The 42,224-nt window shown below is 62.1% G+C and carries 38 protein-coding genes, 2 tRNA genes, 1 other RNA gene and 2 pseudogenes (1 of these 43 only partly in view); 15 read left to right on the forward strand and 28 right to left on the reverse strand.

The features are described 5' to 3' along the window. The 3 genes in view from B597_RS28815 to B597_RS28825 are tightly spaced (at most 18 nt apart) and all read left to right on the forward strand, a layout consistent with a single transcriptional unit that may run on beyond the window. A protein-coding gene (locus B597_RS28815; RefSeq protein ID WP_003293205.1) for a DUF748 domain-containing protein crosses the window boundary here: on the forward strand, positions 1–594 show its 3' end. The gene continues 2,295 nt to the left of window position 1, outside the view; 594 of the gene's 2,889 nt are visible here — the last part of the coding sequence; its start codon lies off the left edge, out of view; it ends in the stop codon at positions 592–594. Continuing rightward, positions 594–890, forward strand: a complete 297-nt coding sequence (locus B597_RS28820; protein ID WP_003293206.1) for a DUF2845 domain-containing protein — start codon at positions 594–596, stop codon at positions 888–890. The genes B597_RS28815 and B597_RS28820 overlap by 1 nt, the downstream gene beginning before the upstream one ends. Before the next feature lie 18 nt (positions 891–908). Further along, the gene (locus B597_RS28825; protein ID WP_003293207.1) at positions 909–1,220 is read left to right on the forward strand and encodes a DUF2845 domain-containing protein; all 312 of its coding nucleotides are present in this window, start codon (positions 909–911) and stop codon (positions 1,218–1,220) included. 71 nt (positions 1,221–1,291) lie between these two features. On the opposite strand, the gene B597_RS28830 is transcribed toward B597_RS28825, so the two are convergent. From B597_RS28830 to B597_RS28905, 16 genes and pseudogenes are all read right to left on the reverse strand, one after another. Further along, the gene (locus B597_RS28830; protein WP_003293209.1) at positions 1,292–1,663 is read right to left on the reverse strand and encodes a BON domain-containing protein; all 372 of its coding nucleotides are present in this window, start codon (positions 1,661–1,663) and stop codon (positions 1,292–1,294) included. Positions 1,664–1,924: 261 nt separating this feature from the next. Further along, positions 1,925–4,030 carry a polyribonucleotide nucleotidyltransferase gene (gene pnp / locus B597_RS28835; RefSeq protein ID WP_003293211.1) on the reverse strand — a complete coding sequence of 702 codons (2,106 nt, stop codon included), beginning with the start codon at positions 4,028–4,030 and terminating at the stop codon, positions 1,925–1,927. A 167-nt stretch (positions 4,031–4,197) separates the two neighbouring features. After that, positions 4,198–4,467 carry a 30S ribosomal protein S15 gene (rpsO, locus tag B597_RS28840; RefSeq protein WP_003293213.1) on the reverse strand — a complete coding sequence of 90 codons (270 nt, stop codon included), beginning with the start codon at positions 4,465–4,467 and terminating at the stop codon, positions 4,198–4,200. Positions 4,468–4,581: 114 nt separating this feature from the next. Further along, a complete protein-coding gene (truB, locus tag B597_RS28845) occupies positions 4,582–5,499 on the reverse strand; it encodes a tRNA pseudouridine(55) synthase TruB (protein WP_003293215.1) in 918 nt (305 codons plus the stop codon). A 1-nt stretch (position 5,500) separates the two neighbouring features. Beyond that, positions 5,501–5,890 (reverse strand): 30S ribosome-binding factor RbfA, encoded by a 390-nt coding sequence (rbfA, locus tag B597_RS28850; protein WP_003293216.1) that lies wholly within the window; start codon positions 5,888–5,890, stop codon positions 5,501–5,503. Between the two features lie 101 nt (positions 5,891–5,991). After that, a complete protein-coding gene (gene infB, locus B597_RS28855) occupies positions 5,992–8,490 on the reverse strand; it encodes a translation initiation factor IF-2 (protein WP_003293217.1) in 2,499 nt (832 codons plus the stop codon). A gap of 28 nt (positions 8,491–8,518) precedes the next feature. Next, the gene (gene nusA, locus B597_RS28860; RefSeq protein ID WP_003293218.1) at positions 8,519–10,000 is read right to left on the reverse strand and encodes a transcription termination factor NusA; all 1,482 of its coding nucleotides are present in this window, start codon (positions 9,998–10,000) and stop codon (positions 8,519–8,521) included. Between the two features lie 46 nt (positions 10,001–10,046). Then, entirely contained in the window at positions 10,047–10,505 is a 459-nt protein-coding gene (gene rimP / locus B597_RS28865) for a ribosome maturation factor RimP (RefSeq protein WP_003293219.1), read from the reverse strand. A 128-nt stretch (positions 10,506–10,633) separates the two neighbouring features. Beyond that, a tRNA-Met gene (locus tag B597_RS28870) sits at positions 10,634–10,710 on the reverse strand. 94 nt (positions 10,711–10,804) lie between these two features. Continuing rightward, positions 10,805–10,890: transfer RNA gene (locus tag B597_RS28875), tRNA-Leu, on the reverse strand. An 8-nt stretch (positions 10,891–10,898) separates the two neighbouring features. Next, the gene (gene secG, locus B597_RS28880) at positions 10,899–11,282 is read right to left on the reverse strand and encodes a preprotein translocase subunit SecG (protein ID WP_003293221.1); all 384 of its coding nucleotides are present in this window, start codon (positions 11,280–11,282) and stop codon (positions 10,899–10,901) included. Positions 11,283–11,286: 4 nt separating this feature from the next. Further along, complete coding sequence (tpiA, locus tag B597_RS28885) at positions 11,287–12,042, reverse strand: triose-phosphate isomerase (RefSeq protein ID WP_003293222.1); 756 nt, start codon at positions 12,040–12,042, stop codon at positions 11,287–11,289. Positions 12,043–12,107: 65 nt separating this feature from the next. Beyond that, entirely contained in the window at positions 12,108–13,445 is a 1,338-nt protein-coding gene (gene glmM, locus B597_RS28890) for a phosphoglucosamine mutase (protein WP_003293224.1), read from the reverse strand. Between the two features lie 10 nt (positions 13,446–13,455). Continuing rightward, positions 13,456–14,307, reverse strand: coding sequence for a dihydropteroate synthase (folP, locus tag B597_RS28895; protein ID WP_024161743.1), 852 nt, complete (start codon positions 14,305–14,307; stop codon positions 13,456–13,458). Between the two features lie 169 nt (positions 14,308–14,476). After that, positions 14,477–16,387, reverse strand: coding sequence for an ATP-dependent zinc metalloprotease FtsH (gene ftsH / locus B597_RS28900; protein WP_024161744.1), 1,911 nt, complete (start codon positions 16,385–16,387; stop codon positions 14,477–14,479). A gap of 225 nt (positions 16,388–16,612) precedes the next feature. Continuing rightward, positions 16,613–16,909: pseudogene (locus B597_RS28905) on the reverse strand (SAM-dependent methyltransferase); the annotation flags it as partial. Between the two features lie 83 nt (positions 16,910–16,992). Between B597_RS28905 and yhbY the strand changes: the two are divergent. Further along, entirely contained in the window at positions 16,993–17,304 is a 312-nt protein-coding gene (gene yhbY, locus B597_RS28910; protein WP_003293229.1) for a ribosome assembly RNA-binding protein YhbY, read from the forward strand. A 35-nt stretch (positions 17,305–17,339) separates the two neighbouring features. Here the strand turns inward: yhbY and B597_RS28915 are convergent, their stop codons facing one another. The 8 genes from B597_RS28915 to grpE all read right to left on the reverse strand — a co-directional run bounded on the left by B597_RS28915 (position 17,340) and on the right by grpE (position 27,701). Next, positions 17,340–17,771 carry a hypothetical protein gene (locus tag B597_RS28915; RefSeq protein WP_003293231.1) on the reverse strand — a complete coding sequence of 144 codons (432 nt, stop codon included), beginning with the start codon at positions 17,769–17,771 and terminating at the stop codon, positions 17,340–17,342. Next, positions 17,749–18,225, reverse strand: coding sequence for a transcription elongation factor GreA (greA, locus tag B597_RS28920; RefSeq protein WP_003293232.1), 477 nt, complete (start codon positions 18,223–18,225; stop codon positions 17,749–17,751). The genes B597_RS28915 and greA overlap by 23 nt, the downstream gene beginning before the upstream one ends. Further along, complete coding sequence (carB, locus tag B597_RS28925; RefSeq protein WP_003293234.1) at positions 18,222–21,443, reverse strand: carbamoyl-phosphate synthase large subunit; 3,222 nt, start codon at positions 21,441–21,443, stop codon at positions 18,222–18,224. The genes greA and carB overlap by 4 nt, the downstream gene beginning before the upstream one ends. Before the next feature lie 173 nt (positions 21,444–21,616). Next, positions 21,617–22,765: a glutamine-hydrolyzing carbamoyl-phosphate synthase small subunit gene (carA, locus tag B597_RS28930; protein WP_003293236.1), complete on the reverse strand. Its 1,149-nt coding sequence runs from the start codon at positions 22,763–22,765 to the stop codon at positions 21,617–21,619. Positions 22,766–22,982: 217 nt separating this feature from the next. Beyond that, complete coding sequence (dapB, locus tag B597_RS28935) at positions 22,983–23,789, reverse strand: 4-hydroxy-tetrahydrodipicolinate reductase (protein WP_003293239.1); 807 nt, start codon at positions 23,787–23,789, stop codon at positions 22,983–22,985. A 77-nt stretch (positions 23,790–23,866) separates the two neighbouring features. After that, positions 23,867–24,997 carry a molecular chaperone DnaJ gene (gene dnaJ / locus B597_RS28940; protein WP_024161745.1) on the reverse strand — a complete coding sequence of 377 codons (1,131 nt, stop codon included), beginning with the start codon at positions 24,995–24,997 and terminating at the stop codon, positions 23,867–23,869. Between the two features lie 123 nt (positions 24,998–25,120). After that, entirely contained in the window at positions 25,121–27,034 is a 1,914-nt protein-coding gene (gene dnaK, locus B597_RS28945; protein WP_003293240.1) for a molecular chaperone DnaK, read from the reverse strand. Between the two features lie 97 nt (positions 27,035–27,131). Continuing rightward, positions 27,132–27,701 carry a nucleotide exchange factor GrpE gene (gene grpE, locus B597_RS28950; protein ID WP_003293242.1) on the reverse strand — a complete coding sequence of 190 codons (570 nt, stop codon included), beginning with the start codon at positions 27,699–27,701 and terminating at the stop codon, positions 27,132–27,134. A 202-nt stretch (positions 27,702–27,903) separates the two neighbouring features. Here grpE and recN point away from each other — a divergent pair, with 202 nt between their 5' ends. Next, on the forward strand, positions 27,904–29,577 hold the full coding sequence (recN, locus tag B597_RS28955; protein WP_003293244.1) for a DNA repair protein RecN: 1,674 nt from the start codon (positions 27,904–27,906) through the stop codon (positions 29,575–29,577). Positions 29,578–29,638: 61 nt separating this feature from the next. Here the strand turns inward: recN and fur are convergent, their stop codons facing one another. After that, the gene (gene fur, locus B597_RS28960) at positions 29,639–30,043 is read right to left on the reverse strand and encodes a ferric iron uptake transcriptional regulator (RefSeq protein WP_003293245.1); all 405 of its coding nucleotides are present in this window, start codon (positions 30,041–30,043) and stop codon (positions 29,639–29,641) included. A 95-nt stretch (positions 30,044–30,138) separates the two neighbouring features. Between fur and B597_RS28965 the strand changes: the two genes are divergently transcribed. Continuing rightward, entirely contained in the window at positions 30,139–30,654 is a 516-nt protein-coding gene (locus B597_RS28965; protein WP_003293247.1) for an outer membrane protein assembly factor BamE, read from the forward strand. 46 nt (positions 30,655–30,700) lie between these two features. Here the strand turns inward: B597_RS28965 and B597_RS28970 are convergent, their stop codons facing one another. Beyond that, positions 30,701–31,015: an RnfH family protein gene (locus B597_RS28970; RefSeq protein WP_003293248.1), complete on the reverse strand. Its 315-nt coding sequence runs from the start codon at positions 31,013–31,015 to the stop codon at positions 30,701–30,703. Next, positions 31,008–31,442 carry a type II toxin-antitoxin system RatA family toxin gene (locus B597_RS28975; RefSeq protein ID WP_003293249.1) on the reverse strand — a complete coding sequence of 145 codons (435 nt, stop codon included), beginning with the start codon at positions 31,440–31,442 and terminating at the stop codon, positions 31,008–31,010. Before B597_RS28975 ends, B597_RS28970 begins: the two co-directional genes overlap by 8 nt. Before the next feature lie 211 nt (positions 31,443–31,653). Between B597_RS28975 and smpB the strand changes: the two genes are divergently transcribed. After that, entirely contained in the window at positions 31,654–32,136 is a 483-nt protein-coding gene (gene smpB, locus B597_RS28980) for an SsrA-binding protein SmpB (protein WP_003293251.1), read from the forward strand. A gap of 82 nt (positions 32,137–32,218) precedes the next feature. Here the strand turns inward: smpB and B597_RS28985 are convergent, their stop codons facing one another. After that, positions 32,219–33,004 (reverse strand): GntR family transcriptional regulator, encoded by a 786-nt coding sequence (locus tag B597_RS28985; RefSeq protein WP_024161746.1) that lies wholly within the window; start codon positions 33,002–33,004, stop codon positions 32,219–32,221. Positions 33,005–33,271: 267 nt separating this feature from the next. On the opposite strand from B597_RS28985, the gene B597_RS28990 reads away from it, so the two are divergent. The 8 genes and pseudogenes from B597_RS28990 to B597_RS0223100 form a co-directional block, all read left to right on the forward strand. After that, a complete protein-coding gene (locus tag B597_RS28990; protein WP_003293255.1) occupies positions 33,272–34,966 on the forward strand; it encodes an L-lactate permease in 1,695 nt (564 codons plus the stop codon). A 96-nt stretch (positions 34,967–35,062) separates the two neighbouring features. Next, on the forward strand, positions 35,063–35,884 hold the full coding sequence (locus B597_RS28995) for a (Fe-S)-binding protein (RefSeq protein ID WP_003293258.1): 822 nt from the start codon (positions 35,063–35,065) through the stop codon (positions 35,882–35,884). Next, the gene (locus B597_RS29000; RefSeq protein WP_003293259.1) at positions 35,881–37,341 is read left to right on the forward strand and encodes a LutB/LldF family L-lactate oxidation iron-sulfur protein; all 1,461 of its coding nucleotides are present in this window, start codon (positions 35,881–35,883) and stop codon (positions 37,339–37,341) included. The genes B597_RS28995 and B597_RS29000 overlap by 4 nt, the downstream gene beginning before the upstream one ends. Next, on the forward strand, positions 37,338–38,009 hold the full coding sequence (locus B597_RS29005) for a LutC/YkgG family protein (protein WP_003293261.1): 672 nt from the start codon (positions 37,338–37,340) through the stop codon (positions 38,007–38,009). The genes B597_RS29000 and B597_RS29005 overlap by 4 nt, the downstream gene beginning before the upstream one ends. Continuing rightward, positions 38,006–40,858, forward strand: coding sequence for an FAD-binding and (Fe-S)-binding domain-containing protein (locus B597_RS29010; RefSeq protein WP_003293262.1), 2,853 nt, complete (start codon positions 38,006–38,008; stop codon positions 40,856–40,858). The genes B597_RS29005 and B597_RS29010 overlap by 4 nt, the downstream gene beginning before the upstream one ends. Before the next feature lie 181 nt (positions 40,859–41,039). Further along, positions 41,040–41,345 (forward strand): hypothetical protein, encoded by a 306-nt coding sequence (locus B597_RS29015; protein ID WP_003293264.1) that lies wholly within the window; start codon positions 41,040–41,042, stop codon positions 41,343–41,345. A 136-nt stretch (positions 41,346–41,481) separates the two neighbouring features. Next, positions 41,482–41,860, forward strand: a transfer-messenger RNA (tmRNA) gene (gene ssrA / locus B597_RS46240). 98 nt (positions 41,861–41,958) lie between these two features. Continuing rightward, positions 41,959–42,224 (forward strand): annotated as a pseudogene (locus B597_RS0223100) (recombinase XerD); the annotation flags it as partial.

Raw genomic sequence — 42,224 nt, forward strand, 5'->3', positions numbered from 1 at the left:
ATAGCCGGACTGGCCGGCGGAAGCGACGCCGACCTCAGCCATGTCGGCTTCGATCCAGCCAGTAGCGAGCTGGATAGCGAAGCGCGCAAACGCCTGGAGACGCTGGCTTCGGCGTTGAAGCAACGTCCGGCTCTACAGCTGGAGGTGGAAGGCATGAGCGCCGCTGCCGTCGATGGCCCGCTGCTGGCCGAGCAACGCCTGCAGCAGGAGTTCCGCGAAACCCAGTATCGAATCCTGCAGCGTCGTGGCGACAAGGTGCCCGCAGACGCCAGTCAGATCCAGGTCGAAGCGGAAGATGAGGCCGCGTTGCTGGAAGCTATCTACCGCAGTCGCCTCAAGCAGCAGCCGCCAGCCGAGTGGCGCGAGCTCGACGAGGAAGAACGCGCCGCACAGTTGCGCATGGCAGTGCTCGACTCCTGGAAGGGCAGCGCAGCGTTGCTGCGCCGCCTCAGCCGCGAACGTGCCGCCGCGATAAAGGGCTATCTGGTGGACGCCGGCCTGGACTCCGAACGCGTATACCTGCTGGACACCGGCACAACCGAACAAGGAAGCGACGGCAAGGTCGCGACGTCAATGCACCTGGGGAGTGAATGATGATGTCGCGTAATTACGCTGTTGCTTGTGTACTGCTGGTCGCGTTGTCCGGGGCTCACGCCGATACCCTGCGCTGCGGGAGCCAGCTCGTCACCACGGGTGATCGCACCTTCGAAGTGGAAAGCAAGTGCGGCATGCCGCAGCACCGCGATCTTGTCGGCTATACGCTCAGCCGTAACGACCGCCAGGAGTTCGCGCTGGAGGAATGGGTTTATGGTCCGCGTAATGGCATGCTCAGCATCCTGACGTTCGAGGGCAACCGCCTGGTTCGCATCGAAACCCGCCGAGCCAACTGATCCCCTGGAGCCATACCGATGGACCGTCGCGTTCCCGTCACCCTTCTGCTTTGCCTGCTGTTCGGCACCCTGCAAGCGCAGGCCTCTTCTACCTATCGCTGCAACAGCCGCCTGGTGAGCCTGGAAGCCACCACGGCCGAGGTTCGCAGCAAATGCGGCGAGCCATCCAGCGCGGCCCTGGTCGGTTACAAGGAGATCGTTGATGATCATGGCCTCCAGCAGGAGGTGCCCGTCGAGGAATGGGTCTACGGGCCGAATAACGGCATGCTCCATTTCCTGCGATTCGAAGGCAATCGTCTCCGGCAGATCACCAGTGAACGAGGAAACTAGGACGCAAAAAACCCCACTGTAGAGTGGGGTCTTCTGATTGACGCCCCGCCAGCAACTGGCGGGAAGCTCTGTTATTCGGCGGTTTTCAGGCCGTCGGCAGAGACTTCACGAACACCCTTGATGCCCTTGGCCTTGGCCACGGCAGCTTCTTTCTCGGCTTCGGTAGCTACGGTCCCGGACAGCGAGACGACGCCATCCTTGGTTTCCACTTCGATGTCCATTCCGGGCGTAGCGTCTTCAGCCAGCAACGTGGACTTCACCTTGGTGGTGATCCAGGTGTCGGAAGCCGCATCGCTGGCATCGTCCATCGTGTCGTTGGTGGCAAGCATGACTGCTTCGGTGTTATCGATGGCAGACGTGTTATCTGCCAGGGCTGCACCAGCGAGTGGCATGCTGAGGGCAGCAACAATGGCGGTGGCAGTAAGGGTCTGAATGGTCTTCATAGATGTCACTCCTGTTCTCTTGGTTTCTGCGGCATGACTCCGAGCCCCAGGTTCACGATGAACATTGCAAGTGGCGCGCCAACTTTAATGGAGCGTTTATAGCAATAAAATCAATAGGTTAAGAACAAGCCAAACGGGAGCAAAGTTGCACAATGCAAGTTTTCCCATTCTGGTACGTGCATCTTGCAATCTTCCGCCAGCGGCAGCCGGAAAACGAAAAGGGCCCCGAAGGGCCCTTTTCGTTCAACTCAGGCTGTCGTTTCAGACGCCGGAAGCTTCCGCTGCAGCTACGTCCTTGATGGACAGCTTGATGCGGCCACGGTTGTCCACGTCCAGTACCAGCACCTTCACTTCCTGACCTTCCTTCAACACATCGGTCACCTTCTCGATGCGCTGATCGCTGATCTGCGAGATGTGCACCAGACCATCCTTGCCCGGCAGGATGTTGACGAAGGCACCGAAGTCGACGATGCGCTCGACCTTGCCGACGTAGATCTTGCCGATCTCCGCTTCGGCAGTGATACCGAGCACGCGCTGCTTGGCTGCCTCGGCCGCTTCCTTGGTCTCGCCGAAGATCTTGATCGAGCCATCGTCCTCGATGTCGATCGAGGCCTTGGTTTCTTCGCAGATGGCACGGATGGTCGCGCCGCCCTTGCCGATCACATCGCGAATCTTGTCCTGATCGATCTTCATCGCCAGCATGGTCGGTGCGTTGGCCGACAGTTCGCTGCGCGACTGAGCGATGACCTGGTTCATCTGGCCGAGGATGTCAAGGCGCGCTTCCAGGGCCTGGCCCAGAGCGATTTCCATGATCTCTTCGGTGATGCCCTGGATCTTGATGTCCATCTGCAACGCGGTAACGCCCTTGGCAGTACCGGCCACCTTGAAGTCCATGTCACCCAGGTGGTCTTCGTCACCGAGGATGTCGGTCAGAACGGCAAACTTGTCGCCTTCCTTGACCAGGCCCATGGCGATACCGGCCACCGGTGCCTTCATCGGCACGCCGGCGTCCATCAGTGCCAGCGAGGCACCACAGACCGACGCCATGGAGCTGGAGCCGTTGGACTCGGTGATCTCGGAAACCACGCGGATGGTGTACGGGAATTCGTCGGCGCTCGGCAGCATGGCGGCGACACCACGACGGGCCAGACGACCGTGGCCGATTTCGCGGCGGCCGGTAGCGCCCATGCGACCACACTCACCGACCGAGTACGGCGGGAAGTTGTAGTGCAGCATGAAGGGGTCTTTCTTCTCGCCCTCCAGGGTGTCGAGCAGTTGTGCATCACGGGCGGTGCCGAGGGTCGCAACGACCAGGGCCTGGGTTTCACCGCGGGTGAACAGGGCCGAACCGTGGGTCTTGTCGAGCACGCCGACTTCGATGTTCAGGCCGCGAACGGTACGAGTGTCGCGACCGTCGATACGCGGCTTGCCGTTGACGATGTTCTCACGAACGGTGCGGTATTCGATTTCGCCGAAAGCATCCTTCACTTCGCCAGCGGACGGCTGGCCTTCCTCGCCGGAGAACTTGGCAACGACCTGGTCTTTCAGCTCGCCCAGGCGCGCATAGCGGTCCTGCTTGATGGTGATGGTGTAGGCCTGCGAGATGGCTTCGCCGAACTCGCTACGGATCGCGTCCAGCAGAGCCGTATTGGCCTGCGGAGCGGTCCAGTCCCAGCGCGGCTTGCCGGCCTCGGCAGCGAGCTCTTCGACGGCCTTGATCACGGCCTGGAACTCGTCATGGGCGAACAGCACGGCACCCAGCATCTGGTCTTCGGTCAGCTCCTTGGCTTCCGACTCGACCATCAGCACGGCGTCCTTGGTGCCGGCCACGACCATGTCCAGGCCGGAGGCCTTGAGCTGCTCGTAGTTCGGGTTCAGCAGGTAGCCGGTTTCCGGGTGGAAGGCCACGCGAGCGGCACCGATCGGGCCGTCGAACGGAATGCCGGATACCGCCAGGGCAGCCGAAGTACCGATCATCGCGGCGATGTCCGGATCGGTTTTCTTGCTGGTGGAGACGACAGTACAGATGACCTGCACTTCGTTCTGGAAGCCTTCCGGGAACAGCGGACGGATCGGCCGATCGATCAGGCGCGAGGTCAGGGTTTCCTTCTCGGAAGGACGCGCCTCACGCTTGAAGAAACCGCCGGGAATCTTGCCCGCTGCGTAGGTCTTCTCCTGGTAATGCACGGAGAGCGGGAAGAACCCTTTGCTCGGATCGGCGGTCTTGGCACCGACCACGGTGACCAGCACGGTGACGTCGTCATCGACGGTCACCAGTACTGCGCCGGAGGCCTGGCGGGCGATACGACCCGTCTCCAGGGTTACGGTCGACTGACCGAATTGAAACTTCTTGATTACCGGATTCACGGTTTTTCCTTCTCTTTGTTGCCTTTGGGGAAATCGGCAGAACGCTCGGGAGTCGGCCCTAAACGACCTGCAAGAAAGCCGAAAGCTGGAAGACCGAAGCTGATTGCGGGGATATCCCGGCTTTCAACTTCAGGCTTCCAGCTTCCGGCTTCCAGCTCGGGCGCGTCTTAGCGACGCAGACCCAGACGACCGATCAAGGTGCTGTAACGAGTGGTGTCCTTACCCTTCAGGTAGTCCAGCAGCTTGCGGCGCTGGTTAACCATACGGATCAGACCACGACGGGAGTGGTGATCTTTGCCGTTGGCCTTGAAGTGGTCCTGCAGCTTGTTGATGTTGGCGGTCAGCAGGGCTACCTGCACTTCCGGAGAACCGGTATCGCCTTCAGCTTGCTTGTACTCGTTAACGATCTGGGCTTTTTCTTCAACGCTCAGTGCCATGATAGGGCTCCTTGAGTGAACAGGCCGGGAATCATCCCGTGTTTAATAAAGAGAAATGACCGTGCCTGCTGACAGCCACCCTCTGACGCAACGCGCGAACGCGCTGCGCACCGGTCATTCCGACCGAATCAATCGACGCGGCGCAATGCGCCCGTCCTCGCTCACTTCACCGATACCGATGAAACGACCATTGTTATCCTGCACGCGCACCATGCCGTACTTGGGCGCCTCGGGTGCGCGTACCGGTTGTCCATGCAGCCAGTAATAGGCACTGTGCTCGGACAACTGCAGCAACGGCCAATGCTCCAGCCCACTGTCTACCGGCAGCAGAAGCTCATCCAGCGCCTCCGATCCGCCCTCGCCGTGCAATTGCTCCAGCTTCTCGAGCGTCACCGTCTGCGAAAGATCGAACGGACCGGCCTGGGTTCGCCGCAAATCGGCGACATGCGCACCGCAACCAAGCAGCCGACCGATATCCTCGACCAGCGTGCGGATATAGGTGCCCTTGCTGCACGCCACGACCAGGCGCGCCTTGTCGCCGTCGAGCGCGAGCAACTCCAGGCGCGCAATATTAACAGAACGCGGCTCGCGCTCCACCACCTCTCCGGCACGCGCCAGCTTGTACAGCGGCTGGCCGTCACGCTTGAGGGCCGAGTACATCGGCGGCACCTGCAGGATGTCCCCGCGAAACTGCGGCAACAGCGCTTCCAACTGTTCACGGGTAACCGTTACCGGATTGCGCTCCAGGACCTCGCCTTCGGCATCAGCGGTGGTCGTGGTCACGCCCAGTTGCATGACCGTCTCATAGGCCTTGTCCGCGTCGAGCAGATACTGCGAGAACTTGGTGGCCTCCCCGAAACACAATGGCAAGACCCCGGTAGCCAGCGGGTCGAGACTCCCGGTATGCCCGGCCTTCTCCGCATTGAGCAGCCAGCGGACCTTCTGCAGCGCAGCGTTGGAGGTGAACCCGCGCGGCTTGTCGAACAGGATGATGCCACTGACATTGCGGCGTACACGCTTGACCTGTGCCACGTTATTCTCCGCGCTCGTCGCTGTGCTTGCGATCTTCGGCAACCGCGCGCTCGATCAGCGAGCTCAACTCGACACCCCGACGGATGCTGGCGTCGTAATTGAAGTGCAGTTGCGGAACGCTGCGCAGCTTCATGCTCTTGCCCAGTTGCATGCGCAGGAAGCCGGCAGCTTCGTTGAGGATGCGCAGGTTGCCCTTGACCGCCTCTTCGTCGTCATCCTGCCCCATGATGGTGATGAAGATCTTTGCATGGGACAGATCGCGACTGACGTCGACACCAGTGATGGTGACCAGCCCCAGACGCGGATCCTTGATCTCGCGCTGAATGAGCAGCGCCAACTCGCGCTGCATCTGGTCGCCGATACGCTGGGTACGACTGAATTCTTTGGCCATATTTTCTCACCCGTTTAAAAGCCGAAAGCTGGAAGCTCGAAGCGGTAGCCGCATTTCGCGGTTACCAGCTCCTGACTCCCAGCTCCCGAGCTGACGCCTGCTTACAGCGAACGCGCCACTTCGACCTTCTCGAATACTTCGATCTTGTCGCCGACCTTGACGTCGTTGTAGCTCTTCACGCCGATACCGCACTCCATGCCGGCGCGAACTTCCGCAACGTCATCCTTGAAGCGGCGCAACGATTCCAGCTCGCCCTCGAAGATCACGACGTCGTCACGCAACACACGGATCGGACGATTGCGGTGCACCATGCCCTCGGTGACCATGCAACCGGCGATGGCGCCGAATTTCGGCGAGCGGAATACATCGCGAACTTCGGCAATACCGAGGATGTTCTCGCGCACATCGCTGCCGAGCATGCCGGTGAGCGCCTTCTTGACGTCCTCGATGATGTCGTAGATGACGTTGTAGTAACGCATGTCCAGGCCTTCGGCCTCGACGATCTTGCGCGCACCCGCATCAGCCCGAACGTTGAAGCCGAACAGCACGGCGTTGGAGGCCAGTGCGAGGTTGGCATCGGATTCGGTGATACCACCGACACCGCCGCCGACCACACGAACCTGCACTTCTTCGTTGCCCAGGCCATTGAGCGAACCCTGCAGCGCTTCGAGCGAGCCGCGAACATCTGCCTTGAGCACAATGTTGAGCGTCTTCTTCTCGTCCTGCCCCATGGTCTCGAAGATGTTCTCCAGCTTGCCGGCATGGGCACGCGCCAGTTTCACTTCGCGGAACTTGCCTTGGCGGAACAACGCAACTTCACGGGCCTTCTTCTCGTCGGCCACTACGGTCAGGTCGTCACCGGCTTCCGGCGTACCATCCAGGCCGAGGATCTCGACCGGAATCGACGGGCCGGCTTCCTTCACGGGCTTGCCGTTCTCGTCGAGCATGGCACGAACGCGACCGAAGTTGACGCCACACAGGACCATGTCGCCCTGGCGCAGCGTACCGTCCTGAACCAGCACGGTGGCCACAGGTCCGCGGCCCTTGTCCAGACGCGACTCGACCACCACGCCACGGCCCGGTGCCGAAGGTGTGGCCTTGAGCTCGAGAATCTCGGCCTGCAGCAGTACGGCTTCGAGCAGCTCGTCGACACCCGTACCCATCTTGGCGGACACCGGGATGAACGGCGTATCACCGCCCCACTCTTCCGGGATCACATCGAGCGCGGCCAGGCCGTTCTTGATGTTGTCCGGATTGGCATCCGGCTTGTCGATCTTGTTCACCGCGACCACGATCGGGACGCCGGCTGCCTTGGCGTGCTGGACCGCTTCCTGAGTCTGTGGCATCACGCCGTCGTCGGCGGCTACCACCAGAATCACGATGTCGGTGGCCTTGGCACCGCGAGCACGCATGGCGGTAAACGCCGCGTGACCCGGGGTGTCGAGGAAGGTGACCATGCCACGCTCGGTTTCGACGTGGTAGGCACCAATGTGCTGGGTGATGCCACCGGCCTCACCGACCGCCACCTTGGCACGCCGGATGTAATCGAGCAGCGAGGTCTTGCCATGGTCGACGTGACCCATGACGGTCACGACCGGCGCACGTGCGACCGACTCGCCTTCGAACTTCAACAGTTCGGCCAGTTGCTCTTCCAGAGCGTTGTCGCTGACCAGCTTGACCTTGTGGCCGAGCTCCTCGGCGACAAGCTGGGCTGTTTCGCGGTCAAGCACCTGATTGATGGTGACCGGCGAGCCCATCTTGAACATGAACTTGATGACTTCGGCCGCTTTCACCGACATCTGCTGGGCCAACTCGGCCACAGTGATGGTTTCGCCGATCGAAACTTCACGCACAACAGGTCCCGTTGGGCTCTGGAACCCATGCTGGTTACGCTTCTTGAGCTTGGACTTGCCACGTCCACCACGACGGAAGCCATCGGCCTCGTCTTCGCCACTACGCACGGTACGTGCGAGCGGAGCCTTGGTCTTGAGCGACGGACGATGCTGCGCGTGCTTGCGATCACGGCGCTCGTCATCATCGCTACGCGGCTTCTCGACGCGGCGCGGCTCTTCCTTCTTGCGCTCCGGAGCAGGAGCCACAGGCTCGACCGCAACCGGTACGGGTTCCTCGCTGGCAGCCGGCTCGGCGGCAGCCGCAGGTGTCCCGGCCTCGGATTTGGCTGACTCCGCCTGACGACGCGCCTCCTCTTCGGCACGCTCGCGGGCCTCTTGTTCGGCCTTCAGGCGCACGGCCTCTTCGGCAGCGCGCTGCTCTTCGAGCTCGCGACGCTTTTCCGCCTCGATTTCCTCGGCACTGCGCTTGACGAAGGTCTTCTTCTTGCGGACCTCGACACTGATGGTCTTGCTACCACCAACCTTCAGCTTGGTCGTGGTCTTGCGCTGCAAGGTTATCTTGCGCGGCTCGTCCACCTTGGCCCCGTGACTGCTCTTCAAATGAGCCAGCAGGGCCTGCTTTTCGTTATCGGTCACTACTTGCTCGGCGCTGGTGTGCGACAGTCCTGCCTCACGCATCTGCTGAAGCAGTCGCTCGACCGGTGTGTCGACCACCTGGGCCAGTTCTTTCACCGTGACTTGCGTCATGCATTTCTCTCCTCAGGCCGCTAATTACTTACTCGAACCAATGGGCTCGGGCGGCCATGATCAGCTTGCCGGCACGCTCTTCATCGATGCCGTCTATGTCGAGCAGGTCGTCTATAGACTGCTCGGCCAGGTCTTCGCGGGTGATGACGCCCCGCACGGCCAACTCGACCGCCAGTTCTTTGTCCATGCCTTCCAGCGCCAGCAGATCTTCAGCCGGCTGGGCATCTGCCAGCTTCTCCTCGTTGGCGATGGCCTTGGTCAACAGGCGGTCCTTGGCCCGCGTACGCAGCTCATTGACGATGTCTTCGTCGAAGCCTTCGATGCCGAGCATTTCCTCCATCGGGACATAGGCGATCTCTTCCAGGGAAGTGAAGCCTTCTTCAACCAATACCTGCGCGAGTTCCTCGTCGACATCAAGCTCATCGATGAAGCCGCGCAGAATGTCACCTGTTTCTTCCTGCTGCTTGGCCTGGATATCCGACTCGGTCATGACGTTCAGCGTCCAACCAGTCAGCTGGCTGGCCAGGCGCACGTTCTGTCCACCGCGGCCGATCGCCTGTGCCAGGTTGTCCTCGGCAACCGCGATATCCATGGCATGGGCGTCTTCGTCGACGATGATCGCCGCGACTTCGGCCGGAGCCATCGCATTGATAACGAACTGCGCCGGATTCTCATCCCACAGTACGATATCGACACGTTCGCCGCCGATCTCGCCGGAAACTGCCTGGACACGCGAACCACGCATACCGATGCAGGCACCCTGCGGATCGATGCGCTTGTCCTTGGAGCGCACGGCAATCTTGGCACGCGAGCCCGGGTCGCGAGACGCCGCCATCACTTCGATCAGGCCTTCAGCGATTTCCGGCACCTCGATACGGAACAGCTCGATCAGCATCTGCGGCGCAGTGCGCGACAGGATCAGCTGCGGGCCGCGGTTCTCGGTGCGGATTTCCTTGAGCAGCGCACGTACACGGGCGCCGACGCGGAAGGTTTCGCGAGCAATGATGTCCTCGCGAGCCAGCAAGGCTTCGGCATTGTTACCCAGGTCGACAATAACGCTGTCGCGGGTAACCTTCTTGACAGTACCGGAGATGATCTCGCCGAGACGATCGCGATAGGCTTCTACGACCTGCGCGCGCTCAGCCTCGCGCACCTTCTGCACGATGACCTGCTTGGCGGTCTGCGCGGCGATACGACCGAACTCGATGGACTCGATCTTCTCCTCGAATACATCGCCAAGCTTGGCATCGGGATTACGCTCCTGAGCCTGATCGAGCGCCAGCTGATGAGCCGGGTCTTCGAAATGCTCGTCATCGACCACGGTCCAGCGCCGGAAGGTTTCGTAACTGCCGTTGTGGCGATTGATTTCCACACGCAGATCAACTTCGTCCTCGTAGCGCTTCTTGGTAGCCGTGGCCAGAGCCAACTCCAGCGCTTCGAAAATCACACTAGCCGGTACGCCCTTTTCATTGGACACCGACTCCACAACCAGCAGTACTTCTTTGCTCATCGTACGCCTCGCCTTTCGCAATCCATTGGGTCCGCGGGATCCGCTCTCAGTCAAAACGGGGAACTATATTGGCCTTATCGATCATGTCGATCGGCAGCAGGTATTCATGGTCGTCGACCAGCACCACGACATCCTGCTCTTCCACCCCACGGAGAAGACCCTGGAAATTGCGCCTGCCCTCGAAGGGCGAGCGCAGCTTTATTTTTACTTGTTCACCGACATGGGCACTGTATTGCTCGATCGTGAACAGCGGCCTATCCATCCCAGGGGAAGAAACCTCGAGGGTGTAGTCCACGCTGATCGGATCTTCCACATCGAGCACACCGCTCAGTTGGCGGCTGACCTTCTCACAATCGTCAATGAGAATGCCGTCGGCATGGTCGATATAGACTCGCAGCAGCGAATGGCGCCCCTGGGAAATGAACTCGATACCCCAGCACTGATAGCCAAGCGCCTCAACTACCGGGGCCAACAAGGCCTGCAACTGTTCTAGCTTGCTCGACATCGAAGTCCCTCGCGCATGCTGTACAAATGAAAAATGGGCGAAACGCCCATCCCTTTGATCGCCTGTAAAATGCCGGCGACCTGGCTTCAAGCTAATAAAAAGCCCCTGTACAGGGGCTCTTTATAGACTGGTTGCGGGGGCTGGATTTGAACCAACGACCTTCGGGTTATGAGCCCGACGAGCTACCAGACTGCTCCACCCCGCGTCAAACTGGGCACGAATTATACGACCCATGGCCAACACAGGTCAACCGAAACCCTAAAACACAAGAAAGCCCGCACTAGGCGGGCCTGCTTGTTTGGTACCGAGGAGGGGACTCGAACCCCTACAGCCTATGGCCACTACCACCTCAAGGTAGCGTGTCTACCAATTCCACCACCTCGGCAAAAACCTTTACTGCCCTTCTTCCACCTCAGGAAGATCACCCGACGGAGCTTCCGACTTGCGCTCTTCGAGCACCGGAACATCTTCTACCGCCGGCTTGCTGACCGGAACCTCCAGCACCGCCGGGTCCGGCAAACCTGCCTGCGACAGCTGATCGGCCTGCTGTTTTGCGAAGAACGCCAAACCCAGACTTGTCAGGAAAAAAACGCCAGCAAGTATAGCAGTAAACCGACTCAGAAAGGTAGCAGAACCTTGGCTTCCGAAAACAGTTGCCGAAGCACCCGAACCGAAAGACGCACCAGCGTCCGCACCCTTACCCTGCTGCAGCAGCACCAGCGCAACCACACCAAGAGCAACCAGCAGATGCACCACAATCACAACAGTCTGCAACATCTGTTCAGTTCCCCGCGGCGCGACAGATCGCACCGAATTCATCCGCTTTCAGAGAGGCCCCACCAACCAGCCCCCCATCAATATCCGCCATAGCGAACAGCTCGGCGGCATTATCTGCCTTCACGCTACCGCCATACAGAAGCCTTACACCCTCAGCGATGCTCCGATCTCTGCATGCCAGCTGCGCGCGAATGGCAGCATGAACTTCTTGAGCCTGCTCGGGCGTCGCAGTCAGCCCGGACCCAATCGCCCAAACAGGCTCGTATGCGACAACCGCAGACCGAAACGCCTCGACTCCATGATCATCGAGAACACGCCCCAGCTGCCGCCCTACCACTTCAAGCGTCTTGCCAGCCTTGCGCTCCTCGAGCGTCTCACCGAGACACAGCACAGGCTTCAAACCACCAGCCTGAACCGCAGCAAACTTTTGGCTTACCACTTCGTCCGTCTCACCCAATACCAGGCGACGCTCGGAGTGACCCACCAGAACCCACTCGCAACCGATGTCAGCCAACTGCTCAGCTGAAACCTCACCGGTCAGCGCCCCGAAACCTGACTGCAAGGCACAATCCTGAGCACCGACGGAAACATCTGAACCATCGAGAGCACTCAGAACCTGACTGACATGCACACAGGAGGGGAACACCGCAATCTCAACCACTGCAGGCACAGCCTGCCGACGGAAAGACTCGATCAGCTCTGCGACGCTAGCGCGGGTACCGTTCATTTTCCAGTTACCAGCTACCATGGGGCGACGCATGCTTTACCTCATCGGTCAAAGTGGGCGCAGATGTTACTCAACAGCCACGCACCTGGCAAGCGCGATCATGCACAAACTTCAGCAACGATCCTGGCGAGCTCTTCCGCCATGCCCCGCACCTGCTGCTGGTCGTCACCTTCGACCATTACGCGCACCAGAGGCTCCGTTCCCGACTTGCGCAAAAGGACCCGGCCGCGCCCGGCCATCTGCTCCGTGACGTGGTCACAGGCAGCCTGCACGCGCGGATCATTGATCGGGTCGCGCTCACCAGAGAAGCGCACATTGATCAGCACCTGCGGACACTTGTGCCAGGCCAGGCGCTCCTGCGCGAGCGTCTGATCACGACGGCGAAGCGCCAGCACCACCTGCAAGGCCGCGATGATCGCGTCACCCGTGGTCGTGTGCTGGGCGCAAACGATATGTCCGGAGTTCTCGCCGCCCAATGCCCAGCCACGCTCGAGCATCTCGGCGATCACATAGCGATCCCCGACCTTGGCCCGCGAGAACGGTATTTCCCGCGCCGCCAGGGCGAGTTCAAGCCCCAGATTACTCATCAGCGTGCCAACCACACCACCCGCCAACCGATCTCGCTCCTGCAGGTCAGTTGCAATGATGTAGAGCAGCTCGTCGCCATCCACCACGGCTCCGGTATGGTCGACCATCATCACCCGATCGCCGTCGCCATCGAAGGCAATGCCCAGGTCAGCGCCCTGATCGACGACCGCCTTCTGCAACTGCCCAACATGGGTGGAACCGACATCGGCATTGATGTTCAGCCCGTCCGGCTGCGCTGCAATGACCACCACCTCGGCACCCAGCTCGCGGAACACGCTGGGCGCCACCTTGTAGGTCGCGCCATGGGCACAGTCGATCACCAGCTTGAGCCCGGAGAAATCGGTACTGGTCGGCACGCTGCTTTTGCAGAACTCGATATAGCGACCGGCCGCATCATTGATCCGCGATGCCTTGCCCAGCTGCGCCGACTCCACCACCGTCATCGGTGTGTCGATCAGCTCCTCGATCATCAGCTCCACTTCATCGGGCAGCTTGGTGCCACGACCGGAGAAGAACTTGATGCCGTTGTCGTGATGCGGGTTATGCGACGCACTGATGACGATGCCGGCGTCGGCGTGAAAGGTACGCGTGAGATAGGCTACCGCCGGCGTCGGCATTGGCCCGAGCAACAATACATCCGCCCCCGCGGCCGACAGACCGGCCTGCAATGCCGACTCGAACATGTAGCCCGAGATACGCGTGTCCTTGCCAATCAGGATGCGGCACTTGCCCTGCTTGCGGAACGCCATGCCAGCAGCCCAACCCAGCTTGAGCATGAAGTCCGGCGTGATTGGATGCTGACCGACATGCCCACGAATACCGTCGGTGCCGAAATACTTTCTACTCATGGTGACTTCCCTATTCCGCCGCCTGCACTGCAGCGATCATTCGAACCACATCAACCGTCTCGGCAACATCGTGCACCCGCACGATCTGCGCCCCCTCACTCACGGCAAGCGCAGCCAGCGCCAGGCTACCGCACAGCCTCTCGGCAACAGGGCGGTCCAGCACCTTCCCGATCATGCTCTTGCGCGACACGCCGATCAGCAGCGGTCGCCCCAGGCGGTGCAATACCTGCAGATGCTTGAACAAACTCAGATTGTGCTCCAGCGTCTTGGCGAAGCCGAAACCGGGATCGAGCACGATACGCTCGGCAGGAATGCCCGCCGCGGCACAGACCGCCATTCGCTCCTCGAGAAAAGAGCAGACTTCGGCCGTAACGTCGGAATAACACGGGCTGTCCTGCATGTCGCCCGGCTCGCCGCGCATATGCATGAGGCACACCGGCAGCCCGGTATCCGCGGCAGCATCCAGCGCACCATCGCGACGCAGCGAGCGTACATCATTGATCAATCCCGCCCCCAGGCGCGCGCTCTCACGCATGACAGCGGGCGTGGAGGTATCGACGGAAATGACCACGTCCAACTCGCGCGCTATCGCCTCGACAATCGGGGCAACCCGCTCCAGCTCTTCGGTTGGCGACACCGCACGGGCGCCAGGCCGAGTCGACTCGCCCCCCACGTCGACAAGTGTCGCGCCCGCAGCAACCATTGCCTCGGCGTGGCGCACGGCGGCGTCGCGCTCTGCAAATCGCCCACCATCGGAGAAGGAGTCAGGGGTGACATTGAGAATTCCCATCACATGAGGACGGGAAAGATCGAGAATCCGACTGCCACAAGCCAGCCGAAAGGATGAAAGCGAATCAGTCATTTACGAGCCTTATACGATCAGGCCAGGCACCCGAGCAGGAAGCCGGTGTTGCACAACAGCCAGCGACTCGGAAGCATCGAGGGCAAACAATTTACACCACAAGGGGCGCTAATGCGCCCCTTGTGGATACCACCCATGATGTCGTCAGGCTACGACCTGCAACCGGCGGTCAGTGCTCGCCGGCCGGGCCGCCGATCGGCGTTTGCGGACGACTGTCGTCCGGCACCGCTGGCGTACCCGACGCACCCGACCCACCTTCCCAGTCACGCGGCTCACGAGGCGTACGCCCAGCCATGATGTCGTCGATCTGTGGAGCATCGATGGTTTCGTACTTCATGAGCGCCTCGGCCATCATGTCGAGCTTGTCGCGATTGTCGGTCAGAATCTGCTTGGCGGTGCCGTAGCAGTGATCGATGATGCTGCGAACCTCCTCATCGATCAGTCGTGCCGTCTCCCCGGACACATTGGCATGCTGGCTGCCAGCACTGCGTCCAAGAAAGACCTCGCCTTCTTCCTCGGCATACATCAATGGCCCGAGCTTCTCGGAAAGCCCCCACTTGGTAACCATGTTCCTGGCGAGCTGCGTCGCACGCATGATGTCGTTGGACGCACCCGTGGTGACTCCCTCGAAGCCGAGGGTCATTTCCTCGGCGATCCGACCACCAAACAGCGAGCATATCTGACTGGTGAGTGCACGCTTGGACAGACTGTAGCGATCTTCCTCCGGGAGGAACATGGTGACACCAAGCGCCCGCCCGCGCGGAATGATGGAGACCTTGTACACCGGGTCGTGCTCCGGCACCACGCGGCCGACGATGGCATGCCCCGCCTCATGGTAAGCAGTGTTGAGCTTCTCCTTCTCGGACATGACCATCGACTTGCGCTCGGCGCCCATCATGATCTTGTCCTTGGCCAGCTCGAACTCCTTCATCTCGACGATGCGCTTGTTTGCACGCGCGGCGAAAAGCGACGCCTCGTTGACCAGGTTGGCCAGATCTGCGCCGGAAAAGCCCGGCGTACCACGCGCGATGACGGCTGGTTCGACGTTCTCGCTGACCGGCACCTTGCGCATATGCACCTTGAGTATCTGCTCGCGACCGCGGATGTCCGGCAGCCCGACCACCACCTGGCGATCGAAACGACCAGGGCGCAACAATGCGGGATCGAGCACGTCGGGGCGGTTGGTCGCCGCGATAACGATGATGCCGTCGTTCATCTCGAAGCCGTCCATCTCCACCAGCAACTGGTTGAGGGTCTGCTCGCGCTCGTCGTGCCCACCACCCAGGCCGGCACCACGATGGCGACCGACCGCGTCGATCTCGTCGATGAAGATGATGCATGGCGCATGCTTCTTCGCCTGTTCGAACATGTCGCGTACACGGCTGGCGCCGACACCGACGAACATCTCGACGAAGTCCGAACCGGAGATGGTGAAGAACGGCACCTTGGCTTCACCTGCGATGGCCTTGGCCAGCAGCGTCTTGCCGGTACCCGGCGGGCCGACCATGAGCACGCCACGGGGGATGCGACCACCAAGGCGCTGGAACTTGCCCGGATCGCGAAGGAACTCGACCAGCTCATGGACTTCTTCCTTGGCCTCGTCGCAGCCAGCGACATCGGCGAAGGTGGTCTTGACCTGATCTTCTGACAGCAGGCGCGCCTTGCTCTTGCCGAAGCTCATCGGCCCGCCCTTGCCACCGGCACCGCCCTGCATCTGCCGCATGAAGAACATGAACACGGCGATGATCACCAGAATCGGGAAGCTGGCAACCAGCAACTGCGTCCAGATGCTCTGCTGCTCGGGCTGCTTGCCTTCGATCAACACGTTGTTGTCGAGCAGATCGCCGATCAGGCCATTGTCCTGGATCGCCGGGCGGATCGTCTTGAAGGTATCGCCGTCGCTGCGCTTGCCGATGATCACGAAGCCATCGACGGTCACGCGCTCCACGCGCCCTTCCTTGACCTGCTCGAGGAAATCCGAGTAGTTCAGCGTCTGCGGCTCGCTCGGGCTGGAGAAGTTGTTCATCACCGTGACCAGTACGGCGGCAATGATCAACCACAGAATCAGGTTTTTTGCCATGTCGTTCAAATTAACTACCCTCTGGAGCAAACCCGTTGTCTGCGGGCCCGCATGACGGCCGATTGGTTGCTCGGCCTAACTTACTACACAACGCACCGGAACATGCAGCTGGTCTGTAACCCCATGAAACAGCCTAGCCCTTGTCCGACGGGGGCGTCCATTCGACTGAAGCGTGACCTATAGACCGCATGGAGCGACATTCGGCACCGCGACGCTATTCGATCTGTACATCGCGCGCGGCTGATCGGTGGCCCTCACCCCACTCATATTGGGGACCATATCGAAAATCACAAGGTCGACCGGATTGTCGCCGGCAACCCGACTGGTCACCTGCGGCCAGCCCCCAGGAGCCGCGCCAAGTTCGACCACGGTCATGCCGGGGCACAGGATGCGATCCTTCTCCTGGATTTCGAGCAGCTTGTAGCTGGCCCGCGAACGATAGCCGTCGCGCTGCGCCACCTTCACGCAGGGATCGTTGAAATGTTCTTTCAGCCAACGCGGGCTGGTCCTGGAACGTGCCAAGCTGATACCTCATCTGTGCGGCCCGGCACCTCTCGGTTACACTAGCCGCCGTTTTTCAAGGGTTCTGACGCAAGGGTCGAAATATGCCGCTCACCAACGAGCAGAAGAAACAGTACAAGTCCATCGGCCACCACCTGAAACCGGTTCTGATCGTAGCCGAAAACGGGCTGACCGAAGGTGTTCAAGCCGAACTCGAGCGAGCCCTCAACGATCACGAGCTGATCAAGATCCAGTTCCGTCTCGCAGAGCGCGAGGATCGCCGTGCGCTGATGGAAGAGCTTTGCAAGATCGGCAAGTGCGAACTGGTCCAGGTCATCGGCAAGATGGCGCTGGTATATCGCAAGAATCCGAAGCCGAACAAGCAACTGTCCAACATCCACCGCTTCCAGGCCTGAGTTCGGGCGCGGCAGACACCGGCCTGCCGCGCCGCTTAACGCTCGCGCCCCGGAGGCGGCTGCAGGACCAGCATCAGGCCACAGAACGCCATGGCCAGAAAGCTGAAACCGGACCAGTAGAGCGAATCGAACCAGCCGGCTCGCATCAGCATGTGACTGCCAGCCAGCAGCATTGTCGCCACCAGCAACTGCCCGCGGACATCTCGCCACAAGCTGCGAATTCCGCTCGCCTGAATCAGCACCAGCGCCTGCAAGGCAGCGCAGAACGCGGCGAGCCCAACCAGCAACGGCCGCAGACTGGCGCCAATCTCCTCCACCAGCATCGGCGCCAGGCCGATTCGAGCGAGCGCAGGCAACACCAGAAACTGCAACAACCACAGGCCGCCGACCCAGAATGTCTGAGCCAGCTGCCAGGTGATGATACCGGCTCGCGCGGGCTGCCGATCAGATATGGCGAACTTCGACAATCTCGTACTCGATCAGCCCACTGGGCGTCTTGACCGCCACTACACCACCCTCTTCCTTACCAATCAGCGCACGCGCAATCGGTGAACTCACCGACAGCTTGCCCTGCTTGATATCGGCCTCATCGTCACCGACGATCTGGTAGGTCACCTGCTCGTCGGTCTCGACGTTGGCGATATCTACGGTGGTACCGAAGATCACCTTGCCGGTCGGCGGGATGCTGGCGATGTCGATGACCTGGGCATTCTGCAAACGGCCCTCGATATCGCGAACCCGCGCCTCGACCATGCCCTGCTGCTCGCGCGCGGCATGATACTCGGCGTTTTCCTTGAGATCGCCCAGCTCGCGCGCCTCGGCGATCGCCTGGGTGATCTGCGGACGCAAAACGGTCTTGAGATGCTTGAGTTCGTCTTCCAGAGCGCGAGCACCCTGGATGGTCATTGGAAATTTTGTCATGCCTTGAATCCTGCATGGAGATCCTGCAAGCGGCGCACGGTCTTCTCTGGGCCGAACTTGAGCGCCTCACAGATTGCCTGACCACCCGCGATGGTGGTGGTGATGCATATCTTGTGCTGCAGGGCGTTACGACGAATGGAATAAGAGTCGGCGATGGACTGGCGCCCTTCGGTAGTATTGATCACCAGCGTGACTTCGTCATTCTTGATCATGTCGACTACGTGGGGACGGCCTTCGGTCACCTTGTTCACACGACGCACCGGCAGCCCGGCCGCCTCGATGATCCGCGCGGTGCCGGCGGTGGCCACGACTTCGAAACCCAGGCCGACCAGATCACGAGCGACCTGTTCGACGTAAGGTTTGTCGTCTTCGCGCACGCTGAGGAACGCACAACCGGAAGTCGGCAGGATTTCGCTGGCGCCCAACTGAGCCTTGGCGAAGGCTTCGGCAAAGCTGTCACCAACCCCCATCACCTCACCGGTGGACTTCATTTCCGGACCGAGGATGGTGTCGACGCCCGGGAACTTGGCGAACGGGAAGACCGCTTCCTTGACACTGAAGTAGGTCGGAATGATCTCGCGGGTGAAACCGACTTCCTCGAGGGTCTTGCCAGCCATCACGCGCGCAGCCACCTTGGCCAGCGACTCGCCGATGCACTTGGACACGAACGGCACCGTACGCGAGGCTCGCGGGTTGACCTCGAGCACGTAGATGTCCTCGCCCTGCACCGCCATCTGCACGTTCATCAGACCGATCACGTCGAGCTCCAGCGCCATCTTGCGCACCTGCTCGCGGATCTCGTCCTGAATATGCTGCGGCAGCGAATAGGCCGGCAGCGAGCACGCCGAGTCACCGGAGTGAACGCCGGCCTGCTCGATGTGCTGCATGATGCCGCCGATGACCACATCGGTGCCGTCGCAGACCGCATCGATATCCACCTCGATGGCGCAGTTGAGGAAGTGGTCGAGCAGCACCGGGCTGTCGTTGGATACCTGAACCGCTTCACGCATGTAGCGCTTGAGCTCTTCTTCCTCGTAGACGATTTCCATCGCACGACCGCCCAGCACGTAGGATGGGCGCACGACCAGTGGGTAGCCGATGGCCTTGGAAGCAGCGATGGCCTCTTCTTCGCTGCGCGCCGTGGCGTTCTGCGGCTGGCGCAGATTCAGGCGCTGCACCATCTGCTGGAAGCGCTCACGGTCTTCGGCGCGGTCGATGGCGTCCGGGCTGGTACCGATGATCGGCACACCAGCCTCTTCCAGCGCACGGCAGATCTTCAGCGGCGTCTGGCCGCCGTACTGCACGATGACGCCCTTGGGCTGCTCGACACGGACGATTTCCAGCACGTCCTCCAGGGTGACCGGCTCGAAGTACAGGCGGTCGGAGGTGTCGTAGTCGGTGGAGACGGTTTCCGGGTTGCAGTTGACCATGATGGTCTCGTAGCCGTCTTCACGCATGGCCAGCGCGGCATGCACGCAGCAGTAGTCGAACTCGATGCCCTGGCCGATACGGTTGGGGCCGCCGCCGAGGATCATGATTTTCTCGCGGCTCGACGGGTTGGCCTCGCACTCTTCCTCGTAGGTCGAATACATGTAGGCGGTGTCGGTGGCGAACTCGGCAGCGCAGGTATCGACGCGCTTGTAGACCGGTAGCACCTTGAGCTTGTGACGATGGCTGCGCAGGTTCTTCTCGGTGACGCCCAGCAGCTTGGCCAGGCGCGCATCGGAGAAGCCCTTGCGCTTGAGCCTGTACATCATGTCGCGGTCGATGCTGGACAGGCCCAGGGTCTTGACGTGCTCCTCGTCCTTGACCAGGTCCTCGATCTGTACCAGGAACCAGGGGTCGATCTTGGTCAGGGCGAACACGTCTTCGACGCTCTTGCCGGCGCGGAAGGCGTCGGCCACGAACCAGATGCGGTCGGCGCCCGGAACGGTCAGCTCACGCTTGAGCGTGCTTTCCGCCTCGGCATCAGCGAGGTTCAGCTTGGGGTCGAAACCGGTGGCACCGACTTCCAGGCCACGCAGGGCTTTCTGCATGGACTCCTGGAAGGTGCGACCGATGGCCATGACTTCACCGACCGACTTCATCTGGGTGGTCAGGCGCGCGTCGGCCTTGGGGAATTTCTCGAAGGCGAAGCGCGGCACCTTGGTCACGACGTAGTCGATGGCCGGCTCGAACGAGGCCGGGGTACGTCCGCCGGTGATGTCGTTGGAAAGCTCGTCGAGGGTATAACCAACAGCCAGCTTGGCGGCGATCTTGGCGATCGGGAAACCGGTGGCCTTGGAGGCCAGCGCCGAGGAACGCGACACGCGCGGGTTCATCTCGATCACCACCATGCGGCCGGTGTCCGGGCAGATACCGAACTGCACGTTGGAGCCGCCGGTTTCCACGCCGATCTCGCGCAACACCGCCAGCGAGGCGTTGCGCAGGATCTGGTATTCCTTGTCGGTCAGAGTCTGGGCCGGCGCCACGGTGATGGAGTCACCGGTGTGCACGCCCATCGGGTCGAAGTTCTCGATGGAGCAGACGATGATGCAGTTGTCCTTCTTGTCGCGGACCACCTCCATCTCGTACTCCTTCCAGCCGATCAGCGACTCGTCGATCAGCAGCTCGCTGGTCGGCGACAGGTCCAGGCCGCGGGCACAGATCTCTTCGAACTCTTCACGGTTGTAGGCGATACCGCCGCCAGTACCACCCATGGTGAACGACGGGCGAATGATGCAGGGGAAGCCGACCTTGTCGAGCACGCCATAGGCTTCTTCCATGTTGTGCGCGATACCCGACACCGGGCAGGCCAGGCCGATGTTCTTCATCGCCTTGTCGAAGCGCGAGCGGTCCTCGGCCTTGTCGATGGTGTCGGCGTTGGCACCGATCATTTCCACGCCGAACTTCGCGAGCACGCCATGCTTTTCCAGGTCCAGCGCACAGTTCAGCGCAGTCTGGCCGCCCATGGTCGGCAACAGTGCGTCCGGACGCTCCTTCTCGATGATCTTGGCCACCGTGGCCCACTTGATCGGCTCGATGTAGGTGGCGTCGGCCATGGCCGGGTCGGTCATGATGGTGGCCGGATTGGAGTTCACCAGGATGACGCGGAAGCCTTCTTCCTTGAGCGCCTTGCACGCCTGCGCACCGGAATAGTCGAACTCGCAGGCCTGACCGATGACGATGGGCCCGGCGCCGAGGATGAGGATGCTTTTGATGTCTGTACGTTTTGGCATTTTCGTTACTCGAATCCTTAGGTCAGTCGGCGAGTCATCTTGAGAGTTACTGCGCGCCGCCTGGGCTGCGTTGCGCGGTACTCACTTCCTCGCCGTACTACCTGTACTGTCTCGTCGTTGCGTTCTGGGCGCCTTGCCCAGACCGCGCTCGCTACACTCTCAAGACGGCTCGTTTACTGTCGCTTGGCCATGGCTTCGATAAAACGGTCGAACAGCGGCGCGACGTCGTGCGGACCCGGGCTCGCCTCGGGGTGACCCTGGAAGCTGAAGGCCGACTTGTCGGTACGCTCGATGCCCTGCAGGGTGCCGTCGAACAGCGACTTGTGCGTCGCGCGCACGTTGGCCGGCAGGCTGGCTTCGTCCACGGCGAAGCCATGGTTCTGACTGGTGATCATCACAACGCCGGTCTTGAGGTCCTGCACCGGATGATTCGCGCCGTGGTGGCCGTTGGGCATCTTCACGGTCTTGGCGCCGGAGGCCAGGGCCAGCAGCTGGTGGCCGAGGCAGATGCCGAACACCGGAATGTCGGTCTCGAGCACTTCCCGGATCGCCTTGATCGCGTAGTCGCAGGGCTCGGGGTCACCCGGGCCGTTGGCCAGGAAGATACCGTCCGGATTCAGCGCAAGGGCTTCGCTGGCAGGCGTCTGCGCCGGCAGCACGGTGACGCGGCAACCGCGAGCGACCAGCATGCGCAGGATGTTGTACTTCACGCCGTAGTCGAAAGCGACGACGTGGTACGGCAACTCGCTGGCCGGGATCTCGGCATGGCCGTCATCCTTCAGGCACCAGACGCTGGAACGCCACTCGTAACGCTCCTTGACGCTGACTTCCTTCGCCAGATCCATGCCCTTGAGGCCCGGAAAGCTACGCGCCAGTTCCAGCGCCTTCTCTTCGGTAGCATCTTCCCCTGCCAGGATGCAGCCGTTCTGCGCGCCCTTTTCGCGAAGGATGCGCGTCAGGCGGCGGGTATCGATACCCGCAATGGCGACGGTACCGTTAGCCTTCAGATAGTCGGGCAGCGACTGCTTGTTACGCCAGTTGCTGGCCAGTAGCGGCAGGTCACGAATGACCAGGCCGGCGGCCCAGACCTTCCACGACTCAGCGTCTTCCGGCGTCGTCCCGGTGTTGCCGACGTGCGGATAGGTCAGTGTCACGATCTGCTTGGCGTAGGAGGGATCGGTAAGGATTTCCTGATAGCCGGTCATGGCGGTATTGAACACCACCTCACCAATGGTATGCCCATCGGCGCCGATGGATTCGCCGCGAAAGATGCTGCCGTCGGCAAGGGCCAGAATGGCAGGCGTAAGGGCTGGCTTAGTCAAGAGACCTCCCGTAGATCAAGGCTGGAGCAGACGCAGATTGTAAAAAAGCGGGATGACGTGTGAAGGTCATCCCGCTTTTTGTTTGATTCATTTCTGCGCAACTTTTAGTGGACACACTAAAGCGGGAAGCTTACATAAAACCGCCTTTACGGTCCAGCCGAAATAGCCAGCAAGCGCACCCGAACGGGGCGCAGCGCTGCCACACCGCGCAGAAATATCATTTCAGACCAAGCACATCCTGCATGTCGTAGAGCCCGGAGGGCTTCTCGTCGAGCCAAAGCGCCGCACGCACGGCACCCTTGGCAAAGGTCATGCGACTGGAAGCCTTATGGGTGATCTCCACTCGCTCGCCGTCCGCCGCGAACAGCACGGTATGGTCACCGACCACATCGCCAGCGCGTACCGTGGCGAAGCCGATGGTTTCGCGCTGACGCGCACCGGTCTGCCCTTCCCGACCATAGACAGCAACCTTCTGCAGGTCACGCCCCAGCGCCTCGGCGACGACCTCACCCATGCGCAGCGCAGTACCGGAAGGCGCATCGACCTTGTGCCGGTGATGCGCCTCGATGATCTCGATATCGACCTCGTCTCCCAGCACTCGCGCGGCCGTATCCAGCAGCTTGAGACAGAGGTTGACGCCGACACTGAAATTGGCGGCGAAGACGATCGGAATGTCCTTTGCCGCCGCAGCGAGACGGTCTTTCTCTTCAGGCGAAAATCCGGTGGTACCGATCACCATCGCCTTGCCGGCACGCCGGCAGACTTCAAGATTCTTCAGGGTCACCGAGGGATGGGTGAAATCGATCAGCACGTCGAACTCGTCCACGGTCCGAGCAAGCTCACCGGTCAGGGGCACACCCAGGCGACCGATGGCCGCCAGCTCGCCGGCATCGGCACCGACGAGAGTACTGTCCGGCCGATCGATGGCTGCCGTCAGACCCGCGACACCGCCGGTCTGCTGCACCGCTTCGATCAGGGTCTTGCCCATGCGTCCGGCGGCGCCGGTCACTGCAATACGTCGCATCAAATCAGCTCCAGGCTGCAGGCCTCAGGCGGCAGACGCAGGCATCAAGCCTGTCACCCACCACCCGCGGCCGTCTGTCATACATCACCGAAAAAGCGCTTCATACCCTCGAACCAGCCACTGGCCTTGGGCGAATGGGAGGTGTCGCCCTGCAGCGTGCCACGAAACTCCTCGAGCATCTCGCGCTGACGCTTGCTCAGGTTGACCGGTGTTTCGACCACCACGCGACACATCAGATCGCCTGCCGCGCCGCCACGCACCGGGGCCACACCCTTGCCACGCAGACGGAACTGCTTGCCGGTCTGGGTGCCTTCCGGGATCTTCAGCTTGACCCGACCATCAAGGGTGGGAACTTCCAACTCACCGCCCAGCGCCGCATCGGCAAAGCTGATCGGCACTTCGCAGTACAGATGCTTGCCGTCACGCTGGAAAATCGCGTGCTCGCGGACGTTGACCACCACATACAGGTCGCCAGCCGGGCCACCCTGGGTGCCCGCCTCGCCTTCGCCGGACAGGCGAATGCGGTCGCCGGTATCCACCCCTGGCGGCACCTTGACCGAGAGTGTCTTCTGCTCTTCCACGCGCCCCTGCCCATGGCAACTGCTGCACGGATCGGAAATCATCTTGCCGCTGCCGTGGCAGCGCGGGCAGGTCTGCTGCACCGAGAAGAAGCCCTGCTGCATGCGCACCTGACCGATGCCACCGCAGGTGGTACAGGTCACCGGGCTGGTGCCCTTCTTCGCGCCGGTGCCATCGCAGGGCTTGCACTCGACCAGAGTCGGCACGCGAATGGTGACCGTGGTGCCACGCACCGCCTCTTCCAGGTCCAGCTCCAGCGTATAGCGCAGATCGCTGCCACGCTGGGCGCCGCCACGGCCACCGCCGCGACCGCCATTGAAGAAGTCACTGAACACATCGCCGAAGATGTCGGAGAAATTGGCGCCGCCATACCCCGCCCCAGCCGCGCCCGCCCCCATCTGAGGATCGACGCCGGCATGCCCGTACTGATCGTAGGCAGCCCGCTTGCTCGGGTCGGAGAGCACTTCATAGGCCTCGTTGGCCTCCTTGAAGGCGTCCTCAGCCGCCTTGTCCCCCGGATTGCGGTCGGGGTGATGCTTCATCGCAAGACGTCGATAAGCCTTTTTCAGCTCCGCCTCGCTGGCACCGCGCTCGACACCCAGCACCTCATAAAAATCGCGTTTGGCCATAACTATCCTGAACCCTCAATTTCATGCCTTCCAGACACGCCGACGCGGGAGCAAGCCCCCGCGTGGCGGTCGCGCCCGCCCCGGACAGCGTCGGGGCGAGCTGGAGCGGAAGCAAGCCAGGGCTTACTTGTTGTCCTTGACCTCTTCGAACTCGGCATCGACCACGTCGTCACCCGGCTTGCCCTGCTCGCCGGCCGACTGGGCCTCGCCTGCCTGGGCCTGCTCGGCGTACATCTTCTGCGCCACCGGAGTCGAGGCCTGGGAAACCGCGGCGATCTTGGCTTCGATTTCGGCCTTGTCGTCGCCCTTGATGGCCGCCTCCAGCTCGCCGAGCGCCTTCTCTATCGCCGCCTTGTCCTCATCGCTGGCCTTGTCACCGGCTTCGGTCAGCATCTTGCGGGTGGCGTGAACCAGCTGATCACCCTGGTTGCGCGCTGTCGCCAGCTCTTCGAACTTGCGGTCTTCCTCGGCATTGGCCTCGGCATCGCGGACCATCTGCTCGATCTCCTCCTCGGACAGACCCGAGTTGGCCTTGATCACGATGGACTGCTGCTTGCCGGTGGCCTTGTCCTTGGCGGACACGTGCAGGATGCCGTTGGCGTCGATGTCGAACGTGACCTCGATCTGCGGCATGCCACGCGGGGCCGGCGGGATCTCGGCCAGGTCGAAACGACCCAGCGACTTGTTCTGCGCCGCCTGCTTGCGCTCACCCTGCAGCACGTGAATGGTCACGGCGCTCTGGTTGTCGTCGGCAGTGGAGAACACCTGCGACTTCTTGGTCGGGATGGTGGTGTTCTTCTCTATCAGCGGCGTCATCACACCACCCAGGGTTTCGATACCCAGGGTCAGCGGAGAGACGTCCAGCAGCAGCACGTCCTTGACGTCGCCGGCCAGTACCGCGCCCTGAATGGCAGCGCCCATGGCGACGGCTTCGTCCGGATTGACGTCCTTGCGTGCTTCCTTGCCGAAGAACTCGGCGACCTTCTGCTGCACCAGCGGCATGCGGGTCTGACCACCGACCAGGATCACGTCGTCAATTTTGGAAACGTCGACACCGGCATCCTTCAGCGCGATACGGCAAGGCTCGATGGTGCGCTGCACCAGATCCTCGACCAGCGCTTCCAGCTTGGCGCGGGAGATCTTCACGTTCAGGTGCTTCGGACCGGTCGAGTCTGCGGTGATGTACGGCAGGTTGACGTCGGTCTGCTGGCTGGAAGACAGCTCGATCTTGGCCTTCTCGGCGGCTTCCTTCAGGCGCTGCATGGCCAGCGGGTCGCCCTTGAGGTTCATGCCGGTTTCTTTCTTGAACTCGTCGACAAGGTAGTCGATCAGGCGAATATCGAAGTCTTCACCACCGAGGAAGGTGTCACCGTTGGTGGCCAGCACTTCGAACTGGTGCTCGCCGTCGACTTCGGCAATCTCGATCACCGACACGTCGAAGGTACCGCCACCCAGGTCATAGACGATCACAGTGTGGTCGCCCTTGGCCTTGTCCATGCCATAGGCCAGCGCCGCCGCGGTGGGCTCGTTGATGATGCGCTTGACGTCCAGGCCGGCGATGCGACCGGCATCCTTGGTAGCCTGGCGCTGACTGTCGTTGAAGTAGGCCGGAACGGTGATTACCGCTTCGGTCACCGGCTCACCGAGATAGTCCTCGGCGGTCTTCTTCATCTTCTTCAGGATTTCCGCGGAGATCTGCGGCGGCGCCATCTTCTGGCCATTCACCTCGACCCAGGCGTCGCTGTTGTCCGCCTTGACGATCTTGTAAGGGACCATCTGGATGTCTTTCTGCACCACTTCTTCGTCGAAGCGGCGGCCGATCAGACGCTTCACCGCGTACAGGGTGTTGTGCGGATTGGTCACTGCCTGACGCTTGGCCGACTGGCCAACCAGGATCTCGCCATCGTTTGCATACGCGATGATCGACGGAGTGGTACGGCCGCCTTCGGCGTTTTCAATAACCTTGGCCTTGCCGTTTTCCAGAATCGAGACACAGGAGTTGGTGGTCCCCAGGTCGATACCGATGATCTTGCCCATTTAATCGCTCTCCAAATTTCGATTGGTCCGCGCCTGTCTACCGGCTGCGGGTAACACAAAAACGCTTGGCTACCAGATGGGGGTGGGTAACCGGATTTCAAGCCTTCTCGTCGATGGAAGGCGGCGCCTCGGCCGGCGCCTTGCTGACCACGACCATTGCCGGACGCAGCAGGCGGCCGTTGAGCAGATAACCTTTCTGGAACACCTTGAGCACGCTGCCTGGCTCGACATGAGTACTTTCTTCCATGGCCATGGCCTGGTGATGCTCGGGATTGAACGGCTCACCATGGGGATCCAGCTGTTCCAGCTGGTGACGCGCCAGGGTATCGAGCAGCAGCTTGAGGGTCAGTTCGACGCCCTCGCGCATCGGCTTGACGGCTTCATCGTCCGGATTGGAAAGCTCGAGACCGCGCTCCAGGCTGTCGGCAACGCCCAGCAGGTCACCGGCGAACTTCTCCAGCGCGAACTTGTGCGCCTTTTCAATATCCTGCTCGGCGCGCCGGCGGATGTTCTGCAACTCCGCCGCCACCCGCAAGGACTGATCCTGCGCAGCAGCCAACTGCTCTTCCAGCGACTGCACGCGAGCCGCCAGATCCTCGGCTACGTCCGCTTCCGAATGCTCAGGCGCTTCCGGGTTCTGGTTATCCAGGTTCTGCTCGTCGGCCATGGGCCCTCCTCTCTGCACGATCAGCGGGCGGCAAACCCGCGCTTGTGCCGCTATATGGGGGCAGGAAAAACCGGGTTCAAGGGTACGAAGCAAAGTGCAGCCAGCGAAATGACAGGCAACCGCACATTCATCCTTCAGAGCTTGTAGCAAGCGCGAAAACCACTGTATAAATAGCCAGCCACGCAACCCGGGAGCCTTTGTCATGCTGGTTCATCTATCGGTTCACAACTACGCCATCGTCGAACACCTGGACCTCGAGCTGAAGCGAGGCATGAGCGTAATCAGCGGCGAAACCGGCGCCGGCAAGTCGATCATGCTCGACGCCCTCGGCCTGACGCTGGGCGACCGCGCCGACAGCAGCGTGGTGCGGATCGGTGCAGACAAGGCGGACATCCTCGCCAGTTTCGACCTGGACGATATTCCCGATGCTCGCGCCTGGCTGGCCGAACGCGACATGGAAAGCGATGGCCCCTGCATCCTGCGGCGCGTGATCACCGCCGAAGGCCGCTCGCGTGGCTATATCAACGGCACACCCTGCCCACAGGGCGATCTCAAGGCCCTGGGTGAACTGCTGATCGACATTCACGGCCAGCATGAGCACCAGTCGCTGCTGAAGACCGACACCCATCGCCGCCTGCTCGACGAGTACAGCGGCAGCCAGGAACTGGCGCGACAGGTACAGCTGGCTGCACAGCGCTGGCGGCAGACCCGCCAGACACTGGAGCGACTGAGCAATAGTGGCGACGAACAGCGCGCACGCCACCAGTTGCTCAGCTATCAGCTGGAGGAGCTGGAGAACCTGGCGCTGGGCGAGAACGAACTGGAACAGCTGGAGCAGGAACACAAGAACCTGGCCAACGCCGGGCAGTTGCTCGGCGCCTGCCGCCAGGTCATGGACCTGTGCAGCGAGAGCGATGCCGGCAACGTACTGTCGGCACTGACCAGTAGCCTGCAACGCCTGACAGCCTTCCAGAACCAGCCGCAAGCCCTGACCGAAGCGGTCAACCTGCTGGCCAGCGCGCAAATCCAGGTCGAAGAAGCCATCGGCGAACTGAATCGCTTCGTCGATCACTTCGATGCCGATCCCGAGCGTCAGCAGGCGCTGGAAGAACGTCTGGACACTATCTATACCCTGGCGCGCAAGCACCGTGTACAACCGACCGAACTGCCCGGCCTGCACCTGCAACTACTGGAAGAGCTGGAGAGCCTCAACGCCGATGACGAGGCCGTCGAGCGCCTCGGCGAAGAGCTGGCCGCCTACGCTCGCCACTACGAAGAAAAGGCCGGCGAACTCAGCCGCATGCGCCAGGCCGCGGCCGAGCAGCTGGCGAATTCGGTGGAACTGGAGATTCAGCGCCTGGGCATGCCCGGCGGCCGATTCAGCGTGCAGCTCAAGCGCGCAGCGGACGGCGAATACATGCCCTACGGACTGGAGCAGGTGGAATTCCTGGTCAGCGCCAACCCGGGCCAGCCACTGCGCCCGCTGGCCAAGGTCGCGTCGGGCGGCGAACTGTCGCGCATCAGCCTGGCGATCCAGGTGATCACCGCGCAGACCTCTCGCGTTCCCACCCTGGTATTCGATGAAGTCGATGTCGGCATCGGCGGCCCGACCGCCGAGATCGTCGGCCAACTGCTGCGCCGGCTTGGCGAACGCGGCCAGGTCCTGACCGTCACCCATCTGCCACAGGTCGCCGCACAAGGGCATCATCACCTGTTCGTGCACAAGGCCCGCGGCACCGACGAAACCCGCACCGCCGTTACCGAACTGGATCAGGCCGGGCGCGTCGAGGAAATCGCACGGATGCTCGGCGGCGTCGACCTCACCGAGCAATCGCTGGCGCATGCCCGGCAGATGGTCACCTCTGCGCAGGCATGACACCTCCGGCGGACAGGCACAAAAAAGGCGGCCCGCAGCCGCCTTTTAACGCACCGTCGGATCAGTCCTTCTTGCGCACGTAGAGCACCAGATTGTGATCCACCAGCTCGTAGCCGTGGCGCTTGACGATTTCCTTCTGCAGCTTCTCGATCTCGGAATCGAAGAATTCGATGACATCGCCGCTATCGACGCAGACCATGTGATCGTGATGCCCGCTGTCGGCCAGTTCGAAGACGGCGTGACCACCGTCGAAGTTGTGCCGAACTACCAGGCCGGCCGCCTCGAACTGCGTCAGCACGCGATAGACCGTAGCCAGCCCGACATCCTCACCGGCCTCCATCAATGCCTTGTAGACGTCCTCGGCACTCATGTGACGGCGGTCCGTCGTGTCCAGCATCTGCAGGATCTTGACCCGCGGCAGGGTTACCTTGAGACCAGCTTTACGTAGTTCGCTATTTTCGACCATGGTTGGCTTTCTCGCTGCTGCTGTTTCGCAGCCTCCTTCAATACGGGTATGATCCGGGTTCTTTGCCCAGCCAAGATAGTGGAAGTCACCCACCGATGCAAAACACCAAGCTCATGCTGACCAGCCTTACCTTCGCAGGGCTGTTCGCACTCGCCGGTTGTTCATTTCCCGGGGTTTACAAGGTCGACATTCAACAGGGCAATGTCGTCACGCAGGACATGATAGACCAGTTGCGCCCCGGAATGACCCGCCAGCAGGTGCGGTTTATCATGGGCAACCCGCTGATCACCGACACCTTCCACGCCAACCGCTGGGACTACCTGTACAGCATCCAGCCCGGCGGCAGTGCACGCCAGCAGGAGCGCGTCAGCCTGGTGTTCAACGCGAACGACCAACTGGCAGGCCTGGCCGGCGATTTCATGCCCGGCGTAAGTCGCGACGAGCAGATCCTTGGCCGCGATGCACAGGCCCCGGCCACTGCGCCTGCAGCCAAGCCAAGCCAGCCAGAAGAACGCCCTGCGCCCGGCTCGCTGCTGGAGCAGATCCAGCGTGAAGTGGACGAAGCCGAACCCGTTCCGGTACCGATTCCCGAACCACTGGAAACCGAATAAAACAACGCCCGGCAAGTCCGGGCGTCTTTTATTTAACAGGCTTGGCTCAGGCGTCGTCGGACTTGTTCTTCGCCGCCCGCGCGGCACGCTGCTTGCGTACTTCCTTCGGGTCGGCGATCAACGGCCGATAGATTTCCACACGCTCCCCCTCCTCGAGCGTGCGCTCCTCGGGCTTCGCCACGGCCTTGCCGAAAATGCCCAGCGGCGCAGCAGCGAGGTCGAGCCCAGGAAAATCCGCATCCAGCCCCGAACGCAGCGCAGCCTCGCGCATGCTGGTACCGGCGGGCACGGTCATCCGCAAAAGCTTCTGCCTGTCGGCCAGGGCATAGACCACTTCGACCGCAATCGACTGCTTATCCATAAAGCTGTTTCGCCCGTTCACAGAAGGCATCCACCAAGGTGTTGGCAGCCTGGTTGAATAGCGGCCCGAGCGTCGCCTTGACCAGCGGCCCGGCATAATCGAAGGTCAGATCCAGGCTGATCTTGCAGGCTTTCTCGCCCAATGCCTTGAATTCCCAGATGCCGTGCAGGTGACTGAACGGCCCCTCCTCCAGGGTCATTTCGATCCGCCTGCCGAGCTCCAGCGCATTGCGTGTCATGAAGCGCTGGCTGAGCCCGGCCTTGGCTACCGTCATGCTGGCGTGCATCTCGGTCTCGCTACTGGAAAGCACCTCGGTCGCGGAACACCAGGGAAGGAACTGCGGGTAGCTGGCTACGTCGTTGACCATGTCGAACAGCGCCTGCGCCGGATACGGCAGTAGCGCGGAACGTTGAATGTGCGTCGTCATGCGGACCTTCTACGTCGTCGTTTCATTGCGCGCCACCTGAAAAGCCCGGCGCAGCCAGCCCGCAACCGCAGTTCGAGTCATTTTCAGAGACCCCGGCGCGGCGCAAGGCGGGCACATTGTCGGGGATTAGCGGCCGCCCCTCAAGTTTCTGCCGCTGGCGCTCGTGCGGGCTGTCGCCAGCCGCAGCGGGACTCCCTATAATGCGACCCCTATGGCCAAACAGAAGAAACAGTCCCCCGGGACCATCGCGCTGAACAAGAAAGCGCTACACGATTACTTCATCGAGCAGAAGTTCGAGGCGGGCCTCGTGCTGGCCGGCTGGGAAGTGAAAAGCATGCGCGCCGGCAAGGCGCAGCTGGTCGACAGCTACGTGCTGCTCAAGGATGGCGAGGCCTGGCTGATGGGCGCGCACATCACGCCGCTGACCAGCGCCAGCACTCACGTCATCGCCGACCCGACCCGCACCCGCAAGCTGCTGCTGAACAAGCGCGAGCTGGGCAAGCTGTTCGGTGCCGTGCAGCAGAAGGGCTACGCCTGCGTCGCGCTGTCGCTGTACTGGAAGAAGCACATGATCAAGTGCGAGATCGCGCTGGCCAAGGGCAAGAAGGAATTCGACAAGCGTCACACCGAGAAGGAACGCGATTCCGATCGGGAGATTCAGCGCGCGATGCGCACCAAGGGCAAGGATGACTGACACTCGCGGCGGTGTCCTCCGGGCTACCTGAGGGGCACCGGGTCGCGGTCTTCCGAGCCTGCATCCGCTGCCGGCTCGCCCCTTACTCCCCCGCCGACACCCTTTCCCCCTGCCGGCGCTGCGCGCGCGCCAGCCGCTGGGCTTCCTGCTGCCCTTCGGCAAGCACATCCTGCACGTAGTTGATATGACGATGAATGACTTCTCGGGCCTCCTCGGCCCGCCGAGCCATGATCGCTTCGTATAGCTCCCGGTGCTGGCTCATCAACATGTCCCGCGTTTCGTCACGCAGGGCGTACATGCCGCCGATGTTGGTCACCACGTTGCGCTTGAGCAGGTCGAACAGGCCGCGAATGGTGTGCAGCAGCACAGCGTTGTGGCTGGCTTCGGCGATGGCCAGGTGGAACTGGGCATCAGCGGCCCCTTCCTCGGCGCGACTGACCTTGCCTTCCCGGGTATAGCATTCCTGCAATGTCGCAAAGGCTTCGGTGAGGCGCTTCTGGTCCACCTGGGTCGCACGCAGCGCCGCGTAGTAGGCACAACTGCCTTCCAGCGTATGGCGGAACTCCAGGAGGTCACGCTGTGCATCGTTGTTGTTTTCCAGCAAATGCAACAACGGGTCGCTGAAGGTAGAACCCAGCGACTCGGCGACAAAGGTACCGCCACCATGCCGACTGATCAGCAAGCCCTTGGCGGCGAGCTTCTGGATCGCCTCGCGCAGGGATGGCCGCGAGACACCGAAGCGCTCGGCCAGGGCACGCTCTGCCGGGAGCCGTTCGCCCGCCTTGAGCGTCCCCTCCAGAATCATGGTTTCCAGCTGCGCGACGATATCGTCGGCCAGCCGCCGCTGACGCACCACACCTACGTCCATACGCACCCTCGAATGGTCTTACCAATCTGGGATGCTAGCGCTCGCCCCAAGCCCGCACAAGGCCGGGCGCTCCGACCAAAGTCTAAACCCATCCGATTGACGGCCCCGGGTGCAGCTCTTACGCTGGCCTCTCCCTTCTGTAAATTGGTATTACCACTTTACAGAAGAGCCTAACAATAAGAGGACTCAGCATGAGATCTGTGCACAACAACTATTCCACGGTCCGCTCAGGGCCCCATTCGAACCGAACCGCAGGGGACGCCTGACATGTCCAACGGACTGCTCGCACTTATCGCCTTTACACCCATTCTGCTCGCGGCCGTCATGCTGATCGGCCTGCGCTGGCCCGCCAGCCGCGCCATGCCGCTGGTCTATCTATTCACCGCAGCCATCGGGCTATTCGTCTGGGACATGAGCGTCACCCGGATCATCGCCTCAACGCTGCAAGGCCTGGTAATCACACTCGGCCTGCTATGGATCATCTTCGGTGCGATCCTGCTGCTGAACACCCTGAAGCACTCCGGCGGCATTACCGCCATCCGTGCCGGCTTCACCACCATCAGTCCCGACCGCCGCATCCAGGCCATTATCATCGCCTGGCTGTTCGGCTGCTTCATCGAGGGCGCCTCCGGCTTCGGCACCCCGGCCGCCATCGCCGCGCCGCTGCTGGTTGCCGTCGGCTTCCCGGCGATGGCAGCGGTCCTGCTCGGCATGCTGGTGCAGAGCACGCCGGTTTCCTTCGGCGCAGTCGGCACACCGATCGTCGTGGGCATCAATAGCGGCCTGGACACCGCGACCATCGGCGCGCAGCTGGCGGCACAGGGTTCCAGCTGGAACATTTTCCTGCAGCAGATCACCAGCAGCGTCGCGATCACCCATGCCATCGTCGGCACCGTGATGCCGCTGGTCATGGTGCTGATGCTGACGCGCTTCTTCGGCAAGGAAAAGAGCTGGAAAGCCGGCTTCGAAGTGCTGCCGTTCGCAATCTTCGCCGGCCTGGCCTTTACCCTGCCCTATGCCGCCACCGGCATCTTCCTCGGCCCGGAATTCCCGTCGCTGCTGGGCGGCCTGGTCGGCCTGGCGATCGTCACCACTGCGGCCCGCTTCAACTTCCTGACGCCGAAGACCACCTGGGACTTCGCCGATGCGAAGGAATGGCCGGCCGAATGGCTGGGCACCATCGAAATGAAGCTGGACGACATGACCGCACGTCCGATGAGCGCGCTGCGCGCCTGGCTGCCCTATGTACTGGTAGGCGCCCTGCTGGTCATCAGCCGCGTCTTCCCGCAGGTTTCCGCCGCGCTGAAATCGGTATCCATCGGCTTTGCCAACATCCTCGGCGAAGCGGGCGTCAGCGCCGGCATCGAGCCACTGTATCTGCCGGGCGGCATTCTGGTCGCGGTGGTGCTGGTCACCTTCTTCCTGCACGGCATGCGCCCCGCAGAACTCAAGGCCGCGGTGAAGGAATCCGGTGGCGTCTTGCTCAGCGCTGGCTTCGTCCTGCTGTTCACCGTGCCGATGGTGCGGATCCTGATCAACTCGGGCGTCAACGGTGCCGAGCTGGCAAGCATGCCGATCGTCATGGCGCGCTACGTCGCCGACAGTGTGGGTGGCATTTACCCGCTGCTGGCACCGTCGGTGGGCGCGCTGGGTGCTTTCCTAGCCGGCTCCAACACCGTCAGCAACATGATGTTCAGCCAGTTCCAGTTCGGCGTCGCGCAGTCGCTGGGGATTTCCGGGGCGATGGTGGTCGCCATCCAGGCCGTCGGTGCTGCGGCAGGCAACATGGTTGCGATCCACAACGTGGTTGCCGCTTCCGCCACGGTGGGCCTGCTTGGCCGCGAAGGCTCCACGCTGCGCAAGACCGTATGGCCTACCCTGTACTACGTGCTCTTCACGGGGGTAATCGGCCTGATCGCCATCTACGTGCTGGGTGTCACCGACCCACTGGTCGGGGTATAAGAAACAGAAACAGAACCGTGCCCCCGCCTGGGGGCACGGTTGCATTCCAGAAACCGCATTTATGCGGATAACCGGGCCAACCCGGAGACCAAGCCGATGAGCGAACTTTTCTACGATGCCGCGCCGAACGCCACCCGCGTCGCGCCGCCACTGCCAAAGCCCCGCGAGTACCCTGCCAAGCCGAGCCAGGTCTACCTGTTCGGTACCTGCGTGGTCGACCTGTTCTATCCAGAGGCTGGCCTGGATGCCATCCGCCTGCTCGAACGCGAAGGACTGACCGTGCACTACCCACAAGGCCAGACCTGCTGCGGTCAGCCGGCCTACACCACCGGCTACACCGACGAGGCACGCAAGGTTGCCCGGGCACAGCTGGAACTGTTCGCCCAAGACTGGCCGGTGGTTGTCCCATCGGGTTCCTGCGCTGGAATGCTGCGCCACCATTACCTGGATCTGTTCAAGGACGAGCCACAGACCCTCAAGAAGGCCCAGGCGCTGGCCGAGCGCACCTTCGAGCTGGCCGAATTCCTGCTTAACGTCTGCAAGGTCGAGCTCAGGGATGCCGGCACGCCGACCAAGGTCGCGCTGCACACTTCCTGCTCGGCCCGGCGCGAGATGAACACCCACCTGCATGGCCGCGCCCTGCTCGCCCAGCTGGGCCAGGTCGAGCGCGTCGAACATGACCACGAGAGCGAATGCTGCGGCTTCGGCGGCACCTTCAGCGTGCGCATGCCCGACATCTCCGGCGCCATGGTGCTGGACAAGACCCGCGCGCTGAAAGAGTCCGGTGCGTATCAGGTCATCAGTGCCGATTGCGGCTGCCTGATGAACATCAACGGCTCCCTGGAGAAGCAGCGCGAAGCCCTGCGCGGCCAGCATCTGGCGAGCTTCCTCTGGCAACGCACCGGAGGTGCCCGATGAACGCCGAACAGCGCATCCCAGCGATACAGATCGAGAACGCCGGCGACCCGGATTTTCGCGCCCGCGCACGCGCGTCCCTGAAGGACGACCAGCTGCGGCGCAACTTCCGCACCGCCATGGACTCGCTGATGACCAAGCGTGCCGCGGCCTTCAGCGATGCCGACGAACGCGAGCGGCTGCGCGAGATGGGCAACCGTATTCGCGCCCGTGCACTGTCCAGGCTGCCCGAACTGCTCGAGCGGCTGGAAGCCAACCTGACCCGCAACGGTGTGAAGGTGCACTGGGCGGAGACGGTGGAGGAAGCGAACAACATCGTCCTCGAGATCGCCCGCGCGCGTGATGCGAAGCAGGTGATCAAGGGCAAATCGATGGTCAGCGAAGAGATGGAGATGAACCATTTCCTCGAAGGCCATGGCATCGAGAGCCTGGAGTCGGACATGGGCGAATACATCGTCCAGCTCGACCATGAGAAGCCCTCCCATATCATCATGCCGGCGATCCACAAGAATGCCGGCCAGGTCGCGTCGCTGTTCCACGACAAGCTCGGCGTGGAATACACCAAGGACGTCGACCAGCTCATCCAGATCGGGCGCCGCACGTTGCGGCAGAAGTTCTTCGAAGCCGACATCGGCGTCTCCGGGGTCAACTTCGCCGTGGCCGAGACCGGCACCCTGCTGCTGGTGGAGAACGAAGGCAACGGTCGCATGAGCACCACGGCACCGCCGGTGCACATCGCCGTCACCGGGATCGAGAAGGTCGTGGAGAACCTGCGTGACGTGGTGCCGCTGCTGTCTCTGCTGACCCGCTCGGCGCTGGGCCAGCCGATCACCACCTACGTCAACATGATCTCCGGCCCGCGCAAGCCCCACGAGCTGGACGGCCCGCAGGAAGTGCATTTGATCCTGCTGGACAACGGCCGCAGCCAGGCCTTCGCCGACAGCGAGCTGCGCCAGACGCTCAACTGCATCCGCTGCGGCGCCTGCATGAACCATTGCCCGGTGTATACCCGCGTCGGCGGCCATACCTACGGTGAGGTCTACCCCGGCCCGATCGGCAAGATCATCACTCCGCACATGGTCGGCCTGGACAAGGTGCCGGATCACCCCAGCGCCTCCTCGCTGTGCGGCGCCTGCGGCGAAGTCTGCCCGGTGAAGATCCCGATTCCGTCCATCCTGCGGCGCCTGCGTGAAGAGAACGTCAAGGCGCCGGACGATCCGCACAAGGTCATGCGCGGCCAGGGCAGCAAGTATTCGCAAAAGGAACGGCTGATCTGGGCCAGCTGGCGACTGCTCAACACCAGCCCCACGCTGTACCGCCTGTTCGGCTTCTTCGCCACCCGCCTGCGCGCCCTGACGCCGTCGAACGTCGGACCCTGGACGCAGAACCACAGCGCACCGAAACCAGCTGCCCGCTCGCTGCACGAGCTGGCCAAGGAACACCTGGAGGGCAAGCGATGAGCGCCAAGGCCAACATTCTCGCCAAGCTGAAGAAGAGCCTGGAAGGCACCACGCCGATCGCGGATGACTACGACGAATCGCTGGTTACCCAGCCGTGGAGCTACGCGCCGGAGCAGCGCATCGCCCGTCTGCGCCAGCTGATGGAAGCGGTGCACACCGAGATCCACCTGAGCAGCGACGCCGGCTGGCCCGCCCTGCTCGAGCAACTGCTGCACGACCGCCAGCTGCCGAGCCTGCTGATCGCGCCGACCACGCCGTACGGCCAGCGCTTTGCCGAGCATTGCGCCGGCCGTGAGGGCCTGCCGACGCTCAAGGCCTACGACCGTCCTGTCGAGGAGTGGAAGGCAGAGCTGTTCGACGACACCCCGGCGAGCCTCACCGGCACCCTCGGTGCCATCGCCTCCACCGGCAGCCTGATCATGTGGCCGACCCGCGAGGAGCCGCGCCTGATGAGTTTGGTGCCGCCGGTGCATTTCGCCATCCTCAGGGCCAGCGAAATCCACGACAACTTCTACGAGATCCAGCAGAAGTTCCAGTGGGCCGCCGGCATGCCGACCAATGCGCTGCTGGTTTCCGGCCCGTCGAAGACCGCCGACATCGAGCAGGTGCTGGCCTACGGTGCCCACGGGCCTAAGGATCTGGTCGTACTGATCCTGGAGGACGCATGAACGCGGCCGCGCAAATCGAACGCGCGCCTTTGCCAGCCGCGTTCCTCCGCGAAGTCGAACGCCTGATCCCGGTCGAGCGCCGCTTCGACGACCCGCTCTCGACCCTGGCCTTCGGCACCGATGCAAGCTTCTACCGGCTGGTGCCCAAGCTGGTGGTGCGCGTCGAGTCCGAAGCCGAGGTGATCGCGCTACTCAGGCTGGCCCATGCGCAAAACGTCCCGGTGACCTTCCGCGCCGCCGGTACCAGCCTGTCTGGCCAGGCGATTTCCGACTCGGTGCTGATCGTGCTCGGCGACAACTGGAACGGCCGCGAGATTCGCAACGGCGGCGCGCAGATCCGCCTGCAACCGGGCGTGATCGGCGCCAATGCCAACGCCATGCTCGCGCCATTTCAGCGCAAGATCGGCCCTGATCCAGCCTCGATCAACGCAGCCAAGATCGGCGGCATCGTCGCCAACAATTCCAGCGGCATGTGCTGCGGCACGGCGCAGAACACCTACAAGACCCTTGCCGGCCTGCGTGTCGTATTGGCAGACGGCACCGTGGTCGACAGCGAAGATGCAGCCAGCGTCGCCGCCTTCCGCCAGAGCCACGCGACTCTGCTCGATCAGTTGGCCGAATTGGGCCGCGAAACCCGCGCCAATACCGAACTGGCGACGAAGATCCGCCACAAGTACCGCCTGAAGAACACCACCGGCTTCTCGCTCAATGCGCTGGTCGATTACGACGAGCCACTGGACATCCTCAACCACCTGATGGTCGGCTCCGAAGGCACCCTGGGTTTTATCAGCGCGGTGACCTACGACACCGTGCCGGACCATCCGCACAAGGCCAGCGCGCTGGTCGTCTTCCCCGACGTGGAAACCTGCTGCCTCGCCGTACCGGTGCTCAAGCAGCAGCCGGTGTCGGCGGTTGAGCTGCTCGACCGCCGCAGCCTGCGCTCGGTCGAGCACAAGGCCGGCATGCCCGAGTGGGTGAAAGAGCTGTCGCCAACTGCCTGCGCACTTCTGATCGAATCCCGTGCGGCCAGCCAGTCGCTGCTGCACGAGCAGATCAACCTGATCATGACCTCCATCGCGCACTTCCCGGTAGAGAAGCAGGTCGACTTCAGCGAAGACCCGGTGGTCTACAACCAGCTGTGGAAGATCCGCAAGGACACCTTTCCGGCGGTCGGCGCTGTGCGCCAGACCGGCACCACGGTGATCATCGAGGACGTCACCTTCCCCGTCGAGCGCCTGGCCGAGGGCGTCAACCGGCTGATCGAGCTGCTCGACAAGCACCGCTACGACGAGGCGATCCTCTTTGGCCACGCGCTGGAGGGCAACCTGCACTTCGTCTTCACCCAGGGCTTCGACGATCCGGCGCAGGTCGCCCGCTACGAAGCCTTCATGGGCGAAGTGGCGCAGTTGGTCGCCGTCGAATTCGGCGGCGCGCTCAAGGCCGAACACGGCACCGGGCGCAACATGGCGCCCTTCGTCGAGCTGGAATGGGGCAGCGAAGCCTACCAGCTGATGTGGAAGATCAAGCGTCTGCTCGACCCCACCGGCATCCTCAACCCGGACGTGGTGCTCTCCGAAGACCCGGACATCCACCTGAAGAACCTCAAGCCGATGCCGGCTGCCGACGAGATCGTCGACAAATGCATCGAGTGCGGCTTCTGCGAGCCGGTCTGCCCATCCAACGGCCTGACCCTCACGCCGCGCCAGCGCATCGTGATCTGGCGCGATATCCAGGCACGCAAGCGCGCCGGCGTCGACACCACGGAAATCGAACGCCTCTATCACTATCACGGCATCGACACCTGCGCCGCCACCGGCCTCTGCGCGCAGCGCTGCCCGGTCGGCATCAACACCGGCGACCTGGTGCGCAAGCTGCGCGGGCGCGAGGCGAATAGAACCGGTACCGCCAACTGGCTGGCTGAGCATTTCAGCACCGCCGTGCAGGGCACCCGCTTCATGCTGCATGTCGCCAACGGCGCGCACCTGATTCTGGGCACCCGCAATATGGCGAAGCTGTCGGCAAGCATGACCCGCGCCAGCATGGGTCGCGTACCGCAGTGGACGTCGGCTACGCCGCAACCGCTGCAACGCCTGCACCTACCCAAGCCGACGGCGCAGGACGAGCGCCCGCGGGTGGTCTATCTGGCTGCCTGCGTCTCCCGTGCGATGGCGCCAGCCGCGAGCGACCAGGAGCAGGAGCCGCTGCTCGACAAGACCCGCAGCCTGCTGGAAAAGGCCGGCTACCAGGTGATCTTCCCCGAGCAGCTGAACGACCTGTGCTGCGGCCAGCCGTTCGCTTCCAAGGGTTACGCCGAACAGGGCGAACGCAAGCGCCAGGAGTTGCTCGATGCACTGCTCAAGGCCAGCCGTGGCGGGCTCGACCCGATCTACTGCGACACCAGCCCCTGCACCCTGCGCCTGGTCCAGGGCCTGACCGACCAGCGTCTCGATCTGTACGATCCGGTGCGTTTCATTCGCAGCCACCTGCTCGACAAACTGGACTTCGTTCCGCAGGACAAACCGATCGCTGTTCACGTCACCTGCAGCACCCAGCATCTGGGCGAAGCGCAGGCGCTGATCGACATTGCCCGCCGCTGCGCCAAGGAAGTCGTGGTCCCCGAAGGCATCCATTGCTGCGGTTTCGCCGGCGACAAGGGTTTCACCACGCCGGAGCTGAACGAGCATGCGCTGCGCAGTCTGAAGAATGCCGTGCAAATCTGTGAGGAAGGCATCTCCACCAGTCGCACCTGCGAGATCGGGCTGTCCCGTCATGGCCAGATCGACTATCACGGGCTGGTCTATCTGGTGGATCGCGTAACGCGCAGCAAAACAGCCACGCAACAGCCCTGACCCGGGCATTACGGCCCCGCTCAGCGCAGCGGGGCCGTTTCGTTTGTGGCGCTTCGATGAACGCTCACGCGCAATCGCAGTCGGAATTTCAGAGCCCCTGACGGGTTCGATTCGACTCGGCGCCGCCGTTTCAACAGTTACCAGGCAGCCCCGGGAAGTCCACAAGACTGGAGGACCCACAATGAAAGTTCACGCACTGCTCGCATCCGCGGTACTGCTCGCCAGCCCCGCCGTCTTCGCCCAAGACGACCTGTGCCAGCTCAACCTGCAGGAAATCGACGACAACATGGCCACGAACGCCGTCACCATGGGTGAGCCGACCCAGAGCCAAGTCGACGAATACGTCAAAAAGGCCCGCCAAGCCCAGCAGTCTGGCGACATCGAGGCCTGCATCGCGCACTCCACCAAGGCCCTGCAGGAACTGAAAGGCCCGGGCAGCTCCGGCAGTGGCGGCACCAGCGGCTCTGGTTCCGGCGCCGGCAACTGAGCCAGGCGCGGCGGGATCGCAAGAGCGATGATCCCGCCGCAACCACCTGTACACTTTTTGATCAGCATGATTAAAAACTGATCGACACATCGTAAAGATCGCCGTACACTCGCGCCCAGCACCACAAGCGTCACCAGGGGCCGATTAGGATTCGACGCCGGTAACAAAACTTGAGGGGCATGCCGAGTTGGTAACAGAACTCGTAAATAAACTGTTGCAAACTTATAGTTGCCAACGACGACAACTACGAAGGGTACGCGCTAGCCGCCTAACCTTCATCTGGTAGCTTCGGCTCCAGCGGTCACTAGGGGATGCCTGTAAACCCGAACTGACTGTCAGACAGAACAGGATCGCCGCCAAGTTCGCTGTAGACGTAACGGCTAAAACTCATACGGCTCGCTCCAAGCACCCTGCCAATCGGGCGGCGCGGAGTTAACTCAGTAGATCTGGCTAAGCATGTAGAACCGATAGCGGAGAGCTGGCGGACGGGGGTTCAAATCCCCCCGGCTCCACCAATTCAACACTGAAACCCGTCTAGAACGCGGGTTTCAGGCCAGATTTGATGGCATTGGATTACTCACAGTCCGTCTGTGAATCCAAAAGGTATGCCATCATGTCCAAGCGCCAAAGCAAAACAGGTGTTCCGCACCTCGTCTATCAAGCCAACACTGGCTTCCAGTACTACCTCACATTCCCGAAGCATTTCGCGGCCAACCCGAAACTGCCTGCGCAAATCCGGTGGTCGCTCAGCCACGACGAAGCGCTTGCCCGCGACCTTGCGAGGTATATGAACACGGCTTTCGAGCAGTTCCTTGCCAAGGCGACCGAGCACTATGTCGAGCTCTTTTCTGACCGACTGTTGGCTGACCTTCAAAGGTT

Source organism: Stutzerimonas stutzeri KOS6 (assembly GCF_000307775.2).
GTDB lineage: Bacteria > Pseudomonadota > Gammaproteobacteria > Pseudomonadales > Pseudomonadaceae > Stutzerimonas > Stutzerimonas stutzeri_B.

What these genes read in the sequence shown, in the direction of transcription:
- B597_RS28820 (WP_003293206.1), top strand. Translation starts at nt 594, where the DNA reads ATGATGTCGCGTAATTACGCTGTTGCTTGTGTACTGCTGGTCGCGTTG.
- B597_RS28825 (WP_003293207.1), top strand. Translation starts at nt 909, where the DNA reads ATGGACCGTCGCGTTCCCGTCACCCTTCTGCTTTGCCTGCTGTTCGGC.
- B597_RS28830 (WP_003293209.1), bottom strand. Translation starts at nt 1,663, where the DNA reads ATGAAGACCATTCAGACCCTTACTGCCACCGCCATTGTTGCTGCCCTC.
- rpsO (WP_003293213.1), bottom strand. Translation starts at nt 4,467, where the DNA reads ATGGCACTGAGCGTTGAAGAAAAAGCCCAGATCGTTAACGAGTACAAG.
- rbfA (WP_003293216.1), bottom strand. Translation starts at nt 5,890, where the DNA reads ATGGCCAAAGAATTCAGTCGTACCCAGCGTATCGGCGACCAGATGCAG.
- infB (WP_003293217.1), bottom strand. Translation starts at nt 8,490, where the DNA reads ATGACGCAAGTCACGGTGAAAGAACTGGCCCAGGTGGTCGACACACCG.
- nusA (WP_003293218.1), bottom strand. Translation starts at nt 10,000, where the DNA reads ATGAGCAAAGAAGTACTGCTGGTTGTGGAGTCGGTGTCCAATGAAAAG.
- rimP (WP_003293219.1), bottom strand. Translation starts at nt 10,505, where the DNA reads ATGTCGAGCAAGCTAGAACAGTTGCAGGCCTTGTTGGCCCCGGTAGTT.
- secG (WP_003293221.1), bottom strand. Translation starts at nt 11,282, where the DNA reads ATGTTGCAGACTGTTGTGATTGTGGTGCATCTGCTGGTTGCTCTTGGT.
- tpiA (WP_003293222.1), bottom strand. Translation starts at nt 12,042, where the DNA reads ATGCGTCGCCCCATGGTAGCTGGTAACTGGAAAATGAACGGTACCCGC.
- glmM (WP_003293224.1), bottom strand. Translation starts at nt 13,445, where the DNA reads ATGAGTAGAAAGTATTTCGGCACCGACGGTATTCGTGGGCATGTCGGT.
- folP (WP_024161743.1), bottom strand. Translation starts at nt 14,307, where the DNA reads ATGACTGATTCGCTTTCATCCTTTCGGCTGGCTTGTGGCAGTCGGATT.
- ftsH (WP_024161744.1), bottom strand. Translation starts at nt 16,387, where the DNA reads ATGGCAAAAAACCTGATTCTGTGGTTGATCATTGCCGCCGTACTGGTC.
- yhbY (WP_003293229.1), top strand. Translation starts at nt 16,993, where the DNA reads ATGCCGCTCACCAACGAGCAGAAGAAACAGTACAAGTCCATCGGCCAC.
- greA (WP_003293232.1), bottom strand. Translation starts at nt 18,225, where the DNA reads ATGACAAAATTTCCAATGACCATCCAGGGTGCTCGCGCTCTGGAAGAC.
- carB (WP_003293234.1), bottom strand. Translation starts at nt 21,443, where the DNA reads ATGCCAAAACGTACAGACATCAAAAGCATCCTCATCCTCGGCGCCGGG.
- dapB (WP_003293239.1), bottom strand. Translation starts at nt 23,789, where the DNA reads ATGCGACGTATTGCAGTGACCGGCGCCGCCGGACGCATGGGCAAGACC.
- dnaJ (WP_024161745.1), bottom strand. Translation starts at nt 24,997, where the DNA reads ATGGCCAAACGCGATTTTTATGAGGTGCTGGGTGTCGAGCGCGGTGCC.
- dnaK (WP_003293240.1), bottom strand. Translation starts at nt 27,034, where the DNA reads ATGGGCAAGATCATCGGTATCGACCTGGGGACCACCAACTCCTGTGTC.
- grpE (WP_003293242.1), bottom strand. Translation starts at nt 27,701, where the DNA reads ATGGCCGACGAGCAGAACCTGGATAACCAGAACCCGGAAGCGCCTGAG.
- recN (WP_003293244.1), top strand. Translation starts at nt 27,904, where the DNA reads ATGCTGGTTCATCTATCGGTTCACAACTACGCCATCGTCGAACACCTG.
- fur (WP_003293245.1), bottom strand. Translation starts at nt 30,043, where the DNA reads ATGGTCGAAAATAGCGAACTACGTAAAGCTGGTCTCAAGGTAACCCTG.
- B597_RS28965 (WP_003293247.1), top strand. Translation starts at nt 30,139, where the DNA reads ATGCAAAACACCAAGCTCATGCTGACCAGCCTTACCTTCGCAGGGCTG.
- B597_RS28970 (WP_003293248.1), bottom strand. Translation starts at nt 31,015, where the DNA reads ATGGATAAGCAGTCGATTGCGGTCGAAGTGGTCTATGCCCTGGCCGAC.
- B597_RS28975 (WP_003293249.1), bottom strand. Translation starts at nt 31,442, where the DNA reads ATGACGACGCACATTCAACGTTCCGCGCTACTGCCGTATCCGGCGCAG.
- smpB (WP_003293251.1), top strand. Translation starts at nt 31,654, where the DNA reads ATGGCCAAACAGAAGAAACAGTCCCCCGGGACCATCGCGCTGAACAAG.
- B597_RS28985 (WP_024161746.1), bottom strand. Translation starts at nt 33,004, where the DNA reads ATGGACGTAGGTGTGGTGCGTCAGCGGCGGCTGGCCGACGATATCGTC.
- B597_RS28990 (WP_003293255.1), top strand. Translation starts at nt 33,272, where the DNA reads ATGTCCAACGGACTGCTCGCACTTATCGCCTTTACACCCATTCTGCTC.
- B597_RS28995 (WP_003293258.1), top strand. Translation starts at nt 35,063, where the DNA reads ATGAGCGAACTTTTCTACGATGCCGCGCCGAACGCCACCCGCGTCGCG.
- B597_RS29000 (WP_003293259.1), top strand. Translation starts at nt 35,881, where the DNA reads ATGAACGCCGAACAGCGCATCCCAGCGATACAGATCGAGAACGCCGGC.
- B597_RS29005 (WP_003293261.1), top strand. Translation starts at nt 37,338, where the DNA reads ATGAGCGCCAAGGCCAACATTCTCGCCAAGCTGAAGAAGAGCCTGGAA.
- B597_RS29010 (WP_003293262.1), top strand. Translation starts at nt 38,006, where the DNA reads ATGAACGCGGCCGCGCAAATCGAACGCGCGCCTTTGCCAGCCGCGTTC.
- B597_RS29015 (WP_003293264.1), top strand. Translation starts at nt 41,040, where the DNA reads ATGAAAGTTCACGCACTGCTCGCATCCGCGGTACTGCTCGCCAGCCCC.